The organism is Streptomyces sp. NPDC005962 (assembly GCF_040629205.1).
GTDB lineage: Bacteria > Actinomycetota > Actinomycetes > Streptomycetales > Streptomycetaceae > Streptomyces.
Genome location: NZ_JBEXVE010000035.1, coordinates 57,672 through 99,139 on the forward strand (window position 1 = coordinate 57,672; position 41,468 = coordinate 99,139).

Consider the following 41,468-nt stretch of genomic DNA (forward strand, 5'->3'; position numbering starts at 1 on the left):
GCTCGGTGGTGGTCACCCTGGGCGGCGCGGGCGCGCTCGTCGCCGAGCGCGACCGTACCGTCCGGGTCCCCAGCGTGCCGGTCGAGGCCGTGGACACCACGGGCGCCGGTGATGCCTTCACCGGTGCGCTCGCCTGGCGGCTGGGCGTCGGCGACGACCTGGAGACCGCGGTCCGGTACGCCGTACGCGTCGGCGCGGCCGCCGTGACCCGGGCCGGGGCGCAGGTGTCGTTCCCGACCGCCGACGAGGTGGCGTCCCTGTGAAGCGTGCGGGGATTCTCAACCGTCATCTGAGCGCGGGTATCGCGCTGCTGGGCCACACCGACACGGTGATGGTGTGCGACGCGGGCCTGCCGATACCGTCCTCCGGTCCCGTCGTCGTCGACCTGGCCTTCACGGCGGGGGTGCCGTCCTTCGAGCAGGTGCTGGCCGGACTGCTGGACGAGCTGGTGACCGAAGGGGCGGTCGCGGCGCAGGAGGTGAGCGAGTACAACCCGGCGGCGCTGGCCCTGCTGGACGCGTACTTCCCCTACCCCGCGCTGGATCTCGTGTCGCACGAGGAGCTGAAGTCCCGTACGGCCACGGCGAAGCTGGTCGTACGGACCGGCGAGGCGCGGCCGTACGCGAACGTGCTGCTGCGGTGCGGCGTGCCGTTCTGACGTCGCCCTGCCCCGTACGGCGTCCCGACGCGTTTCGAGGGGCCCGGTCCGTCGACCAGGCCCCTCGTTTCCCCCTCCTCAGGGCTTCCTCCGAATCCCCCCAGATCCCTCCCCAGGAAGCCCGATGCCAGATACGACCGGCCGGGGCCCGGAAGGGTTGCACGATTTTCCGAAGTTATTGATCTGTTACTTCGCTATGTCGTTACTTCGTTACCTCGCTACTTCGGACCGCAGAACTCCGCCTCGATGACGTTGAAGTAGTGGGACGAGTCCGGGAGCCGGTCGCCGTTGGCGTTGAACGCCAGCTGATGCCTGCCGTCCTCCGTGCCCACCACCGCCGACAGCGAGCCATTGGTACGGCCCGTCTTGCCCACCACGGTCACACCGCAGGACAGGGTGGCCGTCTCGACCCCGAGCCCGTACCCGATCCCCCCGTCGGACGGCACCTCGTTCAGCATCTCGTCCAGCTGGGCCCGGGGCAGCAACCGGCCGCGCATCAGGGCGCGGTCGAAGCGGTTGAGGTCACCAGCGGTGGAAATCAGCTCGCCCGCCGCGCCCAGCCAGCTCATGTTCTGCTCGGTGGCGTCGTGGACCGGGGCGTCGGGGGACTCGTCGTGGAGCCAGGAGTACGCGACGGGGTGCGGCTTCGGCATCTTCGGTCCGGTGCCGGGGAACGACGTTTCGCGCAGCTTCAGCGGCTTGATGATCCGCCGGGTGGCCTCCTGGGCGTAGGAGTGTCCCGTCACCTTCTCGATGACCATCCCCGCGAGGACGTAATTGGTGTTCGCGTACCACGGCTCCCCGCCCGGTGCGGAGTGCGGCGGGTGCTTCATCGCGACGGCCACCAGGTCCTCGGGCCTGTAGGTGTCGTAGCGGTGCTCGGGGAAGCCGCTGCCGGAGGTGTTGACCTGGAACTCCGGGTCCTCGGTGTAGTTGTAGAGGCCGCTGGTGTGGTTGAGCAGACGCCGCAGGGTGATCTCGCTGCCGTCGTTTCCGTTGCCCCGCATTACCCCGGGCAGCCACTTCTCGACCGAGTCGTCCAGGTTCAGCCGTCCCTCCGCCTCCAGTTGGAGGAGGACGGTCGCGATGAACGGCTTGGTGATACTCGCCGCCCGGAAGTGGTCATCGGGCGACCGTTTCCGACCGGTGTCGGTGTCCGCGTAGCCCGCCGACCCGAACCAGGTCTCCCCGTCCTCCCGCACCATGGCCGCCACCCCGGGCATCCCGCCCTCCGCCACCCACTGCCGCAGCGCGTCCCGCGTCGCCTCGTGGCCGTCCGTCGTGGCGGCGTGCGCGGGCGTGAGGGCGGTGGCGCCCACGGCCAGGCTCACCACCAGGGTGCATAAGCCAGTGCGTATCGCTCGCTGTCTCATCCGTGGACCTCCCCGGTCACCGGTCGGGCCCCGTGGGCCCCTGCGGTGGGAGTGACGCGAGCGGCACCCCGGGGGTTGATCCAAGAATTTCCGGGTGCCGCGACAACCTCGGGTGGGGCCGCACGTCTGGTGGGGTGAAGGCGAATTCCGGGACGGGTCTTCCGGTCCTCGGCGCCGCCTGATCCATCAGCGTTTTCCCGATCTTCCTGGAGTCGTTGACCTATGCGGCACATCCGCGCCAAGAAGCTGAACCGCCCCGTGCGCACCTGGGTACTGGGGTCGGCCGCCGGTATCGCCCTGCTCGTGGGCGGCGGTGTGGCCGCCCAGGCGGCCACCACGGACCACTCACGGCCGACCGAGTCGAGCTCGCCCGCTCCGGTCCCGGCCAAGCCGGCCCCGGCTGACCCCAAGCCTGTACCGGCCGACCCCAAGCCCGTCCCGGCCGACCCGTCGGACCCGGCCGAGCCCAAGCCCGTACCGGCTGACCCCAAGCCTGTCCCGGCTGACCCGGCCGAGCCCAAGCCCGTACCCGCCGAGCCCAAGCCCGTACCCGCCGAGCCCAAGCCCGTACCCGCCGAGCCCAAGCCCGTACCGGCCGAGCCCAAGCCCGTACCGGCCAACCGCTAGCCGTCAGTCACGGAGGGGGCAGGACCGGGTCCGGAGCCGGTCCTGCCGCACCCACCGACGAGGTGAACGAGGACGATGCAGCTCACTCTTGTCCTGCCCTGGTGGGCCCGGCTGCTTCGCCGTGCCCGGACGACCACCCCGGCGCCGGGGGTGCGCCTCCGGGCGCTGACGCCCGTGGCGGGCCGGGACGACGAGGAGCCACCGCCCACGCTGGCCGACCTGTACCGGGCCCGGCGGCTCGACATGATCCGGCTGGCGGTCTTCCTGGTGGACGATCCGCACACCGCCGAGGACGTCGTCCAGGACGCCTTCGCCGCCGTCTGCCGCAGACACGGCGCCCGGCTGGACGACCTCCAGGACGCGCACGCCTATCTGCACACCGCCGTGGTCAACGCCGCCCGCTCGGTGCTGCGCCGACGGCGTACGGCCCGGGCGTACACCCCGCCGTACCAGGGGCCCGGCGCGCCGGTGGACGAGCCGCTGCTGCTCGCCGAGGAACACCGGCAGGTCCTCGACGCCCTCGCCCAACTCACCCCGCGCCAGCGTGAGGTGCTGGTGCTGCGCTACTGGTCCGATCTGTCCGAGGTGCGGATAGCCGAGACCCTCGGCGTGTCCCGTGGCACGGTGAAGTCGACCGCGAGCCGTGCGCTCGACACCCTGGAGAAGCTGCTGGAGGTGGACCGATGAGCACTCACCCGCCGATCGAGGACCGGCTGCGCGCCGCGCTCGACGCCCGTGCGCGGCTCATCAGCGCCCACGACCTGTCCCCGTCCCGTCCCCCCACCGGCCCCGCCTGGGGGACCCGGCGGATACGCCGCGTCGTCTCCGCCGTAGCCGCCGCGGCGGTCGTCGCGGCAGCCATCGCCTTCCTCCTGCTGTCCGGCTCCCCGGGGCGCCCCCGCCCGGCACCGCCCGCGCGCGATCCCGGCGTCACCCACGAGACCTCACCCGTCCCCTCACCGGCCGAGTCCACGGCCCGGCCGACCCCCCAACCACGCTGACGCCGGGGAGGGCTGACCTCGGCTGTTATGTTCATGCCTTTGTGCCCAACGGAGGGATGAACGGCATAAGTACCGACACCAACAAGGCCCCGTACGACACTCCTTTCGCGCTGCGCGCCCACCGCACGCGCAGCACAGGGCTCGGACTGCTGCTCCTGGCGGGCCTGTCCTGGATCTACGTGGCCGTGCTGCTGTTCACGCCGTACAGCGCCGGGGATTACAGCAACCACTGCGACCCGCAGGCGCTCTCCGACCGCGAGCACGTGTACGAGGAGTGCGAGGCCAAGCGCGACTGGCCGAAGCTGATGGGCTTTCTGACCGTCGCGTTCCCGCTCGGCATCGTGGGCGTCGGCCTCTACGTCAGCGGCAGCACCCGGCTTCAACTGCGCGAGTACGTCGTCGAGACGCCGAAGCGGGCCGAACAGCCCTCCGAGTAAACGAGATAAAAGGGCTTCTCCTGGGAAGGTCACGCGTCCAAAGCCGCGAGTCGAGCTCGCCGCGAGTGACGATTGCGAGCATGGGTGCGGACTACGCATCGTGGAGGCGGTCGCGAGCCGCGATATGGGCCGAGCGAGTAGTGGGACGAGCGAGGGAGAGGCCATGGATCTGAAGCACCGCTCACCGGTCGGTGACGACGGGCATCAGCCGGGGCGGCCCGTGCCGCCTCCGCCGCCCGAGCAACCGGCGCCGCAGCCGGGGCAGAAGTGATCGACCGGCTGCTGGCCCAGCTCACCGAGAGCTTGGGGCGTCCCGTGCCCGTGGAGTGGGAGCGGGCCCTGCGGGCCGTGCCGCGGCATCTGTTTCTGCCCGACCGGCTGTGGCTGCGGGACGGGGACGGCGGCTACGCACTGTGCGACAGGGCGCGTGAGCCGGGGCGTTGGAGGGATGCCGCGTACACCGACGCGCCGCTGGTCACTCAGCTCGCGACCGAGGGCGGGCTTCAGGTGCCGACCTCTTCCGCGTCCGCGCCGAGCACGGTCCTCCGCATGCTGGAACAAGCGGAGATCGAGGACGGCATGCGGGTGTTGGAGATCGGCACCGGGACGGGCTTTCACGCCGCGCTGCTGGCGGCACGGCTCGGCGGTGACCGGGTCGTCTCGGTCGAGATCGACCCCGGTCTGGCGGAGGAGGCCCGGGGGCGGCTGGCCCGGGCGGGGTTCGGTCCGGCCGTGGAGTGCGGGGACGGGGCCCGGGGCTGGGCGGCGGGCGGGCCGTACGACCGGGTCATCGCCACTTGCTCGGTACGGGCGGTGCCGCCCGCCTGGCTGGAGCAGACCCGGGCCGGGGGCCGGATCGTCACTCCCTGGGACAGCGCCTGGTGCTGCTACGGGACCTTGGTGCTGGCCAAGGACGCCGACGGCGGGGTCTCGGGGCGCTTCGCGCCGTACGGCTCGTACATGACCATGCGGGGCCAGCGGCCGGACGTCGAGCTGAGCCGGGATGTGCTGCGGGAGGGGCAGGTGGCGGACCTTTCGGTGACCGGCCTCTCGCCGTGGGCCGTGGCCGGGCACGACCTGGACGCGCAATTCGCCATCGGGCTCGCCGTGCCCGGCGTCTGGCATTCCTGGGCGACCGGGGTCGCCGGTGTCCACACCCGGCTGTGGCTGGCCGACGACGCCGCCTCGTCGTGGGCCGCCGTCGACTACGACGGTGAGCAGACGGCGGCGTTCGCCGTCTCCCAGTTCGGGCCGCGCAGGCTATGGGACGAGGTGGCCGGGGCCCACCGGCGGTGGGTTGCCGCCGGTGGGCCCCGGGTGGACCGGTACGGGCTCGTGGTCAGTGCGCCTGGTAGCGGGCCACGTTCTGATCGGGTTGGGGCTGGTCGGGTTGTGTGCTGTGACGCCGGAAGCCGGACTTCTCCAGCACCCTGATGGACGGCGGGTTCGCCAGCTCCACGGTGGCGTGCACCGTGTGGACGCCCGGGGCGGTGAGCGCGTGCGCGGTGAGGGCGCGGGTGGCCTCGGGGGCGTAGCCGTGGCCTCGGCGGGAGGGCACGACGCCGTAGCCGATTTCGACGGCGCCGTCGCTCGGCGGCCAGAACAGGCCGATCGAGCCGATCACCAGACCGGTGGACCGCTCGATGATCAGCCGGTGGCCGTACGGGCCCAGCCAGTCGGGGTGCTCGGTGAAGAGCGCGGCGATGACCTGGTCACCCTCGGCGGGGAAGTCGTCGGCCCAGTGCGACGGCCGGGCGCCGTCCAGGACGGCGGCGGCCTCGGCGGGGGTCCATGACCGCAGGACGAGGCGGTCGGTGGTCAGGTCGGGATGAGCCGGTGGGACGGAGACGGAAGAGGACACGTGGTGCTCCTGGTCGTTCGGAGGACCCGGCCGTGCGCGGGCCGGACGCGGGCATGCTGATGAGGGCCGACCGCAGCCATATTCATCAAGCTCCCTCGTCACCGATGGGCACGCGTCTCTCGCGCCGCGAACGAAGACCCTAGCCAGCCCTCGCGCTCCCCACAATGGAGTCGCGCGGGGCAGCTGCTAGCTTGCGGAGATGTGAACGACAACGTGGACGACAGCGTGTACGTGGACCTGGGCGACGGCGTGGACGACAGCGTCTACGTGGGCAACGCGGGCAAGGACGCGGCGCTGGACCGGGGCTGGATTCTCGGGCACTTCAAGGAGGCGGGCGACCCCCGCCACAGTGCCGACGTGGAGATCAAGTGGGGTGTCCACCCGCCCGGGGACGAGCGGGCCCAGTGGGTGCGGGGTGAGCAGCGGACGGCGCTGCTGGTGCTCATCAGCGGGCGCTTCCGCGTGGAGCTGCCCGGCCGCAGCGTCCTCCTGGCGGAGCAGGGGGATTACGTCGTGTGGGGGCGCGGGGTCGACCACTCCTGGGTGGCGGAGGAGGAGTCGGTGGTGCTGACCGTGCGCTGGCCGTCGGTGCCCGGGTACGCGGTGCCGCGGGAGGACGAGGCGACGGCAGACGACAGGCGTCAGCTGCCGTAGAGCCAGCTCCCGTACGCCGCCTCGTCGACCACGCCGTACAGCCAGAACGCGGCGGGCGCCAGGACCAGGGCCATGACGCCGCAGCGGACCATGGCCGGGGCCATGATCGTGGCGCCCTCCCACTGGCTGGTGATCGAGCGAAAGTCGCGCCACCGGCGGATGACGCCGCCGCAGCACGCCCAGAGGAGCGCGCCGAACACGACGAACACCCCGCCGAAGACGAGCGCGAAGCCGCCGACGACCGCGATGAATTCCTCCCGGTCGCTGTGGTCGCCGACGCACCACATGGCAATCAGCAGGACGACGATCGATGCCAGTCCGTGCAGCGCCCCGCGCAGCAGGACGTCACGCACCCGCAGCCGTGGCTCGATTATCCGGCGCTCCCCCGAGTTCATGGCCGCACCCTATCCGGCCCGGTTACAGCACCAGCGCGCGGTAGCGGTCGGCCACCTCTGCCAGGACCTCGGCACCGTCGCGGGCCCAGAGGTCCGGGTTGAAGATCTCGACCTCGATGGGGCCGTCGTAGCCGGTCGCGTCGACCTGTTCGCGGAACCAGCGGAAGTCGACCGCGCCGTCACCGAGCTGGCCCCGGCCCAGCAGCACCCCCTCGGGCAGGGGCGTGATCCAGTCGGCGAGCTGGAAGGCGGCGATGCGGCCCTCGGCACCCGCGCGGGCGATCTGCGCGGCCGCGGTGTCGTCCCACCACAGGTGGTAGGTGTCCACGACGACGCCGACCTGGTCGGCCGGGAAGCGGATCGCCAGGTCGAGGGCCTGGGTGAGGGTGGAGACGACGCAGCGGTCGGACGCGTACATGGGGTGCAGGGGCTCGATCGCCAGCCGGACGCCGCGCTCGGCGGCGTACGGGCCCAGCTCGCCCAGCGCGTCGGCGATGCGCTCACGTGCGGCGAACAGGTCGCGGCTGCCGGACGGGAGGCCGCCGGAGACCAGGACCAGGGTGTCGGTGCCGAGGGTGGCGGCCTCGTCGATGGCGGTGCGGTTGTCGGCGAGGGCGGCGGCCCGCTCAGCGGGGTCGGTCGCGGTGAAGAAGCCGCCGCGGCACAGCGACGTGACGGTCAGCCCCGCGTCGCGGATGAGCCGGGCGGCGGCGTCCACGCCGTACTTCTGGACCGGCTCGCGCCACAGGCCGACGCCCGTGACGCCCGCCTTGACGCAGCCCTCGGCCAGCTCCGGCAGCGACCACTGCTTGATCGTTTCCTGGTTGAGGCTCAGGCGCCCCAAGGAATTCGGCGATGCGGCGTTCACTGGGCGACTCCATGGACGGACAGCAGGTGCTTCATACGGGACTCGGCCAGCGCCGGGTCCGGGAACAGGCCCAGGCCGTCGGCCAGCTCGTACGCCCGCGCCAGGTGCGGCAGCGAACGGGCCGACTGGAGGCCGCCCACCATCGTGAAGTGCGACTGGTGGCCCGCCAGCCAGGCCAGGAAGACGACGCCCGTCTTGTAGTAGCGGGTCGGGTTCTGGAAGAGGTGGCGGGAGAGTTCCACCGTGGGGTCGAGCAGGGCGCGGAAGCCCGCGCCGTCGCCGGTGTCCAGGCGGCGTACGGCCTCGGCGGCGAGCGGGCCCAGCGGGTCGAAGATGCCGAGCAGGGCGTGGCTGAAGCCCCGGTCGTCGCCCGCGATCAGCTCGGGGTAGTTGAAGTCGTCGCCGGTGTAGCAGCGGACGCCGTCCGGGAGGCGGCGGCGCAGCTCGACCTCGCGCCGGGCGTCGAGCAAGGAGACCTTGATGCCGTCGACCTTGTCGGGGTGGGCGGCGATCACGTCGAGGAAGGTGTCGGTGGCGGCGTCCAGGTCGGAGCTGCCCCAGTAGCCCTCCAGGGCCGGGTCGAACATCGGGCCCAGCCAGTGCAGGACGACCGGTTCGGTGGCCTGGCGCAGCAGGTGTCCGTAGACGTCGAGGTAGTCGTCCGGGCCTTTGGCGGCGGCGCACAGGGCGCGGGAGGCCATCAGGATCGCCTGGGCGCCGGACTCCTCGACGACGGCGAGCTGTTCCTCGTACGCGGTCCGCACCTCGGCCGCCGTGCGGTCGCCGGGGGCCAGCTGGTCGGTGCCGACGCCGCAGGCGATGCGGCCGCCCGCCGCCCCGGCCTCGGCGGCCGAGCGGCGGATCAGCTCGGCGGCGCCCGCCCAGTCGAGGCCCATGCCGCGCTGGGCGGTGTCCATGGCCTCGGCGACGCCGAGCCCGTGGGACCACAGATGGCGGCGGAAGGCGAGGGTGGCGTCCCAGTCGACGGCGGCGGGGCTGTCGGGGCTGACGTCGGCGTACGGGTCGGCGACCACATGGGCGGCCGAGAACACGACGCGGGAGGTCAGCGGCGCGCCGGAAGTCAGCGCCAGCGGCTCGGTGCGGGGCTCGTAGGGGCGGGTCGCGCCGCCCGGCCCGGGCAGGTGGAGGGTCACAGGTTCAGCTCCGGGACGTCGAACCGGCGGCCCTCCGCGGAGGACGCGAGGCCCAGCTCGGCGAGCTGGACGCCGCGGGCGCCCGCGAGGAGGTCCCAGCGCCAGGGCTCGTCCAGCGCGACGTGGCGCAGGAACAGCTCCCACTGGGCCTTGAAGCCGTTGTCGAACTCGTCGTTGTCGGGGATCTCCTGCCACTGGTCGCGGAAGGACTCGGTGGCCGGGAGGTCCGGGTTCCAGACCGGCTTGGGGGTGGCCGAGCGGTGCTGGACGCGGCAGTTGCGCAGGCCCGCGACGGCCGAGCCCTCGGTGCCGTCGACCTGGAACTCGACCAGCTCGTCGCGGTTGACGCGGACCGCCCAGGAGGAGTTGATCTGGGCGATGGCGCCGCCTTCGAGCTGGAAGACGCCGTAGGCCGCGTCGTCGGCGGTGGCGTCGTACGGCTTGCCCTGCTCGTCCCAGCGGGTCGGGATGTGGGTGGTGGCCTGGGCCTGGACGGTGCGGACGGGGCCGAACAGCTCGTGCAGGACGTACTCCCAGTGCGGGAACATGTCGACGACGATGCCGCCGCCGTCCTCGGCGCGGTAGTTCCAGGAGGGGCGCTGGGCGCTCTGCCAGTCGCCCTCGAAGACCCAGTAGCCGAACTCGCCGCGGATGGAGAGGATCTTGCCGAAGAAGCCGCCGTCGATGAGCCGCTTCAGCTTCAGCAGCCCCGGCAGGAAGATCTTGTCCTGGACGACGCCGTGCTTGATGCCCGCGGCCTGGGCGAGCCGGGCCAGTTCGAGGGCGCCGTCGAGGCCGGTGGCGGTCGGCTTCTCGGTGTAGATGTGCTTGCCCGCCGCGATGGCCTTCTTGAGGGCGTCCTCGCGGGCGGCGGTGACCTGGGCGTCGAAGTAGATGTCGACGCTGTCGTCGGCGAGCACGGCGTCCAGGTCGGTGGAGACGTCGGCTACGGGATCGAGGCCGTGGCGCTCGGCCATCGCCTTCAGGGCGTGCTCGCGACGGCCGACGAGCAGCGGTTCGGGCCACAGCACGCTGCCGTCGCCGAGGTCGATGCCGCCCTGTTCGCGGATGGCGAGCAGCGACCGGACGAGGTGTTGGCGGTATCCCATCCGGCCGGTCACACCGTTCATGGCGATCCGCACGGTCTTGCGTGTCACGTGGCTTCGTCTCCTCACCAGAGTCACCAGAGAGTGGTGGCAAGCACCTTAGTAAGCGCTTCACAGTAAGCGCTTACTAATCGCTACGCTAACTGCCCCGACCACCCCGTGTACAGAGCACGCACAGGGGCAGCACAGGGACAGTCAGCGCTTCACGGCGGAGTCACCGCAGAGTCAAGCGGTAGGCGAGGGGTGAACGCCCGGTGATCAGCACGCGCAGCCCGGAGACCGGCAGATCGCCGCCCATCCAGGTGTAGCGCTCCCCCGGGTCCACCACGGCGGGCTGGCGCGGGCCGCTGCCGTTGCCCGGGCCGAAGGTGATCACATCATCGCCCGACGTATAGGTCCCGTACCCCTTGACCAGCTGATACGTGTCCTTCTGGCCGGGCACGGGCTCGACCCCGGTCAGCGTGCCGCCGCCGCGGAAGCACAGTTCGAGGGCGAGCGGGACCTCGGACTCGCCGACCTCGACGTCCAGGTTCCAGCCGCCGTCCGCCTCGGCCGCCCGCACCTCGGTGTGCAGGGTGCGCCACTCCTTGGGGCGGTGCGGGAAGTCCATCGCGGACCAGAAGCGGCCGTCGTCCGTCAGCGGGTAGCGGCCGTCGGGGCGGCGGTGCTGCGGCGGCAGCGGCAGGTGGTATCCGGCGCGGACGTCCGCCCGCAGCCGCCAGCCGTCCGCCGTGCGCTCGACGTTCTCGGCGCGGAAGTGGCCGAGCGAGAAAAACTGCGGGGACAGCCGCAGCGAGTCCAGGATCGCCGCGCCCTTGCGCCACTTGAAGAACGTCGGATTGGTGGACAGACCCGAGGAGATCGCGTGGACGTCGGGGAAGTCCGTACCGCCGAAGAGCGACGTACGGGTGGCGCCCCGGCCGATCCGCACCAGCCCGCTGTCCTTGTCGCGCCAGGTGAACTCGGACGGCGCCGCGGTGGCCTTCGGCAGCGGCGCGGCCAGCTCCGGCTCGTCCAGCACCTCGGCGAGGAAGTCCCCGAGCGGGGTCTCGTCGAAGGTCTGGTCCGCGCCGCGCCGCTGGACGGTCTCCGCCATGGCCGCGAAGCGCCCGTCCTTCTCCCGTAGCGCCAGCGCCCGGTACTGGAGCCAGTACTCGGACAGATGCTTGACCGTCTTCTGGTCCTGGCGGCGCGAATGCACCGTCTCCACATCGCCGTTGGGCTCCACGAGGTGGAGCGTGGCCTCCAGGTTGCGGCGCACCGTGTCGTACAGCTTGGGGCGGTCGGTGAGCCGGGCGAGGGTCAGCAGCGCGGGGTTGGTGACGATGGGCGCGTAGGTGGCGCTGCGCTCGCTGTACTGGCCCGACGCGTACTGGTCGATGCCCTCGGCCAGCCAGGCGTCGATGCGGCGGGTGTAGCGGGCGTCGGGCCAGAAGGAGTGGACGCGGGCGAGCGCGGCGCACACCTTCCAGCGGTGGTTGGGGGTGTGCAGCCCGCCGGTGGAGAGCCCCGCCCCGGCCTTGCGGAGGATCTTCTTCAGGGTGGCGCGGACCTTCGCGGTGGACGCGTGGTCGTCGTCGTCCAGCAGGCCGTAGAGGAGGCCCAGGTCGACGATCGAGAAGGCGGTGTCCGGCGGGGAGTGCACCGCGCCCTGGTCGAAGAGGCCGTCGTCGAACTGGGCGGCGGCCAGCGCGTCGGCGAGCCGGGTCATGGGCGCGATGAGCGCCGCGTCGTGGTGGTGTCCGGCGTCGGCCCACACATGGACGGAGGTGAGCAGGCGCAGGCTGCGGGCGGCGGGACGGGCCTGGCCGAGGTTGTTCAGCTGGGCGAGGGTCGCGTCGAGCCCGTCGACCACCTCGGCCACCCGCTTGTCGGCGGCCTGGGTGAGCAGCTCCAGGAACGGCTTGTCGGTACGGCCGGTGGCGGACGCCCCCGGAGCGCCCGCGGTGAGCAGTCCGCCGACGGCGGCGGTTCCGGCGAGGAAGTGACGGCGAAGCAGGCTCATAGGTGGTGCTCCGTGGCTCTGGCGGCGATCGCGAGGGGGCCGGGGACGAGGAAGAGGAGGGGCGGGTAGGCCCAGGCGCAGACGGCGGCGGTGGCCACCGCCAGCAGCAGGACGAGGCTCGCGCGGGGCGTGCGCACACTGGCGTACGCCGCCGAGCGCAGCGCGGCGCGCCAGCTCGTCGCCGATTCGGGGCGGGCGCAGGCGCGCAGCAGGACGACCGTGAGCAGCCCGCCCACGACGAGCAGGGCGGGCCGGAAGGCGACCGCGCCGGGCAGGCCCGCCCCGGACGCGAGCGCGTTGAACAGCAGCAGCGCGCCGCCGGCCAGCGTCCCGGCCCCGGCCAGCAGGTCGCCGGTGCGCAGCCGGGCGCGCAGGGCTCGGAGGTAGCCGCCCGCGGTGGCGGGGGCGTCCTCCCGTACCCGGCGGTCGAGGACGGCGCAGGCCGTGGACATGGCGGCGGGGGCGGTGATCAGCGGCAACGAGGCGGCGGCGGTGGCCAGCCCCACGGCCAGGACGTCGGCGAAGAGGGCGAAGCGCGGGCCGGTCAGCTCGCCGGGTTCACGGGTGGTCGCGGAGGACGGCATGGCGGCTCACCCCTTGATTCCGGAGTTGGCCATGCCCTCGACCAGGAACCGCTGGAAGGCCAGGAAGAAGAGCACGATGGGCAGCAGGGCGAAGACCGACATCGCGAACATCGGGCCGAACGCCGACTGGCTGGAGGCGTCCACGAAGGAGCGCAGGGCCAGGGTCAGGGTGAACTTCTCCGGCTCGAAGAGGTAGATGAGCTGGGTGAAGAAGTCGTTCCAGGTCCAGATGAAGGTGAAGATCGCGGTGGTGATCAGCGCGGGCCTGGTCAGCGGCAGGATGACGCTGAAGAAGGAGCGGAACGGCCCGCAGCCGTCGATCCGGGCCGCCTCCTCCAGCTCGCGCGGCAGTCCGCGCATGAACTGGACGATGAGGAACACGAAGAAGGCGTCGGTGGCCAGGAACTTCGGCAGGATCATCGGCCAGTAGGTGTTCACCATGCCGAGCTGGTTGAAGATGATGTACTGCGGGATGAGGATCGCGTGGTGCGGCAGCATGATCGTCGCGATCATGAAGGCGAACAGCGGTCCGCGCATCCGGAACCGCAGCCGGGCGAAGGCGTACGCGGCGAGCGAGCAGCTGATGACGTTGCCGAGGACGGCGCCGCACGCGATGAGCAGCGAGTTCCACAGCAGCCGTCCGACGCTGACCTCGTTCACGCCCTCCATCGCGGTCGTGTAGTTGCTCCACTCCAGGTGGCTGGGGAGCAGCTTGAGGCTGGCGATGACCTCGTCGGCCGGTTTGAACGAGGTGGCCAGCAGCCAGGCCAGCGGGTAGAGCATCACCAGCAGGACGGCGATCAGGCAGACGTGCAGCACGATCCGGCCCGCGGGCCGCCGCTGGGCCACAGGCGCGTCGGTGGTGATCGGGGCGGTGGTCATCGGGCCCCCTCGTTGTTGTCGTTGGCGTAGAAGACCCAGGCCCGGGAGGTCCGGAAGAGGATCGCGGTGACGACGCCGATGGCCAGCAGCAGCGCCCACGCCATGGCGGAGGCGTAGCCCATGTGGGAGGCGGTGAAGCCGCGGTCGTAGAGGTAGAGGGTGTAGACGAGGGTGGAGTCGGCGGGGCCGCCCTTGCCCGCGCTGACCGCGAAGGCGGGGGTGAAGACCTGGAACGCCTGGATCATCTGGAGCACCAGGTTGAAGAAGAGCACCGGGGAGAGCATCGGGATGGTGATGGAGCGGAACTGCCGCCACCAGGACGCCCCGTCGACCGCCGCCGCCTCGTACAGCTCGGCGGGTATCTGCTGGAGCCCGGCGAGGAAGATCACCATGGGGGCGCCGAACTGCCAGATGGTCAGCAGCGCGACGGACAGGATCGCCCAGCCCGGTTTGTTGATCCAGCCGCCGATGTCGATGCCGACGCCGGAGAGGAGGTTGTCGACGGTGCCGCCGTCGTTGAAGATCGCCCGCCAGACCAGCGCGATGGACATCGACGCGCCGAGCAGCGAGGGGGCGTAGAACGCCGAGCGGTAGAAGCCCTTGCCGCGCTTGACGGACTTCAGCGCGATCGCGACGGCGAGGGCCAGCACCAGCTGCACCGGCACCGCGATCACGACGTACGTCAGCGTCGTGGTGACCGACCGCCAGTAGCGGGGGTCCTCCGTGAACATCTGGGTGTAGTTGCGGAGGCCCACCCATTGCGGGGCGTCGAACATGTCGTAGTCGGTGAACGACAGATACAGCGAGACGGCCATCGGCAGCAGCGTCAGCACGGTCGCGCCGATCACCCATGGGGACAGGAACACCCAGGCGGCGCCCTGCCTCTCGCGCTTCGGTGCCCGCTTGGCGCGCGCGCCGGGTGGCGCGGCGTCCTGGGGGCGGGTCGCGGTCGCGGTCATTGCCTCAGCTCCGCCTTCGCCTCGGTGATGTAATTCTCCGCCGCCTCACGCGGCGACAGGCGCTCGTACGACACCTGGTCGTAGTCGCGGGAGAAGGTGGACTGCAGCGAGGCGTCGCCCTTGGGCGGCGCGACGGGCGGGTCTTTGAGCTTGCCCTCGAACTGCTTCTGATAGGCGGAGACGACCTGGTCGAAGCCCTCCAGCTTGGGCAGCACCTTGTCCCGGATCGGGTCGTTGGCCGGGATGCCGCGGGTGGCGCCGAGGATGGCCCCGGCCGCCGGGTCGTTGAGCAGGAAGTCGATGAACTGGGCGGCCTGCTTGGGGTGTGGGGTCTTGGCGGACGCTCCGAAGAACATCGACGGCTTGTAGTACAGGGCGGGCTTGCCGTCGTCACCGGCGGGCAGCGGGGCCAGCTTCAGCCCCTTCCCGACGATGGGCTCGTAGCCGCTGGAGGGAGCGTCCCAGTTGAAGTCGGAGAGGGACTTCAGGCGGCCGAACGGGGTGTTCTCCACCGAGCCGTCCATCTGGGTGGTCTGCTCGGCGGAGGACACCAGTCCCTCCTTGCGGAGCTTGGTGCAGAACTCCCAGTAGCGGGTCAGGTCGTCGGCCGTGAAGCCCAGCTTGCCGCCGTCGGTGTACAGGGTCTTGCCCCGGCCGCGCAGCCAGATCTCGAAGATGTCCTCGCTCTGGCCCGGGTCGGTGGAGCCGACCCGGCCGCCGGTGACCTTCTTCGCCGCCTTCAGCTTGCGCATCGCGGCGGTCCAGTCGTCCCACGTCCAGTTGATCGTCGGCTCGGGGACGCCCGCCTTGCGCCACAGCGCCGCGTCGTACGGCATGGTCTCGGCGCCGCGGGCGACCGGCAGCGCGTACTGCTTGTCGTCCACGACCCCGGTGGCCAGCAGCCCCTTGTCGATGTCCGTGGTGCGCAGCTCGGGGTGTTTGCCGAGGTCGAGCAGGATGCCGGAGGTGGCGTACTGGTTGATCTGCCGGTAGTCCAGCTGCATCACATCGGGCGCGTCGCCGCCGGCGGCCTGGGTGGCGAGCTTCGCCTTGTACGTGTCGAAGCCCGCGAACGACGTGCTGATGTCGACGTCGGGGTGGCGCTTCTCGAACAGCTTGACGGCCTGTTCCGTGCGGGCCGCCCGGTCGGGGTTGCCCCACCAGGTGAACCGCAGGGTGACCTTGCCGCCCGAACCGCCGCCCTCACCGCCGCCGCAGCCCGTCAGGGTCCCGCCGAGTGCGAGGACGAGAGCCAGTGCGCAGGACATCTTTGTCCTTTTCTTGCGCATCGCTGGACCGACCTCCCTCCTGTGATGTGCCGATGTGCCTGTTCATGTGGGGCGTGTGGGGGATGCCGGTGCCTATTCGCCGTAGTACGGAAGCGTGGCGCCGGGCAGTTCGTATTCGTCGCGGCGGCCGCACATGCCGTAGCCGCCTCGGCGGCTGGGCCCGGTCGCGGTGACGCGCGCCTGCGCGAGGTGGGCCGGATCGCCTTCGGCGAGCGCGGTCAGCTGCTCACCGGTGCGGTGGGCGGCGGCGAGCGCGCCGTCCCGCCAACGCGGCTCCCAGTCCTTGACCTTGGGCGCGACGATCCGCACCGCCGCCTCGTGGAAGGCGCGCAGCGGCCCGTCGTCGCCCTTCTCGGCGGCGGCCCGCAGGGTCGCGTAGCCCTCGACCGCCAGGTCCCGGCGGGCCCGGGCGGCCGCCTCCGCCTCCGGGCCCTCCTTGGCGGGCAGCGCGGCGGCCGCCGCGTAACGCTCGGGGTCGGCCAGCACCTCGGGCGGGAACGTGAACACCGCGTCCCCGGCCTCGGGCAGCCCGCTGTTCTGCATCAGCACGGTCACCTTGAGACCGCCGCCCTGCACCATGCGGTGCACGGTGCCGGGGGTGAACCACACCACCGCGCCCGGCTCCAGCGGCGTCTCGGCGAAGCCGTCGGCGACGGTCAGGGTCTGGACGGCACCGCGCCCGGCGGTGACCACGTACGCCTCGGTGCAGGCGAGGTGGAGGTGGGGGCTGCCGCCGCAGACGCCGTCGGCCGCCTCCCAGTCGTACGCGCTGATGTGGGACATCCCCACGCCGCCCGGCAGGGGGGCGGGCATCGCGGTCATGTGGCTCACCACCCGTGGTTCTTGAGGTAGCCCTCGGCGCGCGTGCGGTCCCACGCGCCGTCGGCGACCACCACGCGGTAGCGGTAGCCGAAGGACTCCCCCGGCGGAAGCTCGAACTCCTCGAAGAACGCCCACGAGGGGGCGACCGAGGGGATCGGCTCGGAGCGCACGAACCAGTGCGAGGCATGGATGGCCTCAGCGTTCTCGGGGGCGTGCGCGAACAGCAGCGTCGAGTGCGCGTCGATGGCGTCGTGCTCACCGGTGAACGCGACCCAGGGGGCGTCGGCGGCGGGGGTGCCCATCAGGTCCGAGGCGCCCGCCTCGCCCTCGCCGCCGCGCCCGTCCGGGCCGAAGGCGTCGCCGCCGGTGAAGTCGCGGGGGCCGCGCCAGTTGAGCCCGGTGTACCCGGCCATCTCACGGCCCGCGGCGGTCGGGGAGCCGAAGTGCAGCGCCTCGCCGCGGATGTTGGTGAGGCGGATGGACCAGTCCAGGGCCCAGGTGCCCTCGTCCGGCTCGACCGAGTGCAGCTCGATGGTGCGCAGCTCGCGCGCCCACTCCTGGCCGCCGTTCTCGACCCAGGTGAGCTTCTCGGTGAAGCGCAGCCGGTCGTCGGTGACCGTGAACTCCTCGAAGCCGTCGTGCCGCATCGAGCCGACCCGCTCGTCGACCCGCTGGTAGCCCTGGTCGGGGCCGAGGTAGGAGTTGCCGCCCCAGAAGTTCTGGCCGGACAGATGGCTGGAGGTCATCTGCAGACCCTTGTGCCAGCGGTGGTCGTTGGGCCGGTATCCGGAGACCGCGCTTCCGGCGAGGGTGCGCAGCGGGTGCGCGTACGGCTTACGGGCCTCGAAGGCGTCCGGGTCGGGCGCGTAGACGTAGGCCATCAGCTCGACGCCGCCGGAGGCGACCGAGATGCGCTCGCCGTGGGTGTGGGTGACGGTGATCTGCTGGGTCATGACGGCCTCAGCTCTCCTTCTTCGGTGCCCACTCGGGGTGGCTTCCGTGCATGGCGTCGTAGTACGGGTCCCCGGGCGCGATCTCTCCCGCGTGCACGGGCTGCCCGGTGAAGGCCGCCTTGTAGAGCGCGGCGATGAATTCGAGGGTGCGGCGGGCGTCCGGTCCGCTGCCCGGGGGCCGTACGCCGTCCCGCATGGCGTCCAGCAGCCCGGTCAGCTGGGCCGCGTGGGAGCTGGGCAGATCGGCGGCGGGAGTGAGCCAGCGCTCCTGCCGGGCGGGCTCGTCGCGGACGTGCGGGGCGGGGGTGTAGACCCAGTCGTCGTTGCGGTGGCCGTAGAGGTGGGTCAGCTCGACGGTGGCGTCCGCGCAGTCGATACGGATGCGGCTGACCTCGTCGGGCGAGAGCACGCTGTTGACGACGGTGGCCATGGCGCCGTCGGCGAACCGGACCAGCGCGGTGGAGACGTCCTCGCTCTCCACGTCGTGCACCAGCCGCCCGGCCATGGCGCGGATCTCGGTCCAGTCGCCGAGGAGGTGGAGCAGCAGATCCATCTGGTGGATGCCGTGGCCCATGGACGGCCCGCCGCCCTCGCTGTCCCAGCGGCCGCGCCAGGGGACGGCGTAGTACGCGGCGTCCCGGTGCCAGGTGGTCTGGCAGTGGGCCACCAGCGGACGGCCCAGCGCCCCGGTGGCCAGCAGGTCCTGGGCGTGGACGGCGCCCGAGCCGTAGCGGTGCTGGAAGACCACGGAGGCGTACGGGCCGCCCGCCTCCTGCTCGGCCGCCGCTATCTCGTCGTACTCGGCGAGCGTGAGGCACAGCGGCTTCTCGCACAGCACCCACGCACCGGCCCGCAGGGCGGCCACCGTCTGCTCGCGGTGGAGGGACGGCGGGGTGCCGATGAGGACCAGGTCGGGGCGCTCGGCCTGCAGCATCGCGGCCACGTCGGGATAACCGGCGACGGTGAACCCGGCGCTCTCGGCGGCCGTCGCGCGGAAGGTGGCGAGTCGTTCCTCGTCCACATCGACCGCGGCGACCAGCTCGACCCGGTCGGCGTGATCGCGCAGGGCGGGCAGATGGCTGCCCGTGACGATGGCTCCGGTGCCGATGACCGCGGCACGGATACGGGCGGGTGCTGCTGCGGCGGCGGACTGCGGTGTCGCCATGGGGTGAGGCTCCTCGCCAACGGGACGGAAAGCGCTTGCTGGGGGTCGACCCTAGGCACGGGCCTGATGTCAGGACAAGACCCCGGCGAGCAGATTCCCGAGCCCTTTCCCGCTTCGACGCGCGAGGGCCGCGGCGGTGCTCACCAGTGAGACGATGGACCCGGCCCCACCAGCCCACGCGGTGTCCCAGGCGACCATCCAACGGAGGAAACATGGCAGTGACCCTGGCCGATGTGGCCGCACGGGCTCGGGTCTCGGCGGCCACCGTGTCGCGCGTCCTGAGCGGCAACTATCCGGTCGCCGAATCGACCCGGGCCCGGGTGCTGCGCGCCGTCGAGGACCTGGAGTACGTGGTCAACGGCCCGGCAAGCGCTCTCGCCGCCGCCACGTCCGATCTGGTCGGGGTGCTGGTCAACGACATCGCGGACCCCTTCTTCGGCATCATCGCGGGCGCCGTGCAGTCCGAGATGGGCTCCCCGGGCGGCAACGGCGGTTCCCATGGCTCCAATGGTTCCCATGGCTCCGGTCCGGAGTCCGGGCGCGGCGCCGAGAAGCTGGCCGTCATCTGCAATACGGGCGGCTCGCCCGAGCGCGAGCTGAACTACCTCACCCTGCTCCAGCGGCAGCGCGCCGCCGCCGTCGTCCTCACCGGCGGCGCGGTCGAGCGCCCCGGCCACACCGAGGCGGTCGCCGCCAAGGCGTCCCGGCTCGCCGCCTCCGGCACCCGGGTGGTGCTGTGCGGGCGGCCCCCGATCGAGGACGCGATCACCCTCACCTTCGACAACCGCGGCGGCGCCCGCCGTCTGACGGAGCATCTGCTGACCCTCGGCCACCGCCGCATCGGCTACGTCGCGGGCCCCGCCGAGCGCACCACCACCCGCCACCGGCTGGAGGGCCACCGCGAGGCGCTGACCGCGGCCGGGCTCGACGAGGACGCGGAGCAGCTGACCGTCCACGGCCTCTACGACCGCGCCTCCGGCTACGACGCGACCCTCGAACTCCTGCGCCGCGACGCCGGTCTGACCGCCATCGTGGCCGCCAACGACACCATCGCCCTGGGCGTGTGCGCGGCCCTGCGCGACCAGGGCCTGCGCATCCCGGAGGACGTCTCGGTCGCGGGCTTCGACGACCTCCCGTTCAGCGCCGACGCCGTGCCCGCCCTGACCACGGTGCGGCTGCCGCTGCACGACGCCGGGGTACGCGCCGGACGGCTCGCCCTCGGCCGCGAACCGCGGCCGCCGGGCGGGGTGGCCATGGTGCGCGCCGAACTCATGGCCCGCGCCTCGACGGCCCCGCCGAAGCGCTGAGGCGGGGGCGTACGGAATGGCGAACGTCCGACTACGCGACCCCGCCCCCGGCGACCTGGGCTGGATCGTGCACCGGCACGGCGTGGTGTACGCCCGGGAGTACGGCTGGGGCGCCGAGTTCGAGGCCATGGTGGCCCGTATCGCCGGTGACTTCGGCACCCGGCACGACGCGGCGTACGAGCGGGTGTGGATCGCCGAGCGGGACGGCCGCCCCGTCGGTTCGGTGATGTGCGTACGGGACGAGGCGCCCGCGACGGCCCGGCTGCGGCTGCTGTTCGTCGAACCGGACACACGGGGACTGCGGCTCGGCGAGCGGCTGGTGACGGCGTGCGTGGACTTCGCCCGCACGGCGGGGCACCGCGAGCTGGTGCTGTGGACCACCGACGTCCAGGCCACCGCCCGCCGGATCTACCAGCGGGCGGGGTTCGAGCTGACCGCCGAGGAGCCGCACCGGGGGTATGGCGCAGGGCCCGTGACCGCCCAGGACTGGCGGCTCGTTCTCTAGGTTCTCCTGGGTTCACCCACCAGGGAAGACCACATCACTGCACGAGTAGAAGCTCTGGTCGAAGTGGCTGGCCTGCCAGACCATGAAGACGACGTGGCGGCCGGTGCGCCCGGGGGCGTTGACCGGAATCGAGACGGTGACCCCGTTCAGGGCGGGGTCGGTGGACGGCTCCCCCACCCCCGGGGCGATCTTGCCGGTCTGGGCGACGAGTTCGAGGTTGCTCCAGCGCAGCGGCTGGGTGACCGGGTCGTAGCCCTGCTTGGTCACATAGATGCGGTAGTAGTCCGCACCGTGTTTGGCCTGGTCGTGGTTCTTGAACGTAAAGCTGTTCCCGACCGAGGTGGCCTCCCACTTCCCGGGCACGTCCATCGCGTTGTACCGGCCGGACGAGGTGTGCCCTGCGCTGCACAGCTGCCCGTCGGGCAGCGCGGCCTGATGGTTGCCCGCGACGCCCTCGCGATAGAGCCCGTTCCAGTTCCACATGGCGTTGGTGTCGGCCTGCCACGCCTGCCAGCACATGGGGTCCTTGGTCTTCATCTCCGGGTTCTGGAAGTCGCCGCCCCAGCGCTTCCAGCACCCGTAGTTGCGTGACGCCGGACCGATGGCCGACCCGTGCGCGGCGGCGGTGTCCACCAGCGCCACGGTGGCCAGCAACGTCGCGGCGGACGCGACGGCCGAGGCGCGAAGACCCCAGCGACGAACATGCCCATGACAATTCACTTGCGCCTCCGGTTCCGCTTCGAGGGGTGCGGGAGCGCTCCCATGGTAGGACGGGGATCATGAGGCGGCCATACGTACGACGGGGGCGCCGTCGCCCGGGAGGAACGCGGCACCGCGAGCCCACTGCCCAGGCCTCGGGAAATGCCTAGACCTCGGGGAGGGAGGGATCGGGCGTCCAGGGAGATGGCGCGGTGATGGACCAACGTTCGTGATCACGCCAGGCCCCGTCGATATAGAGATAGGCGGGCGACATACCTTCGTAGGAAAAGCCCAGGCGCCGGGCCAAGGCCAAAGACGCCGTGTTCGCCGACTGAACGTTCACCTCCAGCCGGTGGAGCCGCAGTTCGTCGAAGGCGTGCCGCAGGACGAGAGTGAGCCCTTCGGTCATGTAACCCCGCCCCGCGGACGGGGCGAAGGCCGCATAGCCGATGGACGCGCCCTGGTAACGGCCCCGGATGATCGAGTTGATGTTGACCGTGCCGGCAGCCTCACCGGTCTCCCGAACGCGGATCACAAAGCCCCGGTTGGTGCCGTCATCAAAGCGGCGCATCCACGCCTGGAACGCCTCCGCGGTCGCGGGCAGCCGCATCCACGGCGAATGAAGCTCGGCACTGGCCCTCACGAGCGAGCAGAACTCATCCTGGTCGGCGAGGGTGAGCGGACACAGTTCGACCCGTGACGGTATGGGGGACATGGGCCCATGCTAGGGCTCTTCCCTGAACAGAAGATCGCATAAGTGATCCACTTCTGAAAAATCCCTGGTATACCGATGCGCAGCCCCCGAGAGTGGCCATACGGACACCCGTTCCTGGCCCAACCTCCCGGCATCTCCTAAGCCCGGCTCCCGGAGGAAACAGTACGAGCCCTTTCCTGGAGCCGTCTGGTTCTCCATGGACCGTAAGATCCCGATCGCCCGTACGGGTGGGGCGACGCTTCGCGGTCTACGTGCCACGGGTCGCGGTTCGCCCTGGTGAGGCCACTCCAGGCGCGTTCGCCAGGGACGCGCGAAAGAAACTGGTAATGATCATCCGGAAGCCGGTGTGCCCCGTCTGGTTCGCATGCCGCAGACACCACACCTCCGGCTGCTTCGCATCGTCAGCCGCCCCGGACGAGCCATCGCACGTCGTGCATCCGGCCTCCAAGATCGGTCCGCTTCCGAGGACATCCGAACTCAGGGTCCAGTCCCCCTGCCTGATCACGGGGTTTCCCGCCATCACGACTGCCTCTCTTCAAGTTCTCCACTGACCATTGAGATCCGTTCTCCATCGGGAATCGCCAGGACAGCCCAGACCGCCTTGCCCACCACCGCTCTTGGGGTCACGCCCCACTGATCGGCGAGCGCCTCCACCAGGACCAGCCCTCGGCCATGCACAGCTTCGAGGGGCGGAGTCCTCAGCTTGGGGTGCAGATCTCCCGCATCGTGAACCTCGATCCGTACGCTGCCCCCTTGATACAGGTAACGCGTCTCGATCTGACGTCCGAGCACACGCGCATGACGCACCGCGTTCGTCATCAATTCGGAGAGCACCAGGAGCGCGACTTCTTCCATGGCGGGCAGGCCCCAACTCGCCAGAGATTTGCGCAATTCGCCCCGCGCCAGGGCAACACTTCGAGGGTGGCGAGCCCAGCGCTTCACCACCGTACGCTCATCCGGGCTAGTCAGCTCTGGCTTCATGGGGACAGCGTGCCGGTCAGGGGCACCACTCGGGCCAGCCAATGGGGTACCCCGAGCGGCGAAACGGGGTACCTCAGCACTCGGCGCGTTCTACGGTGGACTTAGCGCGTCCCTACACCTCGTGAGCGGCCCATGAGTGAACGTGAAGCCCGTCGGAGCGGATACCCCCTTACCATTCCAGACCGCTTGCTGCTGAGCGAGGGCATGAAACGGGCCTGCAGGCAGCGGAACTTCGGCGAGATCTTCCGGCTGGTCAACCGGCGGGGACCAGTGAGCTACGCCGAAATCGCTGCTGCTGTCGGCAAGATGACCAGCGCCCGGGTAGGCGACGTGATCCGAGGTGTTCGCGGGATTCGCGGCCTGACCGTCATGGAACGCATCGCCGATGGGCTGGGCATTCCTGGCCACATGCTCGACCTTCCCGAACGGCCGTGGGAGGGTACCCCGTCACCAGGTATCCCTGCCCAAGAGCATGACTACGCTCGCAATGGCCAAGGCGCTTGGGCCGACCTCTGGTCCGAACCTTCAACGGGGTCAGCCTCTGGTCTGCCAACTGCGCACGTGGCCCCATCGAGTTCGGCGGACGCGGATGCGTTACCCGAAGTCGTTCTGGTTTCGGTGTATGCCGACGGGAGAGAGCAGATCGTGCCGATAGACCGCCGAGCCCTTCTCGGGCACGCGATTGGTGTGGCCCTGCCAGGTAACCCACGTCCCAGGCGTATCCGGCCACACCGCCTTTCATCGGGGCACAGCGAAGCGGCGATCGAGCATCTTCGCGACATGTGGCACACCCTGGTCCGAGCCGACAACCTCTTCGGCCCGCGCCACACTCTCACAGCAGTGCACCAACAGCTCGATGTGCTGCAAGGTCTTCTGGAGGACAGCCGCGGCGAGCATCGGCAGGAGCTGCTGAAGCTGTCGGCTCAGTACGCCGAGTCCGCCGCATGGCTCCACGAGGACTCTATGGACGCGGCCAGCGCGGAAACGTGGACAAGCCGGGCCATGGAATGGGCCATGGAGGCTGATGACGAAGCCATGCTGTCGTGGACTCTGTTTCGCCGCAGCCAGCTCGCGGCGGGCAAGAGGAACGCAGGGCAGGCAATCGGACTCGCGCAAGCTGTCCAGCGCCACGAACGAGCGCTCACCCGTCCGATGAAGGCGGCAGCTATCCAGCAGGAAGCACAGGGGCTTGCTCTCGACGGAGACGAGGTCGCCTGTCATCGGAAACTGGACGAAGCCCACGAGTTCGCCGCGCTTGCTGAATCCTCCGGTGACGCGCGATCCGGTCACGGAGATTTCTGCACCCCCAGCTACATCGAAATCCAGCGCGCGAATTGCTGGCTCAACCTGTCCCGGCCGGACCTGGCGGTCTCCACCTTCCAGCCCGCGTTGGCCGGTCTTCCGGACGTCTACCAGCGAGACCGGGGACTTGCTCAGGCACGCCTGGCCATGGCGTACGTGGGAATCCAGGAGTACGAACAAGCCGCTGCTGAGAGCGCTTCCGTACTCGACATGGCCCGCGACTCCGGTTCCGGTCGCACTCTGCAAGAGGCAGTCAAGGCGGTCAACGCTCTTGCGGCGGCGAGTAATGTTCCTGCTGTGCGGGACCTACTCGACGCAGTTAAGGGGAATGCGGGGTTCTCATGGCCACGCCGGACGAACTGACGGCCATGCGGCGAGCCATCGCCATCTCCGCCCAGGGCCTCGGGACGACGAGCCCCAACCCTCCCGTCGGATGCGTGATCCTCGACCGCGACGGCATGCCGGTCGGCGAGGGGTACCACCTCCGCAAGGGAGAGCCCCACGCCGAGGTCAACGCGCTGGCCGCGGCGGGCGAGCGGGCCGAGGGCGGCACGGCCGTGGTGACGCTGGAGCCCTGCAACCACCACGGCCGGACCCCGCCGTGCCGACAGGCGCTGATCGTCGCGAAGGTGTCCCGCGCCCTGATGGCTGTCATGGACCCCACCTCGCGCGGGGAGGGCGGCGCGGCGGTGCTGGAGCAGGCGGGCATCGAGGTGGAGCGCGGCGTCCTGGAACAGGAAGCGCTGCTCGTCCTCGGCCCGTGGCTGCACTCGCTGCGTACGGGGCGTCCGTACATCACCTGGGCGTACGACGACCGGGCCGTGAACGAGCTGCGCCGCACCCACGACTTGGTGATCCGGCCGAACGGGTCGGTGGAGGAAGGCACGCCGGGCGTGCATGGCGAAGGTGCGTTCCACGTTCCGCCTCCCCTGGCGGGCGACGATCCTGAGACGGCCTTGCGCACCCTGGCCGAGGCGGGGGCGCGCACGGTGCTGATCGAAGGCGCCTCGAACGACGCGGCACGGCTGCTCGCCGATGCGGTGCACCGCCTGATCATCGACGCACCTCAAACGCCCCCGTCGTCCGGGCCAGCGGCGGCGACCGGGGCATCGCTGCCCGAGGGGTTCCGGATGGTCGCCGTACAGCCCATGGGCCGGTATGTGCGGCTCACGGCGGAGCGGGGGACGTAGGCGTAGATCGGTCGACTCACTGGTCCTTGACCGGCGGGCAGTAGCCGGTCTCCTCGCCGACGGTGTTGATCTCGGCGTTGGAGCGCGAGTCGCCCGCGTAGTTGATCTGGTCCGTGCAGGGCACCCCGTCCTTCTTCGGGGTGCCCTGCACGGAGTTCTCGGCGGTCTTGGACGTGGGGTCCTGCGAGGCGCTCGTGGAGGCGGTTGAGGGCGCGGCGCCTGTTGTCGGCCGCCGCTGATGATCTACCGCCGCATGGCTGACGTCCCGCCAACGGCCGCGCCGCGTCAGTTCCTGCGGCGACGCCGCTGCCCGTAGGGGCCGTGCCGGTCGTGGGCCCGCCACACCTCCTCATGAATGTCGCGGTCCTCGCTGTCCGCCGCCCTGCTTCCGGGAGTCGCGATGGTCTCCCCGCGTTCGATCATGGCCTGCATCGAGGTGACACTGCGGTCGACGTGTTCATCACTGAAGTGACCGCTGTTGCGCTCGCGCGGTAGCCCCGGCGGGACCGGCTCGGTGGCGAGCTGCTTGGCCTTGTTGCGCTGCGGCTCAGGCGTGGCGTTCGTACCGCTCATTGATGACCCCCCGGTCTCGCTGAAAATCCCCTTACAGCGTGAAGAGATCATTCCCCTAAAGGCCTCCCAAGAAACGGGAGTTGACCCCTCGGGCGCCCTCTTTCTGCTGGCTCGACGGACGGTCTACGGCAGGGACAGGAGCGCCCCCGTCCGGGAAACCGCTCGCGCCGAGGCGGCCGTACCGGAAGGATCGGTTCATGCGCACCGCAGGTGCGCACCCCTCGAGAGCAAAGGTGTACCCCCTGAGCACGCGGCAGGTCATCGAGTGGACCGAGGACGGCCGGGACCAGGCCGCCGAGTGGCGGTCCGAGAGCGGGGCGGCGCCGCCGCGGCGGGTCGTGATCGCGGACGATCGGATGACGGCCGACGCCGCGTACCGCCTCGTCTGCGAGGGCACCGCGCTGCTGTGGCGCGGCGATTACCAGGGCGCCCGGCAGCTGCTCGCCGCGCTGGCGCGGCGGGTGGACCGCGGTCCGCGTCGGCCCCGGGGGCGGCGCGGACCGGCGGAGACCGCGGCCGAGGCGTTCCACCGGCACCGGCAGGAACAGGGGCGGCGGGCCCGGCTGCTGGGGATGCTGCTGGTGCCGCTGGACGCCGACCTCGCCGTACCGCTGCGCCGGGCGCCGGCGGAGGACGCACGTCTCTCACCTCGACGAACGCTAAACCTTGCCCCCAAGGGCAAGGTCAAGACCGCCCCTTCGGCCGTGCGGGTTCGTTCCACCCATTGACGAGCCCGTCGCACAGGACGGGGCGAGCGGGTGTGAGCAGAGGCTCCGGCGTACGGGCTCGGGCAGCTGGGAAGCAGTACTCAGCTGGGGAAGCTGCGCAGGAGCAGGCGCCACGCCGCGGTCGACGAGACCGGCGTCAGGGTGGCCGTCCGGGCGTCCGCCCCGGTCACGGCCCACAGCCCGTCGGCGGTGTCGAGGACCCGCAGGGTGCCCGTGCAGGTGTTGCCCGACGCATCGGGCCACCGCGTCGCCACCTCCCACCACCGCGCGCCGTCCGCGGTGGACGCGCCGACCGCCGCCAGCACCCGGAGCCCGGCCGGCGGACCGTCGTGCGGCGCGGCACCGGACAGCTCCTCGGGTGCGGCACCGAACAGGCCGTCGACCTCGGCGGCGGGCAGCGGCACCGGCACCGCGCCGGGCACCGGCCGCGGCCCGAGCCCGACGACCCGGGCCACCGCGGCCGGCACCGAAACGGGCACCAGGCAGGCCAATTCCACCAGGCCGTCCGGGGCGTCTTGCGCCTTCGAGGTGTCCGGGGGCTCCGGGGTGTCCGGGACCTCGGGGGTGTCCAGGAGCAGTGCCGCGGACTCGGCGCCCAGCCAGCCGGCGCCGTGCACACCGCTGCCGTCCACCGCGGCACCACGGACGGACACCATGCACACGGGGTCGGCGATGGCTTGCGCCAGCGGCGCGACGGCCGGGTGCGGCTGCCCGTCGGACAGCACCCCGGCGTCCACCAGCGCCCGCAGCCCCGCGCCGTCGGCCCGCTCGCCCTCCGCCCAGTCGTAAAAGGCCTCGAACAGCTCCGGGGACAGCCGCAGCCGCCCGCTGTCACGGTCGAAGTACGCAGTGGCCGTGCCGGCCGTACCGGCCCTACCGGTCACGCGGCCCCCTCCCGGAGCCGGAAGCGGCCCGCGACCGAGGCGAACAGCTCCGCCTTCGCGTCGTAGTCGAAGGTCGCGGCCGAGGCGGTCACGGTGAAGCCGCGCCGCCCGCTCGTCCACGCCCACTGTTCCGCGGTGATGGCCCCGGCCTCGGGGAGAACATGGTGGAAGAGCCGCCGCGTACCGGAGCCCGCGGGCTGCTCGTCCAGCAGCAAGTAGTCCTGGAGGTGGTCCGTCAGCGCCTGGCCCACGATCCGCTGCCACTGGTGCCCGTCGGCGACGTCCTCGGCCGTGACGACGACGTTCGCACGGAACGCCGCGCCGTCGCCCGGCTCCACCGCGATCAGGGCGACCGGCGGCCCCGGTGACTCGACCTGCTCCCAGTGCGCCGGCAGCGCGATGCGGAACTCCCGCTCCTCGTAAGGGCGCAGTTCGTTACTGGTCATGTGAGCTGCCCCGCCTGCTCCTTGATGAACGCGGCCACCTGCGGTGCCCTGCCCCTGGCCACGTCAAATACGTGGGCGTCGCTCGCGGTCCGCACGACCAGCCGGCGGAAGGGCGACCGCATCCAGAACCCCCGGCGCCGGCGGCCGTCCGCGCCCGCCCGCGCGGGCACCACCTCGACCCCGGTGATCTCCCCCGCGGGAACCGTCACCACGGTGGTCTTCCCGCGCAGCGAGTCCTCGCGCTTGGTGGCGGCAAAGCCGAGGCCCTGCGGGTACCAGGCCAGCGTGCCCTCGACGGTTCCCTTGCGGGCCAACGCGTGATCCTGCTCGTCGGTGTCCGGATCACGCACCCACCCGCCCTTCCACTGCACCACGGGCTCGGCCACATGCCCGAACTCCCGCCGGACCTCTTCCTGGCTGAGCACATCAGGACTCACCGCGGTGCAGGACTGCGCCAAGGTCCCCAGAGCGTCCTGCGGCTGCCTTCCCTTGCGGTCTTTCTTGTGCTCGCCCTTGCGGAACCATCGGGGGCCCCACCATTTCGGGGGGTCCTTCACGCCGATGAAAATCAGCACGAGGCAGAAAACGCTGACCAGGCCGAAAGGGAGGGCGATCACCATGGGGAGTCCGAAGAACGCAGCCGCCCCCACTCCGAAAAACGGGAATGCGAAGGCAGGGATACCGACGAGCGCGAGGGCGGGGCCGCGATTGATGGCTGCCCAGGCCCGAGCCGACGGTGTCCGGCCTGCCCAGCACCAGGCGAAATATGTGATCCCCACGCCACCGGTGATAGTGAAGAGCAGTCCGCTGATGCCCCAGGATTTGCCGTACTCGGCTTCCAGATAACCACCGAGGAACATCAAAGCCATCACGACGACGGGTGACCGGGGCGAGAAGACCGAGGGGGTTCGCTGTCGTGCCATCGCGCTATCACTTTCCAATCAAGCTGTTGAACCCGTCCGCGATCTTGCTGCCGACCCCGGAACCGGCCGCGGCACCGACGAGGCCGCCGACCACCGCGCCCACCGGCGCGCCGACTCCGCCGAACGCGGCACCCACCGCGGCACCGCCCGCAGCTCCGGCTTCCGCGCCACCCCACGCGCCGAGGGTCGCCCCGGTGGCTTTGGCCCCGGTGCGGGCGACACGCTTCCCGGTCGACATGTCGGGGTCCTGGGAGTCCTGGCCCCACTGACTCAGCCCTGAAGTGACGGCAGTGAGCCCCAGGCTCGCCCGGCCGCCCCACTTGCCGACGGTCAGCCACTTGCTCCGGCTTGCGGCGGCATAGGACTTGGCCTCCCAGTTACTGCTCCACATACGCCGGAAGGTGTTCTTCCACGGTGGTTCGTTCTTCCACGGCAGAAAGCGTCCACTACCGTTCTGCCACGGCAGATAGCCGGCTCTGGGGGCAAATTTGCCGTGCCTGTAGTAGCTCGCCCACGACACACTGGCACCGAGCCCAGTCGTCCCGAAACCACCCCACCCCAGGTACTGGCGCCCCTGCTCGGCCCAATTCGTGCCGGCGCCGTCGTTCGTCGCGTTGATCTTGTCCACCGCGGTCTGGCGCGCCTCGTCATGGGCGGCGGTCTTGATGCGTACGGCCGAGGCGATGCGGTCGTTCTCCTCGACCAGGTGCGGCTTGTGCCGCCAGCCTTCTCCCAGCGGCTTGGCCTGGGCGACGAGGCTCTCGGCGTCTCGCTTCAGCTGCTGGAGCGACTTCTTGACCGGCGCGCCGGCGTGGGCGTACTCCTGCAGAGCATCGGCGGCGGTCCGGGCGGCCTCGGCGAGCTTGCTCGCCTGCTGCTTCACGGGCACTGCCTTCTCGGCGAGGAACGCACCGTGCGGCGCACCGTAGTTCAGCGCAATGCCCTCGGCCCACGAAACATCGATTTCCCCGCCGCGGCGCTCCAGCCCGGAGGCGTTATAGCGAATTTTCTTGAGCGCCGCCCCCAGATCATCGAAGTGGACGTCGTCCAGCGTCGGAATTTCCTCGGGATCGACCAGCGCATCCGTCATTCACCGACCACCCGGCCCGAGCCAGCCGTTTCCCGTGGAGTTCTCCCGGTCGATTCCCTGATGTGCGTTCCCCCGCATTTCGTGGTCCCCGTCGTCGAATAGTCCGGTCGCCTCCCCGGCGCCGTTCACCGTGCGCGTCACCCGGGACGACATGATGCCGGTCTTCTGCTGGACGTCTCCCGAGAGCCTGGCCAGGGCGCCCGCGACGGGAGTGTCGCTCGCCAGCCCCGCTTCGTCGAGGGCGTCGAGCAGCATCCGGACGTCCGTGTCGATGTCGGCGCCCTGCCTGGTGGCCTTCCGGCCCGTCTCATGCATCCCGGTCGGCGAAATGTCGAATTTCATGACTCGGCCCTCAGCGAATTCCGTTCGACGCACTCTCGAATAGCCGTGCGGTAACGATTCGCTCTCTCGGCATCCAGTGGCCGCCATCGGCAGCACCACGGACCGGCCGGCAGAGCGCGGACAGCGTCTCGCTTCTCCGGTTGAATTCGAGGCTCACCCCGTTGTCCTCTCGCTCGGGTATACGGATGCGTCCACCCGTACCGCCCCCAGTGAAACCGACCGCGCGGCGCCGGGACAACCCCGGCCCGAAGGGCGCGCCTGCTATTGCCGGGGATGTCGGACACCGCTGGATGAAGTGCCCTGCGGACCCTGGACTACCGTCTCCAGCGGGTGCGGCGGCTCACCGATGTCGATCCCGGGACCGCCGTTGGCGGCGTCGTAGCCGGGGCCGCCGACCAGGGTGTCGTTGCCGGAGTGTGAGGCGTTGTCGGGGCTGTCGCCGAAGAGGTAGTCGTTCCCGGTGCCGCCCGTGATGTTGTCGTTGCCGTTCTGGCCGCTCACGCCGAAGTACGTCATTCGGTGTTCCTCCTCGGAAGGGGATGCGAAGTGACGCCGCACAGCTTTCCGCCCGGCCACCCGGCGCGTCTTCGTGAACCAGGGAGAAAACGCCCGTCCGCGAGGGGCACCGGACTGTCAATCCGCGCAAAGCCGGGGCGGTCTGGGCACTGCGTTCTGAAAAACCGCTCGCGCCAGGGCGGCCGTACCGGAAGGATCGGCTCCCATACGCACCACTGGTGCGAACCGCACAAGAGCAAAGGGTGTACCCCCTGAGTACGCAGCACCTCATCGAGTGGACCGAGGACGGCCAGCCGCAGGCCGCCGCATGGCGGTCCGAGAGCGGTGCGCCGCCGCCGCGGCGGGTCGTGATCGCGGACGACCGGATGACGGCCGACGCCGCGTACCGCCTCGTCTGCGAGGGCACCGCGCTGCTGTGGCGCGGCGACTACCAGGGCGCCCGGCAGCTGCTCGCCGCACTGGCGCGGCGGGTGGACCGCGGGCCGCGTCGGCCCCGGGGGCGGCGGGGACCGGCGGAGACCGCGGCGGAGGCGTTCCACCGGCACCGGCAGGAGCAGGGGCGGCGGGCCCGGCTGCTGGGGATGCTGCTCGTGCCGCTGGACGCCGATCTCGCCGTACCGCTGCGCCGGGCGCCGGACGTACGGGAGGCGTGCGCGCAGGCGTACGGCCCGGCGTACGACCCGGCGCAGGGTCCGGCGCAGGGCCAGGCACAGGGCACGCCGTACGGCCCGTCGGTGGTCTCGTTGCGAGAGCTACTCGGCCTGATCGGCGCGCACGAGTGGCGCGAGAAGGGCGTCGAGATCCCGGCGCTCGGCGGCGACCGGATTCACCCGTACTACGGGGTGTTCTCGCCGGTGCGCGGCGAGTACGTCGACCTGGTGGCCGAGGCCCCGCTGCCCGCCTCGCCGGGGGTCGCGTTCGACATCGGCACCGGGACGGGGGTCCTGGCCGCCGTGCTCGCGCGGCGGGGCGTCGAGCGCGTGGTGGCCACGGACCAGGACGCGCGGGCGCTGGCGTGTGCGCGGGAGAACGTGGCGCGGCTGGGGGTCGCCGAGCGGGTGGAGGTCGTCCAAGCGGACCTGTTCCCGCCGGGCCGCGCCCCGCTGGTGGTCTGCAACCCGCCCTGGGTCCCGGCGCGCCCCAGCTCGCCGGTGGAGTACGCGGTGTACGACCCGGGCAGCCGCATGCTGCACGGCTTCCTGAACGGGCTCGCGGACGCCCTGACCCCCGGCGGCGAGGGCTGGCTCATCCTCTCCGACCTCGCCGAACACCTGGGGCTGCGGACCCGCGAGGAGTTGCTGGGTGCCTTCGAGGCGGCGGGGCTGCGGGTCGTCGACCGGCTGGACACCCGGCCCGTCCACCCCCGCGCCGCCGACCCGTCCGACCCGCTGCACGCGGCCCGGGCGGCGGAGGTGACGTCACTGTGGCGGCTGGCGGCGGGGTGAGACGCCCCGTAGCCGGTGGCGGGGCGAGGCGGCGCCCGTAGCCGGTGGCGGTGAGGGGTGGTCGGCCGTCCGTCAACCGACAGGCCGCCGACCGCAGCGGTCCCACCGGGAGTCGTCCAGCGAGCGGAAGCGGTCGTCCTCGGCCTCCTCACCGGCATCTCCGTCTCGGTCGACGGAGGCCTTCTCCCCGCCCTCCGACGCCTCGTCGGCCCCCGGTGACCTGCGGTCATACGATGGGTGGCGGCGACGGGGCGCCACGTTCCTCGTCGCCCTTTACATGGCGAGCACGACCCAGGAGCGGCATGGATATCGGCGTCTTCATCCCCATCGGCAACAACGGCTGGCTCATCTCGAAGAGTTCTCCGCAGTACATGCCGACCTTCGAACTGAACAAGGCCATCGTGCGGAAGGCCGAGGAGCACGGACTCGACTTCGCACTGTCGATGATCAAGCTGAAGGGGTTCGGCGGCGATACCGAGTTCTGGGACCACTGCCTGGAGTCGTTCACCCTGATGGCAGGCCTGGCCGCCGTGACGGAACGGATCAAGCTGTACGCGTCCACGCCGATCCTCGCGCTGCCCCCGGCGATCACCGCGCGCATGGCCGCCACGGTCGACTCGATCGCCCCCGGCCGGTTCGGCGTCAACATCGTCACCGGGTGGGCGCCCGGCGAGTACTCCCAGATGGACCTGTGGCCGGGGGACGAGCACTTCGGCAACCGCTACGACCGGGCCGCGGAGTACGTGACCGTCATGAAGGAGCTGTGGAACGAGGGCGTCAGCAACTTCAAGGGCGAGTTCTACGCCATGGACGACTGCGTGCTGTCGCCGCGCCCGGCGGACGGGCACATCGACATCGTCGCCGCCGGGCAGAGCAGCACCGGCATGAAGTTCGCCGCCGAGCACGCCGAGTACAACTTCATCCTGGGGAGCGGCGTCAACACCCCGCTCGCGCTTTCCGGCACCACGACCACGCTCGTGGACGCGGCGGCGCGGACCGGACGCGACGTCGGGGCGCTCTCGCTGTTCATGGTCATCGCGGACGAGACCGACGAGGCCGCCCAGGCGAAGTGGAAGGATTACCACGACAACGCCGACCACGCGGCGCTGGCCTACATGGCGGGGGAAACGGCCACGGACACCACCTCCGACGGCTCCTCGACCGCCCGGACCATCTCGCTGCCCGAGGGCGCGGTGAACTTCAACATGGGCACGCTCGTCGGTTCGTACGAGACGGTCGCGGCGATGCTCGACGAGGTCGCCGGGGTTTCCGGCACCAAGGGAATCATGCTGGTGTTCGACGACTTCCTCGAAGGCATCGAGAACTTCGGTACGCGCATCCAGCCGCTGATGAAGTCCCGGACATGACGCAGAGGCGTGAGGCGGGGGCGCGACACAGAGGCGTGACGGAGAACGCCGCCCTTCGGCACGGCGGGATTGACCGCGCCCCCGCCGCTGCCTAGCGTCCGGAATGAAGATCCGGAAGGAAGGTACCCGCCCTCCGGAAACCACATCCGGAAAGCCCCTCACCCCCACGGAGCCCGCCATGAAGCTCGCCTTCTCGACCCTCGGCGTCCCCGGCCTGCCCATGCCCGACGTCGCCCGGCTCGCCGCCGGGAACGGGTACCACGGCGTCGAGCTGCGCGCGCACCCCGAGGAGCCGGTGCACCCCGGGATCGGGGCGGACGAACGGGCCGGGGTGGCCGCGGAGTTCCGGGACGCCGGGGTGGAGATCCTGACCGTCGCCGGGTACGTACGGGTCGCGGCGGAGGGCCCGGACGAGCCGGTCCTGACCGGGCTGCGGGAGCTTCTGACGCTCGCCCACGACCTGGGCGCGCGCAACGTCCGCGTCTTCCCCGGCGGCGGCGACCGGAGCGCCGCCGAGGCCGACGCGGCGGCCGCCGCCCGGCTGGGCGACGGCGCGCGGTACGCCGCCGAGCTGGGCGTACGGCTGCTGCTGGAGACCCACGACTCGCACCGCACCGGCGCCGCCGCGGCCCGCGTCCTGGGGCCCGTCGGGCACGGCAGCGTCGGCGCGATCTGGGACGTGATGCACCCCTGGCTCGGCGGCGAGGACCCCGCCACCAGCTACGCGGCGCTCTCCCCGCACCTGGGCTACGTCCAGGTCAAGGACATCGCCTCCGCCGACGACACCACCCCGCTGCCGCTGGGCGCGGGCGTGCTGCCGCTGACCGAGTGCGTGGAGCTGCTCAGCCGTGAGGGGTGGGACGGCTGGCTGTGCTGGGAGTACGAGAAGCGGTGGTACCCGCAGGCCCGGGAACTTCCGCCGCTGCTGGGCCCGGGCCGGGAGCACCTGCTGCGACTGCTCGCCGACGCGGCCTGAGCCCCGCCGTCAGGGCCCGACGTCAGGGTCGACCGCGGCGCAGCGGCTTCCGTCGCGCGGCACCTTCAGCGCCGTGAGGTAGCCGTCCGCCGCGTCGCGGGTGCAGTCACTGCGCGGGTAGACGCGGTGTCCCGCGCCCTCGTACGTCAGCAGGACCGTCGTCCCACGGGTCTGCCGTCGTACGTTGGTCACCCACGAGTAGTTGTTCGCCGGGTCGTGCCGGGAGTGCATCAGCAGGATCTTGGGGGCCTTGGTGACGCGCAGGCGGTGCTGCGGGTTGTTCACCTCGTCCGGCCAGCCGACGCATCCGGCGAGCGCGGCGTGGACGCGGGGTGAGCCGCGCATGTGCGGCGCGGCTCGTCGTTCGGCCGCGGTCAGGCGTGCGTATTCCGGATAGTCCTTGGCCCGGACGCGCCAGTCCTGGCAGAACACCGCCTGGAAGGGCTGCGCTGTCGTCTCCGCTTTCGTCTCCGCTTTCGCCGCGACTGTGGCTGTGGCCGTGGCTGTCTGCGCGTCGAGTGTGGCCACGTAGGTCGCCAGTTGAGCCCAGTCCGGGCCGTAGAAGTACTCCTTGACGGCGGTAAATGCGATCGCGTTCGCCGTGAGGGCCTGGTCCGGATGGTCCGGGTCCCGTATCTCACCCCGGTCGGCCCTGGTGAGCAGGCCGTCCCATACGGCGGTGACGTCCCGCCCGTGCAGCGCGCACGAGCGCGAGCGGTCGCACCACTTCACGAACTCGTGGAAGGAGTCCTCGGCGGTGGCCGCCGAGGAGACGAGGAACTCGCGGGTCCCGAGGCTGTGGTCTATGTTCGCGGTGAGGGCCATGGCGCGGATGCGGTCGCCGTACAGCTCCGCGTACTGCTCGCCGATGAGCGTGCCGTAGGAGTGCCCGAAGTAGTTGATCTTCTGCTCGCCGAGCGCCCCGCGGAGGGCATCCATGTCCCGGACGACGCCGAGCGTGTCGGCGTGGTCGAACATCGGGCCACTGTGCTCGCGACAGTCCTGGCGCAGCTCCCGGTTGTAGGCGGCGAGCCGGTCGAACTCCGCCTGATCGCGCGGGTACGCCGACGGCTGTCGGTCGATCAGTTCCCGCGAGCACGTCACCGGGCTGCTGGCCCCGACGCCCCGCGGATCGAAGCCGACGATGTCGAACTTCGCCCGCACGTCCGCGCTGAAGTAGGTCGTGGCGCGCTCAAGGGCGAAGTTCACCCCCGAGTCGCCCGGTCCTCCCGGGTTGACCAGCAGCACGCCGACCCGGCGATCCGGGTCGGTCGCCTTCCGACGGGCCACCGCCAGGTCGAACTTCTCGCCCCCTGGGCGTGCCCAGTCGATGGGCAGGCGTAAGGTTCCGCACTCGGCGGTGGTGTGCTCGGGGCACGGTTTCCAGTCGATCGAGGACGAACTCCCCGCATCCCCCGACGCGTCGAGGTCTGACGTATCGGCGTCCGCCACGCCCGCGCCCAGCAGCAGTGCCGCGGCGGCGAGCGCTCCGGTGAGCGCCTTGATGAACGGTTGCACAGGTTCCTCCTGATGGTCCGTCGAACGCGGATCACAAGGAGTGGCCACCCCTCGACGCACCCTCGCAGCGAGCCGAGGGGGCCACAACCGTCCCGGGCCGGGATCAGGGGGCAACCAGGGATTCCCCCGGGGCGGGAGTCGGGGTCGCCCGGGGCCCGTCGGTCAGCGCACCTGGACGTCGGAGAGCCCGGCGTCGGACGCCGGGGCGCGGTCCGGCGGCACGGCCCCCGTAGCCACGTCGCCGGACCGCTCCCGCCGGATCGCCCGCCGGACCGGCAGCGGAAGCGGCAGGCGTACGGACCGGAGCGACGTCAGCGCCACGCCGCCCACCAGCAGCACCGCCGCCAGCCAGCGCAGCGGGCTGATCCCCTCGCCCAGCAGCAGCGCCGCCGAGGACATCCCGAAGACCGGCACCAGCAGGGAGAACGGGGCCACCGCGGAGGCGTCGTACGTGCGCAGCAGGAAGCTCCAGAGGCCGAAGCCCACCATGGTGGCGCCCCAGGCGACGTAGACGATGGCGCCCGCCCCGGACCAGTCGAGCGTGGCCAGCGCGTGCATGCCGGGGTTCGCGCCCTCGAACATCAGCGACAGCCCGAGCAGCGGCAGGACGGGCACCACGCTCACCCACACCATGAAGCTCAGCGGGTCGGGCGGGGCGGCCATGCGGGTGAGGACGTTCGCGACACCCCAGAAGGCCGCCGCCGCGATGACGAGGACGAAGCCGAGCAGCGGGCCCGAGGTGCCCTCGTCGACGGCGGCCACGGCGATACCGGTGAGCGCCACCGCCATGCCGAGCAGCCGTCGGCGGCCGGGGCGTTCGGCGAGGACGACGGCCGCGAACAGCGCGGTGAACACCGCCTGGATCTGCAGCACCAGCGAGGACAGCCCGGCGGGCATCCCCTCGTGCATCCCGATGAACAGCAGCCCGAACTTCGCCACGCCCAGCGCCAGCCCCACCGCCACGATCCACCGCCAGGAGACCCGAGGCAGACCGACGAAGAAGATCGCGGGTACCGCCGCCACCAGGAAGCGGAGCGCGCAGAAGAGGAGGGGCGGGAAGTGGTCGAGGCCCACGTCGATGACCACGAAGTTGACGCCCCACAGTGCCGTGACAAGCACGGCGAGGCCGATGTGTGCAGGTCGCATACGTCGAGGATCGGACGTCAGGACCATTTAGCACCAGCGCGGATGACTTCATGGTTGGATGCAGCATCCGTAAAACGTGTGAGGGGGGCGCGACGATGCTGGATCTGTCCCGGCTGCGGGCGCTGCACGCGGTGGCCATCCACGGTTCGGTCAGCGCGGCCGCCACCGCGCTCGGCTACACCCCGTCGGCCGTCTCGCAGCAGATCGCCAAGTTGGAGCGGGAGACGCGGACCACGCTGCTGGAACGGCAGGGCCGCGGCGTCGTCCTCACCGACGCGGCCCAGCACCTGGCCGCCACCGCGCAGCAGCTCCTCGCGATCGTCGAACGGGCCGAGACCAGCCTGGAGGAGCGGCGGGGGCTCCCTACGGGACGGCTGGTGATCGGCGCGTTCCCGTCCGCCGCGCGGGGGTTGATGCCCGCCGTACTGGCCCGGCTCACCGCGGAGCACCCCTCGCTGGACGCCCGGCTCGTCGAGGTCGACCCGCATCTGTCGGTGGACCTGGCGGCGCAGGGCGTCATCGATCTGGCCGTGGCCCACGACTGGGACATCGCGCCCCTGCCCGCCCCGGACGGGCTGCGGCGGGCGGCGATCGGGGACGACGTGTGCGATGTCCTCGTTCCGGTGGACCATCCGCTGGCGGGGCGGGGGACGTTGCGGCGCGAGGATCTGCCGGGCCGGCGGTGGATCTGCCAGCCGCCGGGGACGGTGTGCCACGACTGGCTCGTACGGACGCTCCGCGCGTCCGGCAGCGAACCGGATCTGGCCTACCAGGCGGCGGAGAACCACACCCAGATCGCCCTGGTGGCGGCGGGCCTGGGCATCGCCCTGATGCCCCGCCTGGGCCGGGGGCCCCTGCCGGAGGGGGTACGCGCGCTCCCCCTGGAGCCGGTCCCGGTACGCCGCCTCTACGCCCTCTGGCGCGAGGGCGCCGCCCGCCGCCCCGCGATCACGGAAACGGTAGCGACCCTGACCCAGCAATGGCCCCACCGCCCCGCCCCCGCGTGACGCCTCTGGGCCCGTGCGCGGGCTGTGCTTCCGGCGCCCGAGCGCCCCTGGACGCCGGAGGGCTCGGGTCGGCCAGGGGCTCTCGTTCGGCAACGGTGTCACCATGGGCGCATGCCTCGTCATGCGTGCCGGTTCGTGACGCCCGCCCCAGGTGCGGAACCGGGGTGAGCGGTGGGGCGTCCAAGCGGTGTGCTGATGGGGAGTCTCCGTAGAGCGGTATCGGCCTCGCTGCTGGCTGCGTCGCTGACCACCCTCCTCGCCGCCTGCGGCCATCAGCGCCCGCCGCCGACGCGCACCCCTCCCAGAGCGTCGGCGGCACGGGCCGCATCGACACCGGGCTCGCCTATGTCGCAAGCACGGCCGGGGCCGTACCGGAAGCCCATGCCGTGCTGCGCACGAAGGGTCAGCTCACCGCCTTCGCCCGGCGCTTCGGCGGGCGGGCCGACGCGATGCTCGCGCGGGCCGGGAAGAACGACTTCACGCGTACCGCGCTCGTCGGCTGGTCCGCGACCACCGGGTGCGCCAAGTGGCCGTCAGCCGCCCTGCACCGTCCCGGGCGCGGGGATCGGCTCACCCTCGTCGCGGCCGCGCATCCCACGCCGCCGCCGGAGTGCTTCGCGCCGTTCCATATCGTCGCCGTCTTCACCGTGCCGAAGGACCGGCTGCCCGCGCGGCCGCGTTTCGTCACCGCGTGACGACCGAAGCCGTCCGGTCATCAACGAAGTTGGACCGAATCACCGGTTCCCATTGACCGCGCCCCACCGGGCACACCAGCGTGTCGTATGAACGCCAGCCGCCCCCCTCCGAAGCTCATGGAAGGAGTGCGGGTGCACCAGCCGACCTCGCGCCGCACCCTGCTCGCCGCGGCGACTGCCGCAGTCGCCACCGCCTGCAGTCCGCGGACGCTCAGCTCTCCCGAGACGTCCGCGTCCACGTCGACGTCCGCGTCGGCGTCCGCCTCCGCCAGACCGGCGTCCACGTCGACGGCTCCGCGCCGTCCCGCCCCGACCCGCAGCAGCGACCGGGACCGGGCCTCGGCCCTTCTCGGCCGTATGACGCTGGATCAGAAGATCGGCCAGCTCTTCGTCCTGTCGGTGTACGGCCATTCGGCCACCGCGCCGGACCCCGCCGACGCCGCGGCCAACCGCAAGAAGTACGGCGTCGGCAGCGCCGCCGAGCTGGTGGCCAAGTACCACCTCGGCGGGATCATGTACACCGAGTGGGCGCACAACATCCGCGGCCCCCGCCAGATCGCCGCACTCTCCAACGGCCTCCAGAAGGCCGCTCTCGACGGCGCGGCGGGCGTGCCGCTGCTCGTCTCCACCGACCAGGAGCACGGCATGGTGGCCCGGATCGGGGCGCCTGCCACGCTGCTCCCGGGGGCGATGGCGCTCGGGGCGGGCGGCAGCGTGCGGGACGTCCGGGCGGCGGCCCGGACCGCCGGGGCGGAGCTGGCCGCGCTCGGTGTCCGGCAGGACTACGCGCCGGACGCGGACGTCAACGTCGACCCGGCCAACCCGGTGATCGGCATACGTTCCTTCGGCGCCGACCCCAAGGCGGTCGCCCGGCTGGTCGCGGCCCAGGTCGAGGGGTATCAGCGGGCCGGGGTCGCGGCCACCGCCAAGCACTTCCCGGGGCACGGCGACACCTCCGTGGACAGCCATGTCGGGCTGCCGACCATCACCCACTCCCGCAAGGAGTGGGAGCGGCTGGACGCACCGCCGTTCCGGGCCGCGATCGCCGCCGGGATCGACTCGGTGATGACCGCGCACCTGCTGTTCCCCGCGCTCGACCCGGCCGACGACCCGGCCACGCTCTCCCGGCCCATCATCACCGGCGTCCTGCGCGACGAACTCGGCTACGACGGTGTCGTGATCACCGACTCCCTCGGTATGCAGGGCGTGCGCGAGAAGTACGGCGACGCCCGGGTGCCGGTGCTCGCGCTGAAGGCGGGTGTGGACCAGTTGCTGACCCCGCCCGATATGCCCGCCGCCTGGAACAGCGTGCGTACGGCGGTACGGAAGGGCGAGATCAGCGAGGCCCGGCTCGACGCGTCGGTGCTGCGCGTCCTGGAACTCAAGGCGCGCCGGGGGCTGTTGGACGAGCCGTACACCAGCGGGCGCGCGGTGGACCGTACGGTGGGCACCCGCGCGCACGCCGCCACCGCCGCCCGGATCGCGGACCGCACCACCACGCTGATCACCAACCGGGGCGGGCTGCTGCCGCTGTCCCGGCGGCGTCACCGCAGACTGCTCGTGGTCGGCGTGGACCCCGCCGCCCCGACCGGCACCGGCGGCCCGCCGACGGCCGTCCTCGCCCGCGCCCTCGACGGGCTCGGCTTCACGGCGAAGGCCCTGTCCACCGGCACCGGCAGCGCGCCCGACCCGTCCCCGGGACGGATCGACGAGGCGGTCGCGGCGGCGCGCGGGCGGGACGCGGTGATCGTCCTGACGCGTGACGTCGACGCCGGGTCCGGCCAGCGGCGTCTGGTCTCGGAGCTGTCCGCGACGGGGATGCCGGTGGTCCAGGTCGCGATCAAGGACCCGTACGACATCGCCCAGTTGGGCGACGACCCCGGCGCGTCGCTGGCCACCTACGGCTGGACGGACGTCGAAGTGCGCGCCGCCGCCCGGGTCATCGCCGGAAAGCGCAAGCCGCGCGGGCGGCTCCCGGTGCCGGTGCGCCGCGCGGACGCCCCGTCCCGGACCCTGTACCCCATCGGCCACGGCCTCTCCTACTGAGACCGGTGGGGCGGGGCGGGTAAGCCCCCACCCCGCCCCTTCCCGAAACCGGGAGAAACCCCCGGACCCCCGCCCGGGAGGCGGGGCTGCTCGCCGGGCGCTGTCGGCCCGGTCGTGGGCAATCGTTCCGCGGGGCGGAAGGGGTGGGCACAACCCGACCACCGGACCGCGCCCGGCGACGAAACCCCCGTGCCGGGTCAGCAGAGCCTCGCGCTCCTGCTCTTCGGCGTCTTCGTGGCCGCCACCCTCGCGATCACCACCAGGGCGAGCCGCC

The 41,468-nt window shown here is 71.5% G+C and carries 44 protein-coding genes and 2 pseudogenes (1 of these 46 only partly in view); 19 read left to right on the forward strand and 27 right to left on the reverse strand.

The window, feature by feature from the left end; all coding sequences use genetic code 11:
* Positions 1-263: the end of a ribokinase gene (locus ABZ370_RS37550; protein WP_358630805.1), read on the forward strand. 664 nt of this gene lie to the left of the window's left edge; only the last 263 of its 927 coding nucleotides appear in the window; the start codon falls outside the window, past its left edge; it ends in the stop codon at positions 261-263.
* A complete protein-coding gene (gene rbsD, locus ABZ370_RS37555) occupies positions 260-658 on the forward strand; it encodes a D-ribose pyranase (RefSeq protein ID WP_358630808.1) in 399 nt (132 codons plus the stop codon). The genes ABZ370_RS37550 and rbsD overlap by 4 nt, the downstream gene beginning before the upstream one ends.
* Before the next feature lie 218 nt (positions 659-876).
* Here rbsD and ABZ370_RS37560 read toward each other — a convergent pair whose 3' ends face one another.
* Positions 877-2,031, reverse strand: coding sequence for a serine hydrolase domain-containing protein (locus ABZ370_RS37560; protein WP_358630811.1), 1,155 nt, complete (start codon positions 2,029-2,031; stop codon positions 877-879).
* 222 nt (positions 2,032-2,253) lie between these two features.
* On the opposite strand from ABZ370_RS37560, the gene ABZ370_RS37565 reads away from it, so the two are divergent.
* From ABZ370_RS37565 to ABZ370_RS37585, 5 genes are all read left to right on the forward strand, one after another.
* Complete coding sequence (locus tag ABZ370_RS37565) at positions 2,254-2,658, forward strand: hypothetical protein (protein ID WP_358630814.1); 405 nt, start codon at positions 2,254-2,256, stop codon at positions 2,656-2,658.
* Positions 2,659-2,733: 75 nt separating this feature from the next.
* Positions 2,734-3,345 (forward strand): SigE family RNA polymerase sigma factor, encoded by a 612-nt coding sequence (locus ABZ370_RS37570; protein WP_358630817.1) that lies wholly within the window; start codon positions 2,734-2,736, stop codon positions 3,343-3,345.
* On the forward strand, positions 3,342-3,659 hold the full coding sequence (locus ABZ370_RS37575) for a hypothetical protein (protein ID WP_358630820.1): 318 nt from the start codon (positions 3,342-3,344) through the stop codon (positions 3,657-3,659). The genes ABZ370_RS37570 and ABZ370_RS37575 overlap by 4 nt, the downstream gene beginning before the upstream one ends.
* 56 nt (positions 3,660-3,715) lie before the next feature.
* Complete coding sequence (locus ABZ370_RS37580) at positions 3,716-4,096, forward strand: hypothetical protein (protein ID WP_358630823.1); 381 nt, start codon at positions 3,716-3,718, stop codon at positions 4,094-4,096.
* Positions 4,097-4,363: 267 nt separating this feature from the next.
* Positions 4,364-5,530: a methyltransferase domain-containing protein gene (locus tag ABZ370_RS37585; protein WP_358630825.1), complete on the forward strand. Its 1,167-nt coding sequence runs from the start codon at positions 4,364-4,366 to the stop codon at positions 5,528-5,530.
* On the opposite strand, the gene ABZ370_RS37590 is transcribed toward ABZ370_RS37585, so the two are convergent.
* A complete protein-coding gene (locus tag ABZ370_RS37590) occupies positions 5,436-5,957 on the reverse strand; it encodes a GNAT family N-acetyltransferase (protein WP_358630828.1) in 522 nt (173 codons plus the stop codon). The two genes, ABZ370_RS37585 and ABZ370_RS37590, sit on opposite strands and share 95 nt — an antisense overlap.
* A gap of 249 nt (positions 5,958-6,206) precedes the next feature.
* Between ABZ370_RS37590 and ABZ370_RS37595 the strand changes: the two genes are divergently transcribed.
* Positions 6,207-6,611 (forward strand): signal peptidase I, encoded by a 405-nt coding sequence (locus ABZ370_RS37595; RefSeq protein WP_358630930.1) that lies wholly within the window; start codon positions 6,207-6,209, stop codon positions 6,609-6,611.
* On the opposite strand, the gene ABZ370_RS37600 is transcribed toward ABZ370_RS37595, so the two are convergent.
* The 12 genes from ABZ370_RS37600 to ABZ370_RS37655 all read right to left on the reverse strand — a co-directional run bounded on the left by ABZ370_RS37600 (position 6,599) and on the right by ABZ370_RS37655 (position 18,793).
* Complete coding sequence (locus ABZ370_RS37600; RefSeq protein WP_358630831.1) at positions 6,599-7,006, reverse strand: DUF6336 family protein; 408 nt, start codon at positions 7,004-7,006, stop codon at positions 6,599-6,601. The genes ABZ370_RS37595 and ABZ370_RS37600 overlap by 13 nt on opposite strands.
* A 22-nt stretch (positions 7,007-7,028) precedes the next feature.
* Entirely contained in the window at positions 7,029-7,874 is an 846-nt protein-coding gene (locus ABZ370_RS37605) for a sugar phosphate isomerase/epimerase family protein (RefSeq protein ID WP_358630834.1), read from the reverse strand.
* Positions 7,871-9,028, reverse strand: a complete 1,158-nt coding sequence (locus ABZ370_RS37610) for a dihydrodipicolinate synthase family protein (protein WP_358630837.1) — start codon at positions 9,026-9,028, stop codon at positions 7,871-7,873. Before ABZ370_RS37610 ends, ABZ370_RS37605 begins: the two co-directional genes overlap by 4 nt.
* Positions 9,025-10,185 carry a Gfo/Idh/MocA family oxidoreductase gene (locus tag ABZ370_RS37615; protein ID WP_358630840.1) on the reverse strand — a complete coding sequence of 387 codons (1,161 nt, stop codon included), beginning with the start codon at positions 10,183-10,185 and terminating at the stop codon, positions 9,025-9,027. The genes ABZ370_RS37610 and ABZ370_RS37615 overlap by 4 nt, the downstream gene beginning before the upstream one ends.
* A gap of 163 nt (positions 10,186-10,348) precedes the next feature.
* Entirely contained in the window at positions 10,349-12,139 is a 1,791-nt protein-coding gene (locus tag ABZ370_RS37620) for a hypothetical protein (protein ID WP_358630843.1), read from the reverse strand.
* Positions 12,136-12,723, reverse strand: a complete 588-nt coding sequence (locus ABZ370_RS37625; RefSeq protein WP_358630846.1) for a hypothetical protein — start codon at positions 12,721-12,723, stop codon at positions 12,136-12,138. The genes ABZ370_RS37620 and ABZ370_RS37625 overlap by 4 nt, the downstream gene beginning before the upstream one ends.
* Positions 12,724-12,729: 6 nt before the next feature.
* Positions 12,730-13,605 carry a carbohydrate ABC transporter permease gene (locus tag ABZ370_RS37630; RefSeq protein WP_358630849.1) on the reverse strand — a complete coding sequence of 292 codons (876 nt, stop codon included), beginning with the start codon at positions 13,603-13,605 and terminating at the stop codon, positions 12,730-12,732.
* The gene (locus ABZ370_RS37635; RefSeq protein ID WP_358630852.1) at positions 13,602-14,564 is read right to left on the reverse strand and encodes a sugar ABC transporter permease; all 963 of its coding nucleotides are present in this window, start codon (positions 14,562-14,564) and stop codon (positions 13,602-13,604) included. Before ABZ370_RS37635 ends, ABZ370_RS37630 begins: the two co-directional genes overlap by 4 nt.
* Positions 14,561-15,853 carry an ABC transporter substrate-binding protein gene (locus ABZ370_RS37640; RefSeq protein ID WP_358630855.1) on the reverse strand — a complete coding sequence of 431 codons (1,293 nt, stop codon included), beginning with the start codon at positions 15,851-15,853 and terminating at the stop codon, positions 14,561-14,563. Before ABZ370_RS37640 ends, ABZ370_RS37635 begins: the two co-directional genes overlap by 4 nt.
* Positions 15,854-15,925: 72 nt before the next feature.
* A complete protein-coding gene (locus tag ABZ370_RS37645; protein WP_358630858.1) occupies positions 15,926-16,675 on the reverse strand; it encodes a cupin in 750 nt (249 codons plus the stop codon).
* A 5-nt stretch (positions 16,676-16,680) separates the two neighbouring features.
* Positions 16,681-17,628, reverse strand: coding sequence for a PmoA family protein (locus ABZ370_RS37650; RefSeq protein WP_358630861.1), 948 nt, complete (start codon positions 17,626-17,628; stop codon positions 16,681-16,683).
* A 7-nt stretch (positions 17,629-17,635) separates the two neighbouring features.
* A complete protein-coding gene (locus ABZ370_RS37655; RefSeq protein WP_358630864.1) occupies positions 17,636-18,793 on the reverse strand; it encodes a Gfo/Idh/MocA family oxidoreductase in 1,158 nt (385 codons plus the stop codon).
* 212 nt (positions 18,794-19,005) lie between these two features.
* Here ABZ370_RS37655 and ABZ370_RS37660 point away from each other — a divergent pair, with 212 nt between their 5' ends.
* Entirely contained in the window at positions 19,006-20,100 is a 1,095-nt protein-coding gene (locus ABZ370_RS37660; protein ID WP_358630867.1) for a LacI family DNA-binding transcriptional regulator, read from the forward strand.
* A gap of 25 nt (positions 20,101-20,125) precedes the next feature.
* Positions 20,126-20,605: pseudogene (locus tag ABZ370_RS37665) on the forward strand (GNAT family N-acetyltransferase); the annotation flags it as partial.
* Positions 20,606-20,617: 12 nt separating this feature from the next.
* On the opposite strand, the gene ABZ370_RS37670 reads toward ABZ370_RS37665, so the two are convergent.
* From ABZ370_RS37670 to ABZ370_RS37680, 3 genes are all read right to left on the reverse strand, one after another.
* Positions 20,618-21,259: a lytic polysaccharide monooxygenase gene (locus tag ABZ370_RS37670; RefSeq protein ID WP_358630870.1), complete on the reverse strand. Its 642-nt coding sequence runs from the start codon at positions 21,257-21,259 to the stop codon at positions 20,618-20,620.
* Positions 21,260-21,470: 211 nt separating this feature from the next.
* Entirely contained in the window at positions 21,471-22,019 is a 549-nt protein-coding gene (locus ABZ370_RS37675; RefSeq protein ID WP_358630873.1) for a GNAT family N-acetyltransferase, read from the reverse strand.
* A 519-nt stretch (positions 22,020-22,538) separates the two neighbouring features.
* Positions 22,539-23,000 carry an ATP-binding protein gene (locus tag ABZ370_RS37680; RefSeq protein WP_358630876.1) on the reverse strand — a complete coding sequence of 154 codons (462 nt, stop codon included), beginning with the start codon at positions 22,998-23,000 and terminating at the stop codon, positions 22,539-22,541.
* Between the two features lie 132 nt (positions 23,001-23,132).
* Between ABZ370_RS37680 and ABZ370_RS37685 the strand changes: the two genes are divergently transcribed.
* Both ABZ370_RS37685 and ribD read left to right on the forward strand, forming a co-directional pair.
* On the forward strand, positions 23,133-24,665 hold the full coding sequence (locus ABZ370_RS37685) for a hypothetical protein (protein ID WP_358630878.1): 1,533 nt from the start codon (positions 23,133-23,135) through the stop codon (positions 24,663-24,665).
* Complete coding sequence (gene ribD / locus ABZ370_RS37690) at positions 24,644-25,492, forward strand: bifunctional diaminohydroxyphosphoribosylaminopyrimidine deaminase/5-amino-6-(5-phosphoribosylamino)uracil reductase RibD (protein ID WP_358630881.1); 849 nt, start codon at positions 24,644-24,646, stop codon at positions 25,490-25,492. The genes ABZ370_RS37685 and ribD overlap by 22 nt, the downstream gene beginning before the upstream one ends.
* 16 nt (positions 25,493-25,508) lie before the next feature.
* Here the strand turns inward: ribD and ABZ370_RS37695 are convergent, their stop codons facing one another.
* Complete coding sequence (locus ABZ370_RS37695; RefSeq protein ID WP_358630884.1) at positions 25,509-25,643, reverse strand: hypothetical protein; 135 nt, start codon at positions 25,641-25,643, stop codon at positions 25,509-25,511.
* A gap of 134 nt (positions 25,644-25,777) precedes the next feature.
* Complete coding sequence (locus tag ABZ370_RS37700) at positions 25,778-26,065, reverse strand: hypothetical protein (RefSeq protein ID WP_358630887.1); 288 nt, start codon at positions 26,063-26,065, stop codon at positions 25,778-25,780.
* Between the two features lie 197 nt (positions 26,066-26,262).
* Here ABZ370_RS37700 and ABZ370_RS37705 point away from each other — a divergent pair.
* Positions 26,263-26,691, forward strand: a pseudogene (locus ABZ370_RS37705) (methyltransferase); the annotation flags it as partial.
* Between the two features lie 182 nt (positions 26,692-26,873).
* Here the strand turns inward: ABZ370_RS37705 and ABZ370_RS37710 are convergent.
* The 6 genes from ABZ370_RS37710 to ABZ370_RS37735 all read right to left on the reverse strand — a co-directional run bounded on the left by ABZ370_RS37710 (position 26,874) and on the right by ABZ370_RS37735 (position 30,994).
* Positions 26,874-27,677 carry a hypothetical protein gene (locus tag ABZ370_RS37710; RefSeq protein WP_358630890.1) on the reverse strand — a complete coding sequence of 268 codons (804 nt, stop codon included), beginning with the start codon at positions 27,675-27,677 and terminating at the stop codon, positions 26,874-26,876.
* Positions 27,674-28,123, reverse strand: a complete 450-nt coding sequence (locus tag ABZ370_RS37715) for a hypothetical protein (RefSeq protein ID WP_358630893.1) — start codon at positions 28,121-28,123, stop codon at positions 27,674-27,676. The genes ABZ370_RS37710 and ABZ370_RS37715 overlap by 4 nt, the downstream gene beginning before the upstream one ends.
* A complete protein-coding gene (locus tag ABZ370_RS37720) occupies positions 28,120-28,992 on the reverse strand; it encodes a hypothetical protein (RefSeq protein WP_358630896.1) in 873 nt (290 codons plus the stop codon). Before ABZ370_RS37720 ends, ABZ370_RS37715 begins: the two co-directional genes overlap by 4 nt.
* A gap of 61 nt (positions 28,993-29,053) precedes the next feature.
* Positions 29,054-30,136: a hypothetical protein gene (locus tag ABZ370_RS37725; protein WP_358630899.1), complete on the reverse strand. Its 1,083-nt coding sequence runs from the start codon at positions 30,134-30,136 to the stop codon at positions 29,054-29,056.
* Positions 30,137-30,478, reverse strand: coding sequence for a DUF6507 family protein (locus tag ABZ370_RS37730; protein ID WP_358630902.1), 342 nt, complete (start codon positions 30,476-30,478; stop codon positions 30,137-30,139).
* 261 nt (positions 30,479-30,739) lie between these two features.
* Complete coding sequence (locus ABZ370_RS37735) at positions 30,740-30,994, reverse strand: hypothetical protein (RefSeq protein ID WP_358630904.1); 255 nt, start codon at positions 30,992-30,994, stop codon at positions 30,740-30,742.
* A gap of 251 nt (positions 30,995-31,245) precedes the next feature.
* Between ABZ370_RS37735 and ABZ370_RS37740 the strand changes: the two genes are divergently transcribed.
* The 3 genes from ABZ370_RS37740 to ABZ370_RS37750 all read left to right on the forward strand — a co-directional run bounded on the left by ABZ370_RS37740 (position 31,246) and on the right by ABZ370_RS37750 (position 34,782).
* Positions 31,246-32,439 (forward strand): class I SAM-dependent methyltransferase, encoded by a 1,194-nt coding sequence (locus ABZ370_RS37740; RefSeq protein ID WP_358630933.1) that lies wholly within the window; start codon positions 31,246-31,248, stop codon positions 32,437-32,439.
* 302 nt (positions 32,440-32,741) lie between these two features.
* Positions 32,742-33,806 (forward strand): pyrimidine utilization protein A, encoded by a 1,065-nt coding sequence (gene rutA, locus ABZ370_RS37745; protein ID WP_358630906.1) that lies wholly within the window; start codon positions 32,742-32,744, stop codon positions 33,804-33,806.
* 178 nt (positions 33,807-33,984) lie between these two features.
* Positions 33,985-34,782, forward strand: coding sequence for a sugar phosphate isomerase/epimerase family protein (locus tag ABZ370_RS37750; protein ID WP_358630909.1), 798 nt, complete (start codon positions 33,985-33,987; stop codon positions 34,780-34,782).
* A 9-nt stretch (positions 34,783-34,791) separates the two neighbouring features.
* Here the strand turns inward: ABZ370_RS37750 and ABZ370_RS37755 are convergent, their stop codons facing one another.
* A complete protein-coding gene (locus tag ABZ370_RS37755) occupies positions 34,792-36,300 on the reverse strand; it encodes an alpha/beta fold hydrolase (RefSeq protein WP_358630912.1) in 1,509 nt (502 codons plus the stop codon).
* Between the two features lie 162 nt (positions 36,301-36,462).
* Positions 36,463-37,446: an EamA family transporter gene (locus tag ABZ370_RS37760; protein WP_358630915.1), complete on the reverse strand. Its 984-nt coding sequence runs from the start codon at positions 37,444-37,446 to the stop codon at positions 36,463-36,465.
* Positions 37,447-37,541: 95 nt separating this feature from the next.
* Here ABZ370_RS37760 and ABZ370_RS37765 point away from each other — a divergent pair, with 95 nt between their 5' ends.
* The 3 genes from ABZ370_RS37765 to ABZ370_RS37775 all read left to right on the forward strand — a co-directional run bounded on the left by ABZ370_RS37765 (position 37,542) and on the right by ABZ370_RS37775 (position 41,194).
* Positions 37,542-38,453, forward strand: coding sequence for a LysR family transcriptional regulator (locus ABZ370_RS37765; RefSeq protein ID WP_358630918.1), 912 nt, complete (start codon positions 37,542-37,544; stop codon positions 38,451-38,453).
* 386 nt (positions 38,454-38,839) lie between these two features.
* Positions 38,840-39,148, forward strand: a complete 309-nt coding sequence (locus tag ABZ370_RS37770; RefSeq protein ID WP_358630921.1) for a hypothetical protein — start codon at positions 38,840-38,842, stop codon at positions 39,146-39,148.
* Between the two features lie 132 nt (positions 39,149-39,280).
* Positions 39,281-41,194: a glycoside hydrolase family 3 N-terminal domain-containing protein gene (locus ABZ370_RS37775; RefSeq protein ID WP_358630924.1), complete on the forward strand. Its 1,914-nt coding sequence runs from the start codon at positions 39,281-39,283 to the stop codon at positions 41,192-41,194.
* Positions 41,195-41,468: the final 274 nt, after the last annotated feature.

What these genes read in the sequence shown, in the direction of transcription:
- ABZ370_RS37620 (WP_358630843.1), bottom strand. Translation starts at nt 12,139, where the DNA reads ATGAGCCTGCTTCGCCGTCACTTCCTCGCCGGAACCGCCGCCGTCGGC.
- ABZ370_RS37635 (WP_358630852.1), bottom strand. Translation starts at nt 14,564, where the DNA reads ATGACCGCGACCGCGACCCGCCCCCAGGACGCCGCGCCACCCGGCGCG.
- ABZ370_RS37655 (WP_358630864.1), bottom strand. Translation starts at nt 18,793, where the DNA reads ATGGCGACACCGCAGTCCGCCGCCGCAGCAGCACCCGCCCGTATCCGT.
- ABZ370_RS37700 (WP_358630887.1), bottom strand. Translation starts at nt 26,065, where the DNA reads ATGAGCGGTACGAACGCCACGCCTGAGCCGCAGCGCAACAAGGCCAAG.
- ABZ370_RS37750 (WP_358630909.1), top strand. Translation starts at nt 33,985, where the DNA reads ATGAAGCTCGCCTTCTCGACCCTCGGCGTCCCCGGCCTGCCCATGCCC.
- ABZ370_RS37565 (WP_358630814.1), top strand. Translation starts at nt 2,254, where the DNA reads ATGCGGCACATCCGCGCCAAGAAGCTGAACCGCCCCGTGCGCACCTGG.
- ABZ370_RS37735 (WP_358630904.1), bottom strand. Translation starts at nt 30,994, where the DNA reads ATGACGTACTTCGGCGTGAGCGGCCAGAACGGCAACGACAACATCACG.
- ABZ370_RS37725 (WP_358630899.1), bottom strand. Translation starts at nt 30,136, where the DNA reads ATGACGGATGCGCTGGTCGATCCCGAGGAAATTCCGACGCTGGACGAC.
- ABZ370_RS37650 (WP_358630861.1), bottom strand. Translation starts at nt 17,628, where the DNA reads ATGACCCAGCAGATCACCGTCACCCACACCCACGGCGAGCGCATCTCG.
- ABZ370_RS37575 (WP_358630820.1), top strand. Translation starts at nt 3,342, where the DNA reads ATGAGCACTCACCCGCCGATCGAGGACCGGCTGCGCGCCGCGCTCGAC.
- ABZ370_RS37600 (WP_358630831.1), bottom strand. Translation starts at nt 7,006, where the DNA reads ATGAACTCGGGGGAGCGCCGGATAATCGAGCCACGGCTGCGGGTGCGT.
- ABZ370_RS37715 (WP_358630893.1), bottom strand. Translation starts at nt 28,123, where the DNA reads ATGACCAGTAACGAACTGCGCCCTTACGAGGAGCGGGAGTTCCGCATC.
- ABZ370_RS37760 (WP_358630915.1), bottom strand. Translation starts at nt 37,446, where the DNA reads ATGCGACCTGCACACATCGGCCTCGCCGTGCTTGTCACGGCACTGTGG.
- ABZ370_RS37640 (WP_358630855.1), bottom strand. Translation starts at nt 15,853, where the DNA reads ATGCGCAAGAAAAGGACAAAGATGTCCTGCGCACTGGCTCTCGTCCTC.
- ABZ370_RS37680 (WP_358630876.1), bottom strand. Translation starts at nt 23,000, where the DNA reads ATGAAGCCAGAGCTGACTAGCCCGGATGAGCGTACGGTGGTGAAGCGC.
- ABZ370_RS37720 (WP_358630896.1), bottom strand. Translation starts at nt 28,992, where the DNA reads ATGGCTTTGATGTTCCTCGGTGGTTATCTGGAAGCCGAGTACGGCAAA.
- ribD (WP_358630881.1), top strand. Translation starts at nt 24,644, where the DNA reads ATGGCCACGCCGGACGAACTGACGGCCATGCGGCGAGCCATCGCCATC.
- ABZ370_RS37645 (WP_358630858.1), bottom strand. Translation starts at nt 16,675, where the DNA reads ATGACCGCGATGCCCGCCCCCCTGCCGGGCGGCGTGGGGATGTCCCAC.
- ABZ370_RS37765 (WP_358630918.1), top strand. Translation starts at nt 37,542, where the DNA reads ATGCTGGATCTGTCCCGGCTGCGGGCGCTGCACGCGGTGGCCATCCAC.
- ABZ370_RS37580 (WP_358630823.1), top strand. Translation starts at nt 3,716, where the DNA reads ATGAACGGCATAAGTACCGACACCAACAAGGCCCCGTACGACACTCCT.
- ABZ370_RS37560 (WP_358630811.1), bottom strand. Translation starts at nt 2,031, where the DNA reads ATGAGACAGCGAGCGATACGCACTGGCTTATGCACCCTGGTGGTGAGC.
- ABZ370_RS37630 (WP_358630849.1), bottom strand. Translation starts at nt 13,605, where the DNA reads ATGACCACCGCCCCGATCACCACCGACGCGCCTGTGGCCCAGCGGCGG.
- rutA (WP_358630906.1), top strand. Translation starts at nt 32,742, where the DNA reads ATGGATATCGGCGTCTTCATCCCCATCGGCAACAACGGCTGGCTCATC.
- ABZ370_RS37625 (WP_358630846.1), bottom strand. Translation starts at nt 12,723, where the DNA reads ATGCCGTCCTCCGCGACCACCCGTGAACCCGGCGAGCTGACCGGCCCG.
- ABZ370_RS37685 (WP_358630878.1), top strand. Translation starts at nt 23,133, where the DNA reads ATGAGTGAACGTGAAGCCCGTCGGAGCGGATACCCCCTTACCATTCCA.
- ABZ370_RS37660 (WP_358630867.1), top strand. Translation starts at nt 19,006, where the DNA reads ATGGCAGTGACCCTGGCCGATGTGGCCGCACGGGCTCGGGTCTCGGCG.
- ABZ370_RS37570 (WP_358630817.1), top strand. Translation starts at nt 2,734, where the DNA reads ATGCAGCTCACTCTTGTCCTGCCCTGGTGGGCCCGGCTGCTTCGCCGT.
- ABZ370_RS37730 (WP_358630902.1), bottom strand. Translation starts at nt 30,478, where the DNA reads ATGAAATTCGACATTTCGCCGACCGGGATGCATGAGACGGGCCGGAAG.
- ABZ370_RS37675 (WP_358630873.1), bottom strand. Translation starts at nt 22,019, where the DNA reads ATGTCCCCCATACCGTCACGGGTCGAACTGTGTCCGCTCACCCTCGCC.